26 protein-coding genes, 1 tRNA gene and 2 pseudogenes (1 of these 29 only partly in view) are annotated in these 43774 nt (G+C 69.2%); 13 read left to right on the top strand and 16 right to left on the bottom strand.

What is annotated here, in order from left to right:
• Positions 1 to 57: 57 nt before the first annotated feature.
• From PV734_RS39755 to PV734_RS39745, 3 genes and pseudogenes are all read left to right on the top strand, one after another.
• The gene (locus tag PV734_RS39755; RefSeq protein ID WP_319294274.1) at positions 58 to 411 is read left to right on the top strand and encodes a hypothetical protein; all 354 of its coding nucleotides are present in this window, start codon (positions 58 to 60) and stop codon (positions 409 to 411) included.
• Between the two features lie 1083 nt (positions 412 to 1494).
• Positions 1495 to 1567 (top strand) — tRNA-Arg (locus PV734_RS39750).
• A 220-nt stretch (positions 1568 to 1787) separates the two neighbouring features.
• Positions 1788 to 2353, top strand: a pseudogene (locus tag PV734_RS39745) (Uma2 family endonuclease).
• A 90-nt stretch (positions 2354 to 2443) separates the two neighbouring features.
• Here PV734_RS39745 and PV734_RS39740 read toward each other — a convergent pair.
• Both PV734_RS39740 and PV734_RS39735 read right to left on the bottom strand, forming a co-directional pair.
• Entirely contained in the window at positions 2444 to 2863 is a 420-nt protein-coding gene (locus PV734_RS39740; protein ID WP_319095268.1) for a roadblock/LC7 domain-containing protein, read from the bottom strand.
• Positions 2860 to 5052 (bottom strand): nitrate- and nitrite sensing domain-containing protein, encoded by a 2193-nt coding sequence (locus PV734_RS39735; RefSeq protein WP_319095269.1) that lies wholly within the window; start codon positions 5050 to 5052, stop codon positions 2860 to 2862. The genes PV734_RS39740 and PV734_RS39735 overlap by 4 nt, the downstream gene beginning before the upstream one ends.
• A gap of 306 nt (positions 5053 to 5358) precedes the next feature.
• Here PV734_RS39735 and PV734_RS39730 point away from each other — a divergent pair, with 306 nt between their 5' ends.
• Complete coding sequence (locus PV734_RS39730) at positions 5359 to 8337, top strand: M36 family metallopeptidase (RefSeq protein ID WP_319294272.1); 2979 nt, start codon at positions 5359 to 5361, stop codon at positions 8335 to 8337.
• A 76-nt stretch (positions 8338 to 8413) separates the two neighbouring features.
• Here the strand turns inward: PV734_RS39730 and PV734_RS39725 are convergent, their stop codons facing one another.
• Together PV734_RS39725 and PV734_RS39720 are read right to left on the bottom strand one after the other, a co-directional pair.
• Complete coding sequence (locus PV734_RS39725) at positions 8414 to 10093, bottom strand: cellulase family glycosylhydrolase (RefSeq protein ID WP_319095271.1); 1680 nt, start codon at positions 10091 to 10093, stop codon at positions 8414 to 8416.
• A gap of 115 nt (positions 10094 to 10208) precedes the next feature.
• Entirely contained in the window at positions 10209 to 11186 is a 978-nt protein-coding gene (locus PV734_RS39720) for a helix-turn-helix domain-containing protein (RefSeq protein ID WP_319095491.1), read from the bottom strand.
• Between the two features lie 101 nt (positions 11187 to 11287).
• Between PV734_RS39720 and PV734_RS39715 the strand changes: the two genes are divergently transcribed.
• Entirely contained in the window at positions 11288 to 12340 is a 1053-nt protein-coding gene (locus PV734_RS39715) for a saccharopine dehydrogenase NADP-binding domain-containing protein (RefSeq protein ID WP_319294270.1), read from the top strand.
• Positions 12341 to 12690: 350 nt separating this feature from the next.
• On the opposite strand, the gene PV734_RS39710 is transcribed toward PV734_RS39715, so the two are convergent.
• A complete protein-coding gene (locus tag PV734_RS39710; protein WP_319095273.1) occupies positions 12691 to 13176 on the bottom strand; it encodes a hypothetical protein in 486 nt (161 codons plus the stop codon).
• A gap of 67 nt (positions 13177 to 13243) precedes the next feature.
• The gene (locus PV734_RS39705; protein WP_319294268.1) at positions 13244 to 13669 is read right to left on the bottom strand and encodes a TIGR03668 family PPOX class F420-dependent oxidoreductase; all 426 of its coding nucleotides are present in this window, start codon (positions 13667 to 13669) and stop codon (positions 13244 to 13246) included.
• 225 nt (positions 13670 to 13894) lie between these two features.
• On the opposite strand from PV734_RS39705, the gene PV734_RS39700 reads away from it, so the two are divergent.
• The gene (locus PV734_RS39700) at positions 13895 to 14482 is read left to right on the top strand and encodes an HD domain-containing protein (RefSeq protein ID WP_319294266.1); all 588 of its coding nucleotides are present in this window, start codon (positions 13895 to 13897) and stop codon (positions 14480 to 14482) included.
• 118 nt (positions 14483 to 14600) lie between these two features.
• On the opposite strand, the gene PV734_RS39695 is transcribed toward PV734_RS39700, so the two are convergent.
• The gene (locus PV734_RS39695) at positions 14601 to 15413 is read right to left on the bottom strand and encodes an aminoglycoside phosphotransferase (protein WP_319294264.1); all 813 of its coding nucleotides are present in this window, start codon (positions 15411 to 15413) and stop codon (positions 14601 to 14603) included.
• Between the two features lie 556 nt (positions 15414 to 15969).
• Between PV734_RS39695 and PV734_RS39690 the strand changes: the two genes are divergently transcribed.
• A complete protein-coding gene (locus tag PV734_RS39690) occupies positions 15970 to 16938 on the top strand; it encodes a hypothetical protein (protein ID WP_319294262.1) in 969 nt (322 codons plus the stop codon).
• 690 nt (positions 16939 to 17628) lie between these two features.
• Here the strand turns inward: PV734_RS39690 and PV734_RS39685 are convergent.
• From PV734_RS39685 to PV734_RS39665, 5 genes and pseudogenes are all read right to left on the bottom strand, one after another.
• A pseudogene (locus PV734_RS39685) lies at positions 17629 to 17844 on the bottom strand (helix-turn-helix domain-containing protein); the annotation flags it as partial.
• 35 nt (positions 17845 to 17879) lie between these two features.
• Positions 17880 to 18218 carry a helix-turn-helix transcriptional regulator gene (locus PV734_RS39680; protein WP_319095283.1) on the bottom strand — a complete coding sequence of 113 codons (339 nt, stop codon included), beginning with the start codon at positions 18216 to 18218 and terminating at the stop codon, positions 17880 to 17882.
• Positions 18215 to 18598, bottom strand: a complete 384-nt coding sequence (locus PV734_RS39675) for a type II toxin-antitoxin system RelE/ParE family toxin (RefSeq protein WP_319095284.1) — start codon at positions 18596 to 18598, stop codon at positions 18215 to 18217. The genes PV734_RS39680 and PV734_RS39675 overlap by 4 nt, the downstream gene beginning before the upstream one ends.
• A 779-nt stretch (positions 18599 to 19377) precedes the next feature.
• Positions 19378 to 19839, bottom strand: a complete 462-nt coding sequence (locus tag PV734_RS39670) for a hypothetical protein (RefSeq protein WP_319294260.1) — start codon at positions 19837 to 19839, stop codon at positions 19378 to 19380.
• Positions 19836 to 27977 (bottom strand): ricin-type beta-trefoil lectin domain protein, encoded by an 8142-nt coding sequence (locus PV734_RS39665; RefSeq protein WP_319294258.1) that lies wholly within the window; start codon positions 27975 to 27977, stop codon positions 19836 to 19838. The genes PV734_RS39670 and PV734_RS39665 overlap by 4 nt, the downstream gene beginning before the upstream one ends.
• A gap of 542 nt (positions 27978 to 28519) precedes the next feature.
• On the opposite strand from PV734_RS39665, the gene PV734_RS39660 reads away from it, so the two are divergent.
• Positions 28520 to 32110: an FG-GAP-like repeat-containing protein gene (locus PV734_RS39660; RefSeq protein WP_319095287.1), complete on the top strand. Its 3591-nt coding sequence runs from the start codon at positions 28520 to 28522 to the stop codon at positions 32108 to 32110.
• Between the two features lie 86 nt (positions 32111 to 32196).
• On the opposite strand, the gene PV734_RS39655 is transcribed toward PV734_RS39660, so the two are convergent.
• The 3 genes from PV734_RS39655 to PV734_RS39645 form a co-directional block, all read right to left on the bottom strand.
• Entirely contained in the window at positions 32197 to 33765 is a 1569-nt protein-coding gene (locus PV734_RS39655; protein ID WP_319294256.1) for a hypothetical protein, read from the bottom strand.
• A 256-nt stretch (positions 33766 to 34021) separates the two neighbouring features.
• A complete protein-coding gene (locus tag PV734_RS39650; protein WP_319095289.1) occupies positions 34022 to 34147 on the bottom strand; it encodes a hypothetical protein in 126 nt (41 codons plus the stop codon).
• Between the two features lie 45 nt (positions 34148 to 34192).
• Complete coding sequence (locus tag PV734_RS39645; protein ID WP_319294254.1) at positions 34193 to 35383, bottom strand: MFS transporter; 1191 nt, start codon at positions 35381 to 35383, stop codon at positions 34193 to 34195.
• 84 nt (positions 35384 to 35467) lie between these two features.
• Here PV734_RS39645 and PV734_RS39640 point away from each other — a divergent pair, with 84 nt between their 5' ends.
• From PV734_RS39640 to PV734_RS39630, 3 genes are all read left to right on the top strand, one after another.
• The gene (locus PV734_RS39640; protein WP_319095291.1) at positions 35468 to 36466 is read left to right on the top strand and encodes an ArsR/SmtB family transcription factor; all 999 of its coding nucleotides are present in this window, start codon (positions 35468 to 35470) and stop codon (positions 36464 to 36466) included.
• 9 nt (positions 36467 to 36475) lie between these two features.
• Positions 36476 to 36991, top strand: a complete 516-nt coding sequence (locus tag PV734_RS39635) for a glutathione peroxidase (protein WP_319095292.1) — start codon at positions 36476 to 36478, stop codon at positions 36989 to 36991.
• 336 nt (positions 36992 to 37327) lie between these two features.
• Entirely contained in the window at positions 37328 to 39097 is a 1770-nt protein-coding gene (locus PV734_RS39630; RefSeq protein WP_319294288.1) for a hypothetical protein, read from the top strand.
• 124 nt (positions 39098 to 39221) lie between these two features.
• Here PV734_RS39630 and PV734_RS39625 read toward each other — a convergent pair whose 3' ends face one another.
• Complete coding sequence (locus PV734_RS39625) at positions 39222 to 42098, bottom strand: D-alanyl-D-alanine carboxypeptidase (RefSeq protein WP_415924343.1); 2877 nt, start codon at positions 42096 to 42098, stop codon at positions 39222 to 39224.
• Between the two features lie 209 nt (positions 42099 to 42307).
• Here PV734_RS39625 and PV734_RS39620 point away from each other — a divergent pair, with 209 nt between their 5' ends.
• Both PV734_RS39620 and PV734_RS39615 read left to right on the top strand, forming a co-directional pair.
• Complete coding sequence (locus tag PV734_RS39620) at positions 42308 to 43063, top strand: GOLPH3/VPS74 family protein (RefSeq protein WP_319095294.1); 756 nt, start codon at positions 42308 to 42310, stop codon at positions 43061 to 43063.
• Positions 43064 to 43578: 515 nt separating this feature from the next.
• A protein-coding gene (locus tag PV734_RS39615; RefSeq protein WP_319095295.1) for a helix-turn-helix transcriptional regulator crosses the window boundary here: on the top strand, positions 43579 to 43774 show its 5' portion. 662 nt of this gene lie beyond the right edge of the window; only the first 196 of its 858 coding nucleotides appear in the window; it begins with the start codon at positions 43579 to 43581; its stop codon lies beyond the right edge, outside the window.

Below are 43774 nucleotides of genomic sequence, written 5' to 3'. Positions count from 1 at the left end.
CGCCGGCCGCCGGGCCCACACCGAACGCACCCTCGTCCTCAGCCTCTACGGCATCACATGATCAAACCGGACGACCCGGGCAAACGCCGGGGCCCTGGCACCGACCCGGACACCGGCCGCAGACTCAAAAGCGACACCGAACGCGGCTTCCACCGTGCCGAACACCTCCAGCAAATACCCGAGGCAACCCTCGCCCACCAGCAGCTCTATCCCTACCGCAGCGACTCCGAGTCCGTACACAACCAGTTCGACAAAAGCCTGTGGAACGAGCGAATGATCTCCTACGGACTCGATCGGCAGAAGGTGTTCGCACTCGGCTTCGTCATCTCCCAGAACGCCACCAGCCGCCGCATCTTCCAGGAAAGGTCAAAGAACGCACAGGCGGCGACCGTACAACGGGAAGCCGCGTAAACCCGCAGCCACAACCGCCTCTTCTCCCGGCCGAAACATAGCGGCACACCGCACCGAGCGTTCCCCGCCCGTACCCACGGGCAGGGAACGCTCAGCCATATCTCCTCCTGGGCCAGCACCGCCGACCAACACCGGGCACGGCCCTCAGCCGAGCCAGATTCGTTCTTTTCTGACGGGGCATGCCGACCGACCAGACGCAGCCACCAGCAGTCAGTACGGGTTCTTCTTTCACTCACAGAACTCCGGCCTGTCCCCCTTACCGCACGGACCCACATGGCGAAGCCGGTACTGGTGCTCCCAAGACGACTCGGAACAAGGACAGCGCAGGTTCTCGGATTTGGATTCCCGCCTGCACCCAGAGCACCCTTCCTCGCCCTGCCGAAATACGACAGATTCGCGGGACAGGCAGGAATTCTGATCCCCAAAGCGCGGAATATGCGGGAGCCGCGTTCGGCGAACCCCCAGAGCGCCGTATCCGTTCCCTCGAAATACGGAGGGCGGCACAAATCAGAGCAGATACATTTCCTGGCCCAACACAGAAACCGACACAAGTGTCGTCCAGCCGCCGGTCTTCCTGATTTCCTTCCGGCTTCAGACCGCTCGACAGCACAGATACACGTCGCTCGGATCAGTCACAGCGAACTCGCCGAACGCCCCTCCGAGCGCGCGGAGCATTGCACAGCCGTGCCCTCGACCGACCGTCCACCCATGCATCCCGCAGGAGCAGCTGTCATGCCAGCCCGCGCCGCGGCAGCACCAAGGTCACCCACAAGCTGACACAGGGAACGGAACGGTCCAACCACCCTGCCCCTCCAGCCCCTCAGGACCCGCAAGCTACTCGCTTCGAACAGAAGAAACCGCAGGTCAGGGACGTCCTTGCGCATCACCTGGCGCGCTCTCCCCAATCTCGATAACCCTTGCCCGGACACATCCGCTACGCTGTCCCTGGTCAGGTACTGGTACACCGAGTTGTTCGCGCAGACGACAGTGCGAAGGACGCCGTACCGAGTCTGACCAGCGGGTTTGTGTCCCTCGCTGAAGATCTGCGGTCTGGATTTTCTACAAGGTTTTCCACAAGCCCCCGCCTTCGTAGCTCAGGGGATAGAGCACGGCTCTCCTAAAGCCGGTGTCGCAGGTTCGAATCCTGCCGAGGGCACAGCGCATTACCGCTCTCACCTGGGGTTCCTTCCCCAGGTAGGGCTCCTGTTCGGCCTCGGACTCCTCGTCCGGGGCCGTTTGCATGAGCCTCTGCGACTGCTGGTCAGGTGCTGGCCGACGGGAGGAGTGTGAGCGGGATCAGCAGGCCGGACGGACGGCGGACAATACGCTGAGTCCAGTGGGATCGGGCCCGCGGAACAGCGTCCGGGAGGTGCTTCATGACGGCCGAGATGGTGGCCCCCGCGTGGATGCATGAGCAGATCACGGCGGCAGAGTACGAGTCCTGGTCCGAGGAGCAGTGCGCCGGTATCGAGATCGTGGGCGGGATGGTCGTCGTGAGTCCGGGTGTGGCCAAGAGGCACAGCCGTCTGGCCCGGATTCTGGCGAACGCCCTGGATGCCGCCGCCGGCCCGGAGTGGAACGCCGACACCGGCTTCGACGTCCGGCTTCAGGACGTCCCGCTCACCAATCGCCGCCCCGACGTCGTCCTGTACCAGGCCGACACCATCGACATCACCCCGACCCGCCCCGAGCACGTGCTGCTGGTCGCGGAGGTGGTGTCGCCCGGTTCGGAGACCACCGACCGGATCGTGAAGGTCGACCAGTACGCCAGGGCAGGCATCGGCTTCTACTGGCGGATCGAGCAGGCCGTGGCAGGCGTTCCCCTCGTGTACACCTACGTTCTCGACCCCGCGACGAGGACCTACCGGGACGGCGACGTGTTCACGGCGTCCTCAAGATAGTGGCCCCTTTCCCGGTGGAGATCGACCTCGGGCAGGTCTGACCAGGCGCCGCTCGGCAGCCACAGCGCGTGTGCCATGCGTGAGCGGACGGTCCGACGCAGGGCAGCATCAGCCGGAGCCCGGCCTGGCTCCTAGCCCGCCGCCAGTGGTGCGGCGTGGAGTTGGCGGACGAGTTGCGGGGTGAGGAGTTCGCCCGCGCGGTCGGCGAGTACGGCCATCTCGTAGCCGACCAGGCCCACGTCGCAGCCCTCGGCCGCGAGGACGCCCAGGCAGCTGCCGTCGCGGATGCGGCCGACCATGAGGAAGCCGCCGAGCATTTCGATCATGACGAGCTTCATGCCGCGGAAGCCGTGTGTCGTCGCCGCGTTCTGGGCGAGGCTGGTGATGCCGGAGACGACTGCGGCGAGGTGGTCGGCGCGGTCCCGGCCGAGGTTGTCGGAGGCCGCCATGAGGAGGCCGTCGGAGGAGACGGCGACCGCGTCGGTGACGCCGTCGGCGGTGCGGACGAACTCCGAGACGAGCCAGCCGAAACTCTGGACGGCGGTGGTCACGATGACGCTCCTTGGGTGCTTCGGGGTGTGTTGCGGGCCTCGGCGCGGGCGACACCTGCCCGGAAGCCGTTGAGCAGGGCGGAGACCGCGGGACGTGCGACGGGCGCGGCCGGGAGGATTCGCGGGGACCGTGCGGGGGCGGTCGGTGAGGGTGTGGTCTGTGCGGGGGCGAGCAGGCGGCCGGGCAGGACGACGAGTGCGGACAGGCCGCCGCCCGGGGTGTCGAAGAGGTGCACCTTCGCGCCGTCGCCGAGGCGGTGGGCGAGCCGGCCGACGACGAGGTGGCCGAGGAAGCGGGTGGGTGCGGCGAGGAAGGCGTCCTCGCCGCCGCCTGCGAGACGTCGGGCCGCGCGTTCCTTGTCGTCCACGGACATGCCGACGCCGTGATCGACGACGGCGAAGCTGTACGTGTCGTCCTCGGTGTCGTACCAGCCGTGCACCTCGACCCGCTCGGTCGGCGGCGAGAACGTCAGCCCGTTCTCGATGAGTTCGGCGAGGAGATGCGCGACATCGGCGACGGCGTGGCCGCGTACGCGCACCGGTTCCACGGCCGCGATCAGGACCCTCCGGTACTGCTCCACCTCGGCGACGGCCGACTGGACGACCTCCAGGCCGTCGGCGGGTGCCGCCGTGGGCCGGGGCGGATTCTGTCCGGCCAGGACGAGCAGGCTTTCGGCGTTGCGCCGCATCCGGGTGGCGAGGTGGTCGAGTTCGAAGAGCTCGGCGAGGGCGTCCGGGTCGATCTCCTGCCGTTCCAAGCGGGTGATGAGGCCGAGTTGCCGGCGTACGAGGTTCTGGTTGCGGCGGCCCAGGTTGGCGAGCGACTCGGTCGTGTTGCGGCGCAGGACGGCCTGCTGGGCGGCCAGTTGGAGGGCCGTGTGTTCCACCAGGCGCAGGGACTCGGCGACTTCGGCGATCTCGGCCGCGCCGCCCAGTGGTCGCGCCTCCGGGAACTCCACCTGGTCCTGCGGTGACTGCTGGATCCGGGCGACCGTCGCGGGCAGACGGTGCCGGGCCACGTCGTGGGCCGCCTCGGCGAGGGCGCCGAGAGGACGGGTGAGGGAACGTGAGGCGAAGGCGGCCAGGCCCGCGACGAGGGTGGCCATGAGCGTGCCCGCGAGGAGGTAGGCGGCGAGGGCGAGTTCGGCGTCGTGACTGAGGCTGTCGGCCCGGTCCCGTACGTCGTCACCGACCGTCTGCTGGACGTCGTACAGATCGTCCACGAGCACGGTCATCACGTCCCACCAGGCGCCGGCGTCGACGCGTAGCGCGGAGCCGTCGGGGGCGCCCTCCGCCCGGGCCTCGTAGGTGGTGGCGCGCACGGCGTCCTTCGTCGCGAACGCACGCTTCAGCTCGGCGAGTTGGGGTGCCGACGCGACCTCCCGGAACCGGGCGAGGGCGGCGACGCGGGTCGCGCGCACCTCCGTGAAGGTGAGGTACTCGCGGCCGTGGAAGGCTCCCTCGGCGAACACGCCGTTGAGGAGGCCGCGTTCGAGGGCGACGGACTCCTTGGCTGCGGCCAGTTCACGCAACGCCGAGAGTCCGTCGCGCAGTTGCCGGTCGGCGCTCGACGCGGTGTCCGCCACCGGGTCGACGTCGTTGAGGGCGTCCACGGCGGTGGTGTAGAAGGTCAGGGTGGCTGTGCGGTCGGCGGTGGCCTTGCCCGCGGCTGCCCGGTCGGTGGCGGCACGGACGGCGGCGAGGCGACGCAGGTTTCGCTGGATGACGTCCTGCACCTCGCGTTCGGGGCGCATCGAGCGCAGCGCCGTGTCGACGCGCTCACGAGTGGCGGTGAGCTGTGTGCGGTAGCTCTTCTCGCCGCCCAACAGGCCGTTCGTCAGGCCGCGTTCGCGTTGCAGCTGATGCACCAGCGCCTGGACCCGCAGGCTGAGGCCGACCTCGGTACGGGTCGTCCGGGCGTCACCGAGTGCCTCCGCGCGGCCGTACACGGCCAGGCCGGCCACGGTCAGCAGTAGGCAGATCGGGACGGTGATGACCACCGCGACCCGGCCCCGGATGCTGCGCCAGCCGGGCAGCGGGCGGCGACCGGTGGCCGTTCGGCGGGCGGAGGGCGTCCGGCCGCGGTGGCGGGGTTCCGGCCCGCCGACGGAACCGCCGCCAGGCCCGCCCAACCTGCCAAGCCTGCCGAGCACCTCGAACAGCGGCCGAAATGGCGTCCACACCCTCATGTCGCGACGCTAGTCCTCCGGCCGTCGCGTCCGGTTTCCAACCTGTAAGAGACCGTGGGTAGTTGAGTTGCGCCACCCTCACACCCCAGGTCGCGGAACCGTGCCGGCGCGGGCGGAGCGTGCCTTCGGCGGCCTTTGTCCGGGAGGCCCGGGTCACGCTGACAGCTGATGCCCTTGGGACTTGTGAGGCTCCTGTGAACATTGAACATTCAGGGTTCCTGGTGTGCAACGCCTCCTGAAAGGCTGGAAGCTCACAACTCGGCCGCTCCACGCGGTCGTTGGACCTCACCCCCCACGAGGCAAAGCATGGCGAAAGCCGCCTTCTCGCGCAGAACCCGCGCGACCATATTCACCGCGACGGCCGGCCTCTCGCTGGCCGTCGCTCTGCTTCCCGGTGGCGCGAGCGCGGCCCCGGGCGATCCGGCGGGCCGCCCCGCGGCCGACTCGGGCGCACCGGCGGGCTCCCCGTCGGGCGACGCTCCGCCGCTCATACCCTCGCAGCAGTCCCTGGCACGAAGCGACGCCCGGCTCACGAAGGCCGAACAGCGGTCCGGCGTACGGCAGTTGCGCAAGCAGCTCGGTGCGCAGGGTGTGCTCGAACTGGACCCTGACACCGGTACCGCGCGTCAGGTGGCCCGGCTCGACGGGTACCTGACGTCAGCCAGTGGCAGCGCCCCGGAGGACATCGCCCGGAAGTATCTGCGCGCGCATCCCGATGTGTTCGGGCTCTCCGCCGCTCAGGTCCAGGGTCTGACCCTGCGCAAGCAGTACACCGATGTCGCCGGGATCCGTCATCTGTCGTTCGTCCAGTCGGTCGACGGTGTCCCGGTGTTCGGCAACGGTGTCAAGGCGAACGTCGCCCGCGACGGACGGCTGATCAGCGTGCTCGGCGCCCCGGTGCCGAAGCTGCCGGCCGCGCTGGCTCCCGCCAAGATCACCGGAACTCAGGCTCGGCGTAACGCGGTTCGCGACATCGCGGGCGGCACAAGCGCCGGCACCGCGAGCTCGGACACCGCCAAGCAGGTGGTGTTCACGGCGCCGGACGGCACGGCCCGACGCGCGTGGCGGACGGTCACCACACCGGGCGGCGAGGGCATGTGGCTGCACGTGGTCGACGCGGGCACCGGCCGGGTCCTGTACCGGCAGAACCTGTCCTCCGACCTGACGTCCGGCCCGTCCAAGCAGTCCGGGCAGTCCGCGAGCTCGGCCGCCGGACAGTCCACGGAGAAGGCCACGGCCCTGTCCTCCGCGGGCCCGCTCCGGCAGACCGGCAAGGTGCTGGTCTGGGACCAGTACCCGGGTGCCCGGTCCGGCGGCAAGCAGCACACCCGTCATCTGACCGCCCGGGGCTGGCTCCCCGAGGGTGCACAGACCCTCGACGGGTCGGTGGCGCACGTCTTCAGCGACGTCAACGACAACAACAAGGTGGACCCGGGCGAGGAGGTCACCCCGGCGGCCGACGGGACGTTCTCCTTCCCGTTCAAGCCCTTCACCGGTGACGGCTGCGGCACCCCGCTGCCCTGCTCGTGGAACCAGAAGACGCCGAACTCATGGCAGACCAACCGCGAGCAGAACGCCGCGCAGGTCTACTACTTCCTCGGCACCTTCCACGACCACCTGGAAGCCGGTCCGATCGGCTTCACCCGGGCCGCGGGCAACTTCGACAGCCGGGACGGCGACGCCGTACAGGCGCAGACCGACGACGGCGCGGCCATCAAGGACGGGCTGCCCGACGACGACCACCTGAACAACGCCAACATGGGCACGCCGCCGGACGGCCAGGCGCCCACGATGCAGATGTACCTGACCGGTGCCATACCGGGCGCCAACGTGCTGCAGGCCAACTTCGGCGACGACGCCGCCACCGTCTACCACGAGTACACCCACGGCCTGTCCCACCGGCTGATCACCGACGCCGACGGGGTCCCCGCCCTCAACAGCGAGCAGTCGAACGCCATGGGCGAGGCGTGGAGCGACTGGTACGCCCTCGATTTCCTCAACAGCGAGGGCCTGCTGAAGGACAACCGGCGCGTCGACGGCGACGTGAACCTCGACGCGCCGGGCTGGAGCGACGAACTGCCGGCGCGCACCCAGTCGATCGACTGCCCGGTCGGCGCCACGTCGGCCGCCTGCCACGGAACGACCCAGGCGGGCGCGGGCGGTTACACCTACGGCGACTACGGGAAGATCTCCCGCCGTGGCCCGGAGGTGCACGCCGACGGCGAGATCTGGGGCGAGACGCTCTGGGACCTGCGCAACGTCCTCGGCAGCCGGCTCACCGAGTCGCTCGTCACCCGGGCGATGGAACTGTCACCCGTGAGCCCGAGCTTCCTCGACCAGCGCAACGCCATCCTGCAGGCCGACACCGTGGTCAACGGCGGACGCGCGCACGACCGGATCTGGAAGGTCTTCGCCCACCGGGGCATGGGCTGGTTCGCCGCCGCTCTCACGGGTGACGACGTACGGCCCGACGAGGACTTCTCCGTGCCGCCCGGCCCGAACACCCCGGTGGTCACGCTCACCGGCAAGGTGACCGACGACTCGTCCGGTGCGCCGGTCGGCGGCGTCACGGTCAGCATCAGCGGCCACTCCTCCGGCTTCCCCGGCGCCGACCTCTCCGCCGTGAGCGCGGCGGACGGCACGTACGCGATCCGGAACGTGCCCGAGGGCACCTACCGGAAGGTCTACGCGAGCGGCAACGGTTACGAACCGCAGGTCCGTACGCTCACCGTCACCGCCGGCGCCGCAGACTGGGCGGTGCGCCGCGACTGGTCGGCCTCCTCCGGTGGCGCCGAGGTCGCGGAGTTCAGCGGCGTCGACTACAGCGACTTCGGCTGCGGACCGGCCGGTCTGATCGACATGTCGGCCAACGTCTGGGGTTCGGAGGCCAACGGCGGCACCAACGGCACCGGGGTCGACCCGGTCCACAACACCGTACGGCTGCCCCAGGGCGTGGACATCAGCGAGCTGCGCGTCGACCCGACGTCCGGCTGCGGGGACGACCTGACGGCGTCCCTCGGCGACTACCGGATCGAGACGTCCACCGACGGCACGACCTGGGCCACCGCCGCCGAGGGTCACTTCGGTCCCGCCGACACCGGCCGGGAGAACGCCGTGCCCCTCAACACGGGTACCGCGCAGAACGTCCGGTACGTCCGCGTCACGATGCTGGGCAACCAGGCCGTCGACAACGGCGTGGACTGCGCCCAGGACTCCGGCCCCTCGGGCTGCAGTTACCTGGACATGACCGAGCTCGTCGTCCACGGCACACCCCACCAGGGCTGACGGACCCGGCAACCAGCAGACCAGAGGGCGGCGTTCCGGTTGCGGAACGCCGCCCTTCGGCGACTGGTGCGTCGTATCAAGTGGTCGTGCAGGAAGTCCCGTTGAGCGTGAACGACGTAGGCGCCGGGTTCGTCGCTCCCTTCGCCCCGATGAAGCCGACCGAGACCGAGCCGGCGGCCGGGATCGTGGCCGTGTAGGAGGCGGGTACGACGCTCACGTTGGCGCCGGTCTGGGTGGGCGTACCGCCCCACATGTTGTTGATGGTCTGGCCGCCCGCGAAGCTGAAGCCCAGCGTCCAGTTGGTCAGGGCGGTGGTGCCCGTGTTGCGCAGGGTGATGTCGCCCTGGAAACCGCCCTGCCACTCGCCGACGACCCGGTAGGCGACGGAGCAGCTGACTCCGGGGGTGCCGCCGCCCGGGGACGTGGTGACGTTCACCGTGGCCGAGCGGGTCGACCGGTTGCCGGCCGCGTCCCGTGCGTACACGGCGAAGGTGTACGCCGTGGCCGCGGTGAGGCCGGTGACCGTGACGGTGCTGGTGGTGGAGGCGGCGGCCGTGGTCTCCGTACCGCCGCTCACGCGGACGACGTCGTAACCGGCGACGCCAACGTTGTCAGTCGACGCGGCCCAGGTCAGGGTGGTCGAGGTGGCCGTGGTTCCGGACGCCGCCGGGGTGCCGGGGGCGGTCGGGGCCTGGGTGTCGGTGCCCGTGCCGCCGCCGTAGACCGTGGCTTCCTTGGAGGTCTGGGCGATGCCGTTGGCGCCGTTGAAGATGCGCTGGCCCCAGGTGCTGAGCTGCTTGGGGTCGAAGCCGATCGACAGGTCGAGGATCGGGTCCGTGTTGCCGCTCCACGACCAGGCCAGGTAGCCCAGCTTCAACTGCTGGGCGGTCGCCATCATGGTGTCCTCGTCGGGGTCGCCCCACTGGTCGGCGGGACCTCCGAACTCGCCGATCAGGATGGGGAGTTTGGCCGTGACGAAGGCGTTCAGGTAGTCGGTGATCTCCGCCGCCGTGTCGAAGACGCTGTACATGTGGATGGAGAAGATCAGGTTGCCGGTGGTGTCGGCGTTGTACACGGACTGGGCGTTGGCGCGCATGACGCCCTGCCAGTCCTGACCCCAGTTGGGCGCGTCGACCATGATCGTGTGCTGGAAGCCGGCGGCGCGCAGCTTCTGTACGGCCGCGATCGTCGGGGCGGTCCAGCCGGCCGGATCGGTGTTGCCCCAGGGCTCGTTGCCGATGTTGATGATGACGTAGTCCTCTTGACCGGCGAGCACGCTCTTGAGGCCGATCCAGTAGTCGGCGGCCTGGTCGAGTGTCCCGGCGGCGGCGTCCTCGCCGTAGCCGGTGGTGTCGTGCACCTCCAGTACGCAGATCAGGCGGTTCGCCTTGCACTGCGCGACGACGGCGGCCACGTCGTCGGCGGTGTTCTTGGTCCAGCGGTGCCCGTCGGCGAGGACGACGCGGACGGTGTTGGCGCCCAACGCCTTGACGTCCCTGAGGGATTGGGTCTGGGTCGGGTACCAGGTGTGGGCGTGGTTGACCCCCCTCATCACGAAGTCGTTGCCGTTGCCTTCGAGGAGACGGCCGTTCGAGATGTGGAGGCCGGTGGCCAGGGCGCGGGGCGGCTCGGCCTGCGCCTGGGCGGGGGTCGGGGCGAGCGCCAGGAGGCCGAGGACGGTGGCCAGGGCGGTCAGCAGGACGGTCAGGGGGCTCTTTCGCGTGGTGCTTCTCGTGGTGCTTCTCTTTGTTCTCACTGCGACTCCAGGGAGTGAGCGCCAAGAAACTTCAGCAACAGCGGAAATGTGGGAGCGCTCCCATACACGCATGACGACAGGGACACGTCAAGACATCGCGCACACCGGCCGTCCGTCAGCCGGTGCCGGATCGTGTGCTGCGGAACGTACGGCGATACGCGTCCGGGGGCACACCGATCGTGCGGTTGAAGTGGCGGCGCAGGGTCGTGGCGGTGCCCATGCCGACGGCCTCCGCGATGGCGTCGACACTGTCGCCGGTGGCCTCCAGCAGCTCCTGGGCACGCCGGATCCGCTGGGTCAGCAGCCACTGCAGCGGGGTGGTGCCGGTGACGGTCCGGAAATGGCGGCCCAGGTGGCGCGAGCTCATGTTGGCCCGGCGGGCCAGGTCCTCCACGGTCAGCGGTCGGTCGAGCCGTTCGATCGCCCAGGGCAACAGCTCGGCGAGCGGATGGTCGTCCTGCTCGGGCACCGGCGCGGTGACGAACTGCGCCTGGCCGCCCGCCCGGTGCGGCGGTACGACGAGGCGGCGGGCGACGGTGTTGGCGATCGCCGAGCCGTGGTCGAGCCGTACGAGGTGCAGGCACAGGTCCATCGAGGCCGCCTTGCCGGCGGAGGTGAGCACGCTGCTGCCGTTGTCGACGTACAGCACGTCCGGGTCGACCTCGACGAGGGGATGCCGGGCGGCCAGGACATCGGTGTGCGCCCAGTGCGTGGTCGCGCGCCGCCCGTCCAGCAGTCCGGCGGCGGCCAGCACGAACGCGCCGGTGCAGAGCGAGGCGACGCGGGCTCCCGCCTCGTGGGCCGCGCGTACGGCGTCGACGAGTTCGGCGGGTGGGGCGATGTCGACGTCGGCCCAGCCGGGGACGATCACCGTGTCCGCGTACGGGAGTTGGTCGAGGCCGGCGTCGGGTTCCATGAGGAAACGTCCGACGTGGACGGGGGCGGGGCCGCAGACGGTGAGGTCGTACCAGGGGAAGGCCAGACCGGGGAGACCGGAGAGGTCGGAGCCGAACACCTCGTACGCGACGGCCAGTTCGAAGTGGAGCATGCCGTCGGTGAGGGCGAGGGCGACGGTCCTGGTACCCGGGCTCATGCTCATGTCCGGAATTGTACGGGGCATGTCGTTCCGGACACTCGTGTGGGGCGATCGACGTCGTCAGGATGGTGGTCATGCGAACACGACGGGGAGAAGTCATGGGATCGGCAGCGGTGTCCGGGCAGGCGGTTGTGGTGTACGGCGCGTACGGGCACACCGGGCGCTTCGTGGTGGCGGAGCTGCTGGAGCAGGGGTTCACCCCGGTCCTCTCCGGGCGGGACCCGGAGCGGTTGCGGGAGTTGGCCTCGTCGTCCCGCCCGGGGCTGGAGGTCCGGCCGGCCTCGGTCGACGACCCGGGCGCACTCGACCGGGCGCTGACCGGAGCGTCGGCGGTGATCAACGCCGCGGGGCCGTTCGCCGCGACGGCGGCACCGGTGATCGAGGCGGCACTGCGGGCCGGGATCCCGTATGTGGACGTGGCGGCGGAGATCGAGGCCAACCTCGACACGTTCACGCACTTCGGGGAGCGTGCGCGTGCGGCGAACACGCTGGTGGTCCCGGCGATGGCCTTCTTCGGCGGCCTCAGCGACCTGCTGGTCACCGCGGCGATGGGCGACTGGACCTCGGCCGACGAGGCCCACATCGCGTACGGCCTGAGCAGCTGGCACCCGACCGCCGGCACGCGTGTCGCGGGGGCGGTGTCCCGGGAGCGCCGGGACGGCCGCCGGGTCCGCTACAGCGGGGGCGCACTGGAGTACCACGACGACGCGCTGCCGACCCTGAAGTGGCCCTTCCCGGAGCCGATGGGGACCCGGGAGGTGATCGGCGAGTTCTCCATGGCCGACGTGGTCACCGTCCCGAGCCATCTGGACGTACCCGAGGTGCGCACGTACATGGCGGCGGAGGCGGCCAGGGACCTGGCCGCGCCGGACACCCCGGCGCCGGTAGCGGTCGACGAGGACGGGCGGTCCGCGCAGACGTTCGTGGTCGATGCCGTCGTACGGTCCGGTGGCGTGGAGCGGCGGGCGGTGGCGAGCGGGCGGGACATCTACGCGGTGAGCGCGCCGCTGGCGGTGGAGGCGGTGCGGCGAGTACTGACGGGGCGTACGCAGGCTGTGGGGGTGGCGTCGGCAGGGGCGGCCTTCGACGCGGGTGACTTCCTCGGGGCGCTGTCCGGGGCCGGGCACATCTCGGTGGAGTGGTTCCGGTAGGGGCGGATGGGGGTGAGCGGGCCCCGGCCGGGTCTGCCGGGCCTGGACCGGCTGGGGAGCATCTGCCGAAGCTCGACCGGCTGAGCCAGGACCGTCCGGGCCAGGCGCTCAGCAGTTCTTCGGGGCCGTGCGACGCCTGGAGCCCTGAACAGGTAACTCCGTTGCGCAAGGCCGCCACCAGCGGGACGGATCGTGCGCGGCCGCCAGCGCAATGGTTGCATCAGGAATAGTATCGGCCGGAATACTATCGCCAGCGCTAGTATCGCGCCCGGCCGTTGAGCCACCCCTCGTACACCCCCAGGGCGCCCGGGCGGTCGTCCGGACGATGGCAATCCAGCCGTCGGCTGCAATTACCTGCTCACCGGCGCTGCGACGACAAGGACTCGATCGGCCTCGACATCGAACCCGAGCACCGGATGGCCCTGGTCGCCTTCCGGATCCATCAACACCGGCTTCTCCAACCGTCGACCGATCTCCCGAAGGAACCCGCAGAACACGTCGAGACGCTCCTGCCCCTGCAACTCCCGCAAGTCGACATCGAATTCGACTTCGTCGTCGGCATGGAAACGGAAGATCGCCAGCACGTCGGCAGTCGGCCACACCCTCAGGACCGGGCACTCGGCGTCCGCCGGTCGGGACAGCACAGTCTCCGCACGGGGCACCGGAAGCACTGCTTCCCCTTCGGAGTACTGGCACTTCCAGCCCTTCTCCGCGACGAGATCGAGGACTGCCTGCCAGTCCTCCACCGAGGCACTCGGAACACGCACGTCTGGCAGGGACCCCAGCAGGTCTGGGTCGAAGAAGCACTTCACGTCATCCCACAGCAGGTCGTTCACCCCGCCATGCGGCCCGGCCTGCCGAACCGGCATGTACGTCACCTCGGCTCGGGCTGTCTCGGCAGGGCTATGCGAAAGCCCAGCCGCTCCACTTCTCCACCCGAACGGCGACCACGGGGCCCTGAGGAGGGGAGTCCTTGTACTGGCCTTGCCGGTCGTACTTGTCGCACAGCGACACCACCGCGTGGAGGCGCTCCTCGCCGTCCTCCAGGACTTCCCCGCGACCGTCGGCGCGAGCCCACCACAACTGCGACCAGTCCTCGTCATAGTGGTCGGCCAGTACCGTCACCGACGGATTCTCACGGATGTTGCGCAACCGCCGTAGGTTCCACGTGCTTTTGGGTTTGTGATCGACCGCGAAGTACAAGATGTCGTTCACGACGACGAAGGTCACGGGTACCGCGTGGGGCACTCCCTGGGGGTCGGCCGTCACCAGCCGGGCGACAGGCGACGCGACAAAACGTTCCCGGGCAACGAGCGGCGAGAGCTTCATGCATCTCACCGTAGCCATGCGGATGTCCAGGCTCCTGCGTCATCCGCCACGAACGACGGGACCGCACCCGTCGACGGGGACGTGCGTCTGTACCGACCTGTTGCGGTCCGGTGCAGCAGGCCGACTCCTACGCGACCGGCTGCCCGTGCTGTTGGATAACCGGAGTTGCGGAGCATCCGGTACGTGACGCGATCCGCCTCGCCGAGGCGTGAAAGGAGCCCAACGGTGGCTGAGGCTGAGGACCTGTCCGCGGTGGCGCGCTTCCTGTACGAAGCGGGGACGCTGAAGCAGACAAAGCGCACCGGCTGGTGGATGGCCGGCGTACGCGACCCCGAGTCGGTGGCCGAGCACTCCTGGCGCACCGCTCTCCTCGCGTCGATCATCGCGAAGCTCGAAGGTGCCGACCCCGCGCGGGCCGCCTACCTCGCGGTTTGGCACGACTGCCAGGAGACCCGGACCGGCGACGTGAACCACCTCGGCAAGAAGTACGCCACCGGCGCCGACCCACAGGCCGTCACCGCTGACCAGGTCAGCGGCATGCCGGAGATCCTCGCCTCGGCCGTACGGGAACTCGTCGCCGAGTACGAGGAGAAGGAGTCCGCCGAGGCGATCTGCGCCCGGGACGCCGACAAGCTGGAGTGCATGATCCAGGGCATCGAGTACAAGGCCCAGGGCTACGAGAACGCCCAGCGCTGGATCGACAACAGCCGGGGGCGGCTCACCACCAAGTCGGCCAACGAACTCGCCGACGCGGTGTTGGCGACGGGGACGCTGGACTGGTTGCGTGCGGCGCTCGGGGAGAACCTGGGCTGACTGAGGACTCTGCGGGTACAGAGTTCAGGCCCCGGGTTCCCGTGTCGTCGTCGTGGTCAATGGCCGAACGGTCTCCCGGCCACATTCGCGATGGAACGGGGTGCCCAGGCACACGCAGTCAGGCCGTCCGTGCACGATGAGCGGCCCATTCCTTGGCAGCCGAGTGGATGCTCTGGGTCCAGGGGTTGGGCGACTCCTCGGCGATCTCGGTCCAGACGCTTTCGTTGGCCAGAGCGAACGCGTTCAGCCCTGCCTCGGGAGCCTCACGGAAGGCAGGGACACGTGAAGCCCATTGCTCGGCGCTCCCGGGTGTGTGGCCGCCCTCGGCGATCAGCCAGACGACCCAGTACCCGGCATCCAGCCACTCGGCTCCTCGGGTGGCCCATGCCCAGTCGACAAGCCACGCCCGTCCCTGACCGACCATGACGTTGGCGGGGTTTGGGTCGGTGTGACACAGGGCGTCTCCGCTGAAGTACACGAGATCTGCGTCAGGTGCGTGCTCACGCAGCCGGTGTCCCGCCTCCTTCAGCTCCACACCGTCCGGCGCGCGCAGCCCCGACAGCCGTTCCAGAGTCGCGGCGACGAGCGGGAGATCCTCCGAGCCGGGCGCGTAGTCGGCGTGGCGGCCGTCGAGTGCGTCGAAGGCGACGAGGTCCCATCCGCCGGCCCTGAGGTGCCACCGCACGCGTGGCGAGATGCCGCTCACGTACGGGCCCACGGCCGCCTCTCGCTGCTGCGTCCACGCTCGCGGGTGATCCGCAGGCAACCCCTTGACGTACACCTCACCGTGCTCGGTCGTCAGCCGCGCGGAGATGGCGGAGTTGAAGCCTGACGGCATGGTCGCAGTGCTCAGGAGCGGGCCTGTGCGGGCGATTACGGAGCCCTGGACATCGTCGGGCAGGTCGGCGAAGTCGATGCGATCGATCGGCATGGGGGCACTTTCACAGAGACAGAGGAGGTCCCGCGCAGCGTCTTCCCGCACGATGGGGACGCGGCACTGGCGGCGGAGTCTCGGGGCTGGTTGCACGTAGGGCTCGGGGAGAAGGTTGAGCCGACCGGGGAAAGCCCCGGGGCTCGGAGTTCAGGGCCCGAGTCCTGGCGTCCCGGCCGATGTCCCCGCCGCTCTCGTCACACCCTCGCACCCGCAATCCGGCGAAGACTGAGCCCCGAGCTCCAGGCGCCGAGATTCGAGCCCCTTTTGTATTGAATGGGCGGGAAGTTGAACCCACCCTCCCACCCTCCCCCGGTCTTGGCGCTGGCCGTGCACGCGCCTCAACTGCCCTCCATACCAGCGGATATGACTTTTCGTGACCGGCTTGCGACGCGCCGTGGTGACCGTCTAGCGTTCGCGGCAACAAACAACCCCGGTCGGGTGCGACAACACCCGCCGGGGTCTGACCGACAAGATCCTCACAGGAGATCTCATGGCGTACGACGACTTTATCGCTGCCCTGGCTGCCCCCGCAGCCCCTCCCCATCCCCACCCCATGGCCAGTCCCGGTTACGGCAAGCGCTGTGCCCCGGACCAGTCGCCGCCCCGCAAGGGCGACTTCGGCCACCTTCCGGTCCGCGCCGCCTACATCGCGAGCCTCCTCGACCGGCTCTGCGAGAACGCGGCCATGGATGCCAAGACCATCGCCAAGGCGCAGCCCCTCTACGGCCAGGCGGCCGTGCGCACCACGCTCAACGAACTCGGCGTCGCCGGGCATCTGCGCCGGGTACGCCGAAGCGTTCCGTCCGGTGACGGAGTGAGCGGCACTCGGTGGGTCGTCAACACGTACTGGTCCCGGACCGCACGTGACAACGAATGGTGGGCCACTTTCCTCCAGGGTGACGTGACGCGCGAGGCGCCCGCAGTGATGCCGGGAGCCGCCGAGGTCCGGGAGACCGGCCTTCAGGAGGCCCCGGCAGCCGACGAAGACCCGGAAGAGTCCGGCGCCGCACCAGCCCGGACCGCCAACTCCCCACGCCCCGACCGGGATCGGGGTCCCTCCACCGCGTACGACACCCTCGCCCGGCTCGGCCTCCGGGAGCCCCGTCTCGCTCTGTCCGCCGCCGACTGCGCGGCCCTGGAAGAACTGGCCGCCGACTGGCTGGCCCGGGGTGCGACGCCTGAGCTACTCACCGGCGCTCTCGTCGCCGGGCTGCCGGACCCCGTGCACTCACCCCGGGGGTTCGTCCGGAGGCGGCTGCTCGACAAGATGCCGCCCGAGCGGGTCGTCGTACCGCCGGCTGCTGCGGCTCCTGGTCCCCGGCGCACCCTGCTGGTGGAGTGCACCGACTGCGGGGTGCCGGGGCGGCCGGAGGCTTTGCCGGGTGGGCTGTGCCGGGGGTGCCGCACCCGGGATGCGAGCGGGCCGAGGGCGCCTCGGCAATCAGTACGGCGACCCGATCCGACTGTGCACGCCCTGGCTGCCGAGGTGCGCGCCGGAATGCGCACACCCCAGCGCGCCTGAACGTCGTCCGCACGGGGCCGAGCCACGACTGTGAACCTCAGAGCCAATCGAAAACGTACCGATTCGTAGCCCGGTCGAACGATTCGTCGATCCTGCGACGCGGCAGCCCGAATTCTTCTTCGGACCAACGACACATCGCAACGGAAATTCCATCGACCTGGAAATCTGTTTCCACGAAACCGAGCTCTTCGACCCGCACGGTGACTGGGCGTCCACCAACGCTCCGCGAAATCCCCGGGGCTGACGCGGAAATCCCGTCACTCAGCTTTCGTTTAAATTCTTCAGGAAGCTTCACAATGGCCTCACCGAGAGAGATCCAGACAGGCCCGGAGGGATCTACCCGCTCCCCCTCTGCTCCCTCTTGGAATTCGGCTTGCGCAGTGATCGAGATTCGAACGCCCCAAGACGTCTTCAGGAGTTTGTACACATACGTCCGGGGATTACCCATCAGTCGAACCTCAAGAGTGAGAACACGTTGGAAGAGAAGAAATGCTCTGTTCCGAGATTTGTCGGTCTGGAAACGTAGCTCAGGCCATGGCTTGCATCCCCACCTCACAAAAGGCTGAGCTTGTCCATGAAATCAGTGGACACCTCATTCGTGCTCGTGCGCTGGAGTCTGCTGGTGTTGCCGTCACTACTGCCGTCAGTGGCCTACACCGCCTGGGGAATTCCAGGAATTTCGAATGCGTGTCAAGCGGCTTCGTCGTGCGGGGTGAGGCTGATGGTCAGGTCGGCGCCGAGAGCCCGAGCCAGGCGGCGCAGGAGGGGAAGCGTGGGTACGGTCCCACCGCCTTCGAATCGGGAGATCTGCGGCTGCTTCATCCCGCACCGCTCGGCCAGCTCGGCCTGGGACAGCCCGAGCTCGATGCGCCGGTCGTGGACGAGTTGCCCGAGCTCACGGGCGAGCGCGGAAAGCGGGTCCTGCATGGTTCCTCCCCGCCTCAGGCCGCTGAGGCGACGATGGTGACGGTGGGCTCGTCTCCGCCGGCGAGGTGCACGTCCACTGTGAGGTCCAGTGCGCGGGCCAGGCGCATGATGACCGCGATGGGCGGCAGCTCGGTGGCCGTCTCGATGCCTTCGATGTCATCGACCTCGACGTGCATGCGCTCGGCGAGTTCGGCCTCGCTCAGCCCGAGTTGCTTACGCCGGTCGTAGACGGCCTTGCCCAACGTCATGGCCAGGCCGGCCTCTTCGTAGAACCGGTCGTACTCGGGGTCAGCGTCCAGGTGCTCGCCCAGCAACTGGCGGTGGCGACGGGTCCTCCATTCACTGTGGTTCATCGGTTCTCCTTGAGGTTGCGGCTGTAGAGGTCGTGCTCGGCGGCGGCTTCATGCTCTGCCTCACACAATCGCTGTGCGGCGTGGGCGCGGTCCACTTCAGCCTGCTCGCGCATCTTGGTCTTGCGGAACACGGTGAGCAGAACGACACGTCGGCCGGGCGCCAGCCAGTAGGTGATCCGCTGATGGGCATCACCCAGACGGAAGCGCAACTCGCGGAGCTTGCCGCCCAGGTGGCGGGAGTGCGGTTCGTCGAGCGTGGCGGGCTGCTCGGCGAGCAGGTCGGCGACGCGTTCGGCCTGCTTGTAGTGATGGGCGGGAATGTTCTCCAGCCACAGCCGCACCTCCGGCTCGATCTCGATCGAGTACCGCCCGCTGTTCATATCGCCGATGATATATGGCACGGGGTGCAAGAGCGCGACTTCGTAGTGCAGGTCTGTGCCGTCGCCGCGACCGCAGCCACTCCAACGTCGCACACCCCCGCACTTCCCCCTTCGCCCTGACGCCACGGCGCCGCCCGCAAACCAGCGGCAACCTGCCGAGGTGGCGCAAGGGCGGCTTCTTTCGGCAGGATCGGGCCCGAGCGGGAGAGGCAGTGTACGGCCGGGCTGGTGCGTCGCCCAGTCTGGCGGCGCGGGGCCTGAGCGGGGGAAGTCGGCCCCCGACGGGCGGCCGGGAGCTTCGCTCCCCGACGGAGGCAACGCCGACCACCGCCCTCGGTGAGACCGGCGAGACGAACATGAGGGACGGCCCCCTGGTCAGCCCCTGTGCGTACGATGCCGCAGGACGGTCGTATGCGACAACTTGCTGTGCGACGTGCAAGGGCTCGCGCCCACAACTTGCTCCCGGCGGTGCCAGTTGAGCCTCAACACTCGGCACGAGCGTCGGCGGCTCGCCCGACGGTGGGTCGGTCGGCGATGTTCGGCCGGTTCAGACGGGCGGGCTGGAGAAACTCGCTGCCACCGGCCAACTCGCACCCCTCACACGGCAGATAGACCGACTCGGTGGATGCGCACACCCGATCCGCCTCACCGGGCACCGCACACGCCTCGACGTCGGCAGGGTGCGCTGGAAGTCGGCGGTCTTCGCGTCCAGCGCCGCGATCGGAGACCGGCGAGAACGCACCGCCGATTCCTCGGTGGTGCGTTCTCGCCGATTGCACTTAGTTTGACGGAATATTCACAACCGTCACTTGTCCATCCATTAGGCATTCGATGAGCACCGAACCGCCGAGCGGGTGGATCCAAAAGTGCGGCCCGGCGTCCAGGATGTCCCGCGCGTGTCGCACCGCAACATCCGCAGGCATGGTCACGGCCGGCATCAGATAGTTGCCCCAGATGACGGCGATCCGCTCACCCCGCTGCACGTACGAGGAGAGCAGCTCCGCCGCCATCCTCGTCCAGTGCTCCTCATCGTCCCACCAGAGGCGGTCTTCGAACGGAGTAGACTCGAAGTCGATCACGTCACCGGTAGCAGCCGGAAATCGGCTCAGCGTCGCTGCCGCCAGTGCACGGTTCTCGGCGAGATCCAGCTTCATCACCTGTCGGCCGTCATCGTCACGGGGGTCATTCATGAAGTCCGGAAGGTATTCCGGATGACTCCCATAAGAACTACCGTCGGTCATACATTCCGCCTCAACCACGTCGAAATACTCCCGCCAGGGAATCTTATCGCCCATTTTCGAACCGCCGCACCCTTACCCGTCATCACATTGATGTGCGGGCCGATCCTGTCGTCGGTATCCAGGCGGAATGACCTGTATTCCCCACCGCTGGCCGCGGTGAACCCGGTATCCCTACCGAAGGTGTCGACCGCGGACTCCATCGTCCCCTGCCGACGCTGCCACGAACCGGTGTCGATGGGCCCCACGATGTCTAGGGCCTGGTTTCTGGCCTGTTCGAACGAGTCCGCGTCCAGGACAACCTCACTACGAGGCTTCTCCGGGTTGCACCTGCAGAGTTCGGAGTGTCCGGGTTGCGATCCACCGCAGTTGTGAACCAGTACCGGGGTGGCCTCTGCCAGCACGTAGTAGGTGTGCAGGCTGCTGACGGTCAGGTTGTGGACCGTGGCGCCCTGCGCCGTCCAACGCTCGATGGCGGTGACCTGGACCAGCGTGCCGGCTCCGGTCTGCAGCCACTGGCCCGGCTGAAGGTCCGTTGCCTCAAGCCACTCACCGAGTTCCGGCACCCAGAACGGGTGGCCTTCCGTCGCCGTGACCTCGGCGGTCTTCGAGCCCTTCTTTCCGTCGGTGTCGATGGTCACCTTGACCAGGTGCTTGAGGCCCTCGCCCTTGATCTCGGCGGTGACTTCCTCAGCCTCGGTCTGGCCCGTTTCCGGGTCGGTGGCCATCACCTTGTCGCCGACCTTGACGTCCTTGATCGCCTTCGTCGAACCGTCGGCCATCAGGACCCGGGTCTCCGGGGTGAAGCTGTTGATCGTGCAGCTCGCGCCATCGCCGGACCCGCCATCGGATCCGCCACCCGAGTCGGCGTCGTCCCGCCCCGAGTCCCCCCGCTTCCCGCCGGACTTGTTCTCCGCCCGGCCCCCGCCCGAAGACCCCTTCTCCTGGGCCGTCTTGCGGGCCTTGACCTGCGGGGCGTTGCCTCTTGCGCCCTTCGAACCTGTGTGGGCCTTCTTCTTCGCGGCCTCCGCCGCCGCCTTGGCCGCTTCCCTTGCCTTGCGTTTGGCTTCCGCCGCCGCGGCCTCCGCCGCCTTCTTCGCCCTGATCAGTGCGGCCTTCGCCGCCTTCGCCGCCTTCAGGCCTATCTCCGCGGCGGCCTTGGCCGCCTTCCAGGCCTTCACGGCGCCCATCGTCGCCTTGAACGCCTTGAACATCTTCTTGCCCTTGGAGAAGACGCTCGTCCACGGAATCGCGTCCATCAGCAGGCTGCCGCAGGCCCACAGGTCGCCCTGGGAGAAGCAGCCGACCACGTCGTTCCAGCCGATGAACTCCTTGAACACCGCCCAGCCGACGCTGAGGATCACATCGCCGATCGACACCGACAACGTCCGCTGGAACTCCGCGATCTGCGCGTCCAGCGCCGCGATCGACGCATCGAAACTCGACGCCGACGAGGTGAGACCGCTCGGGTCCGAGTGCGTGACCGGGTTGTTGTTGGCATAGGAGTAGCCGTTCGCCTGGAGCGCGTCGCTCTGGTCCAGGACCGGGTCCGCCGAGACGAAACGGCCCGTCGCCGGTTCGTACTCCCGCGCCCCCAGATGAACCAGACCCGCCCCCCGGTCGTCATCACCGGTCGCGAACGCCGTACGCGAACGCGCCGACGTGTACCCCGTGCGGTCCTCACCCCACGGATCCTTCTTCGTGATGCGGACCTGCCCGCTGTCCAGCCGCACCTCCGCCAGCGGCGTCCCGTTGTGGTCCACCGCACCCGCGAAGAGGTGCTCGTCCGCGCCGCCAGAGGTCGAGGACGCCTGCCGGTAACGCGACACCGTCGGAGCACCGCCGTGACCGTAAGTCCGCTCCGCCGAGCGGAACTTGCCCGAGGCCGTCAGGGAGACCGTCGTGTCCGGCAGATGCAACACCGCACCCGCCGCCGAACGCTCCAACACCCGGTTGCCCAGACCGTCGTACACATACATCGTCTTCGACGCCGGCTTGAACACCTGACCCGTCGCCGACGCCGCACAGGCCGCCAGGACCAGATCCGTACCGTTCGCGGTCGACGGGGCGTTCATGCACAGGCTGGTGCCCTTGAGCTTGAGCAGGCCCGTGTCCAGGACCTCCCACTGCTGGGTCGCCGTGGCCTTGTTGCAGGGCTGGACCTGGACCGCCGCGCCCGCCGCCGCGCTCGTCGGCTGAGCACAGGCGCCCGCGACGACGAACTGCCCGACGGTCGTGCTGTCGACGGTGCCGTTGTTGTCGGCGTCGACGCCTCTCAGGCGAAAGTTCTGTGCCTTGGACGCGTTGCATACGTAGATCTGGATGGCGGTGCCGGCCACGGGGTTGCCGCCCCCGAGGTCCATGCACATGTCGGAGGTGCCCAGCCAGGGACCGGAACCGTCCGGGCCGAAGCCCGTCACCGTCTCGACCTGGCCGTCCCACGTCCAGGTCAGACCCTGGGACGTGTCACCGCCGGTGGAGCGGTTGGTGAGCCTGCCCGCCGCGTCATACTTCTGCGTCGAGCCGGTCTTGACCTCGGCGCCAGCCGCCGTGTACGTCGTGGCGTCGAACGAGGTCAGCGTGTGCGGCTGGTCGTTCTTCTCCGTCGTGACGTCGCTCGTGCCGTGGTGGTAGGCGGTGGCCACGTCGCTCGTGGTCACCCGCGCCCCGGCCGTGGTGAACGTCGGGTCCGCCTTGTAGGCCGTCTTCGACTCCCGGTTGCCCAGCACGTCGTACGTGTACGACTGCCAGTAACCGTCGTTGTTGGACGAGACGTTGACCTTGCCGTCCGCGTACACCGGCTCGGCCGTCGACTTGCCGGAGGCCGTGCACGCGCCGCCGCTCGGCGTCGTCCACGCGGTCTTCAGCTGGCCCAGCGTGTCGTAGGTGAAGCACTGCCGGTCGGTGTAGGTCGCGGCACCCGAGCCGATCTTGTCCGACACCGACAGGATGTTGCCCGACGGATCGTAGGCGTAGCCGCGCTCGCTCACCTTGCTGCCCGTGACGGCCGCGACACCCGTGTCGGTCGTGTTCTCTCTCTGGAGCTTGCTGGTGAGCAGTTCACCGGTCGACTCGTCGAAGGAGTTGTCCTGCCACACCCGCTTGCCGACCTCGCCGACGGTCGAGCGCATCACCTGCCCGTACGGCGAGTAGGACGTCTCGGCGACGTACCAGTCCCGCCCGGAGACCGTGGTCGGCAGACCTGCCTCGTTGTACCGGTTGATCACGGTCTCGGCGCTCAGCCCGCCCACCTCGGGGGTGGTGTACCTCTCCAGCTGACCGTCGTCGTCGTACGTGTAGTCGTACGTGTAGATGCTCTTGAAGCCGTCCGCGGTCGTCCCCGTGGTCGTGCCGTCGGGCATGGTCAAGGTCATCGACATCGGCTGGTAGTCCGCCGTGTACCCGGCGATCGACGTCTTGTACGCCTGGCTCTCGCCCCCGTCGTAGCGGGTGGCATACGCCAGCTGCCCCTTGCCGCCCGGCACCGAGTCGTACCCGTACGACTGGACCTTCGTACCCGTACTGCCCGCCGGCGAGCCCGCCGCGGTGAACTTGACCTCGCTCACCCGGTTGTAGCGCTCATAGCTGTAGGCGAGCTTCCCTCCCAGGGCGTCGGTCGCCCAGTCCACCCGGCCGTACGCGTCGTACTCCGTGTGCGTGGCGCCCGTGTCCGGGTCCGTGGTGTCGGTGACCCGGCCCAGAGCGTCGTACTGCCACGTGCGGAAGTGACCGACCGCGTCCGTCGACCTGCTCATGTCCCCGCGCGCGTCGTACTCGTACTTCGTACTGATCGCACCGGCCTCGGTCAACGCCGTGTCGCTGTACGTGTCCTGCTGGACCGTGCGGCCCAGCGTGTCCGTCCACACCCGGGAGCCGGGCGTGCCCTTCGGCTGACGGACGATCGTGTAGTCCAGGCCGTACTGGTAGCGGGTGCGGCGGTCCGTCGTCGCCACCGTCGAGTTGCCGTCCGGGGCCGGGAGACCCGTCTGGGCGAACGAGTGGTGAACCGGGGTGACCGTCAGGACACGACCCAGACCGTCGTACGTGTAGGTCGTCGCGTTGGGAACGAGCGACTCGGACACGGGGACGACCAGTCCGGTGCCCGGGTCGTCCGCCATGTAGTAGGCGTTGCGGGTGAAACTGACCTGGCCGGCCGCGTTGTGGAAGGTGTCGGTGATCAGCTTGCCGCCGCCCACCGCTGGGGTCTGCGACTGCCGTTCACGGCCCAGACCGTCGTAGATCGCGGTGGACTTGCTGTACACCCCGTCGTTGTCCTTCGTGCTGCTCGGGTTGTCCTGCAGCGACTCGGTGACCACGGACACCGGTTTGCCCTCGAGCGTGTTGTACGTGTACTTCGCGTCGGGGTCGTCCGTGGCGGGCTGGGTCGGGCCCCAGGCGGCCGTGGTGCGGCCCAGCGGGTCGTACGTGTACGACGTGACACGGTTGTTGGCGTCGGTCGAGGTCAGGGTCGCGCCGCGGCCGGGCTCCACCTTGGTGGTCGTGACGAGGCCGGCTTCCGCCCCGCTGCTGTCGATCTTGGTGCCCTGGACCGTCTTGATCTCGTAGACCTGGCCGGAGGGTGGCGTGTAGGTCGTGAGGTTCGTCAGTCCGGTCGGGTCGACGACCTTGGTGACCCGGCCGAAGGCGTCGTACGTCGTCCGCGATTCGGGGTTGGTGGACTCCCAGCCCGTACCCGTCCCCGTGGGCAGCTCCGTACGCGTCGTCTGTCCCTTGGTGGGCGTGCCGTCCAGATCCGTGGAGCCGTCGTAGTAGACACGCGAGCCGCTGACCAGCGTCTTGGCCGTCGCCGACGTCAGGGCCGTCGAGCAGGTGGTCGTGCCGGTCGTCGTGATCGTCTGCTTGACCAGGCCGACCAGATAGACGCTGTCCGTGGCACCGGAGTTGTTGTGCGTGTACGACGTGCGGGTGCACGAGTCGTCGGTCGTCTTCGTCGCGGCGGTGTCGCCGAACTCCCGCACCTCGGACGGCAGGCCGTACGAGTCGTAGTCGGTCTCCGTCTTCACCGTGCGCAGCTGCGCAGAGTCGCCCGGCCGGGTGCCCGAGGACTTGGTGACCGTTATGACCTTGCCCAGCGTCACCCGCTCGGACACCACGTCCGGGCCGTCCGTCCGGTCGCGGGTCGCCAACCGCACAGGCGCGTCAGGGTAGTTGACCGTACGGGATATCCAGCCGCTGGAGGAGTCCGCGGCGTGGTCCGGGTAGGTCAGCGACTCCGCGACCATCCCGGCGTACGCCTTGCGGTCGGGTGCGATGTTCGCAACACCCGTGACGTCCTTCACCTGGAAGTCGCGCTTGACGTCGTCGTTCGCGTTCTCCGGTGTGCTGTCGTCCAGGACGTCGTCGCTCATGCCCCGGAAGTAGCGGGTGACCTCCTTGGAGGCGATGCTGCCGTCCGGGGCCGACGGGACGCCGGAGATGGTCGTGACGACCGGGTAGCCGCGCCAGTCGTCCCAGGTGCGGGTCTTCGGACGGGAGAACTCCCCCTGGCTCTTCGCCCAGAGGGCGCCGACAGTCTTGTCGGACGTGTTCGTCTCGTACTTGTACGACGTCGTGATGTCCGTCGCGTCCGCCAGTTGCGGATACTCGGTGATCGAGTCGACTACATACTTGTGGAACCAGGAGATCCGCTTGTCGGTCAGCTCGCCGTCCGCGTGCCAGTAAGCCGGGTAGCAGCGCAGCGTGTTCTTGTCGACCTCCGGGAAGTTCTTGCCCGCGAGGCAGGCATCCTCCGGCGCCATGTACGTGACGTGGGTGCGTCCGCCGTACTCGGAGACGACATCCTGGATGCGCAGTCGGCCGAAGAGGGGGTCGGTGTCGCCGGTGGCCTTCTTGACGCGGTTGGGCAGGGACAGTTTGTTGCGGCCGAAGATCACCGGCTGCAGGCGCGCGGTCGAACCGTCGACCGCATAACCGGTACGGGTGATCGACTCCAACCAGAGGGCCGTGTACTCACCGGTCAAATCCCAAGGGAACGACTGTTCGAGGTTCCAGGAGTCGACCTTCGAGAGGGCGGTGGTGCCGTACGTCTCGTCGTCGATGCCGCAGGCGTTGCGGGAGCCCGAGTCGTTCTTGTCGTTGTACTCGGTGAGCTTCACGCCCTGCTCGCGCTGGGTGCACGCGGTGATCGTGGCCAGGCGCTTGCGGGACCAGAACGTGGGGGCGTACGTCGCACACTTCTCGCCCGCCTTGCAGGCGAGGTCGGCCGGGGTGTCGAACCAGGGCCGGGTGAGGTCGGACTGCTTGGAGTCGAAGTTGGTGTCGGAGCAGTTCCAGGTCCAGATGCCGTCCTTCACGAAGCAGCGTTGCTGGTCCGTGAAGTTCATGCGGCCCAACGGCTCGGAGGAGTAGAGGGTGTCCTTGTGCTGCCCGTAGTCGATGCGGGTCAGGTAGCCGGCCCGGTCGTAGGCGACCGCCTTGGCTTCCTTGTTGTTCTTGGCGTAGGCGTTGGTCTCCTTGTCCCACCACAGCGACATGGCGTTGCCGTTGAGGTCGACGACGTAGTCGAGCTGGAAGCGCCAGCCCTGGTCGCAGAAGGAGTCCTCGAACTTGGCCGCGTAACAGGGGTCGGCGGCGACGCCGTTGTCGCCGGGGTGGTTGCCCGCGACCGGCACCTTCAGGACCGACTCGGTCTCCTCCTTGCCGGAGGTCCAGCCCGGCAAGCGGTTCATGCCGAAGTAGTACTGGGTGCCGTCGCTGGTGGTGACCCGCCAGAACTCCCCGTTGTTGTCGCCGTTGTTGGAGGCGGGGATGCCGGTGATACGCGTGTAGTCGGCTGAAGTCAGCAGCTCCACACGGGTGTTGTCACCGCGCGAGGTCTTCCATTCACCGGTGGCGTCGCTCTTCACCAGCTCCGTGGTGGTGCCGTTCAGCGTCAGGACCGCGTTGTACGAGCCCCAGCACTGGTCACCCGTGAAGTGGTCCTTGTTGTTCGCGCCGGAGGTGTCGGCCGCGCAGCCCACGAACGTGCGCGTGATCGCACCCGGGTTGTAGTCCCAGCCCTCACCGATCCAGGAGACCTGGTTGTTCGTGGCGGACGTACGGCCGTCCGAGGACTGCGAGTTGTAGCTCAGCGTCACGTTCGGGGACGGACCCGAGGGGACCTGCGGGCCCGCCATCGTGTACGCGTACGTGAACGCGCCGGAGGAGCCGCCCTGCGACCAGGTGCCGGACGAGGCCAGCGGGGTCGCGGCGAAGTCGCCGCCCGCGCCGGCACCGTAGGAGGTGCCGACCAACAGGCCGCCCGCGTTGGAGTCGGCCACCTTCTGTACGCCGGTCCGGCTCTCGCCACGCCACACCGCGGAGTCGACCGAGCCCTTGTCGGCGCTCGCGGCGGTGGAGGCACTCGTGGACGTGGCCGTGGACACCGCTGCCAGATCGGCGGTGTCGAGCGTCACGTTGAGAAGCGTCTCCTGGATGTCCTTCGTCTTGTCGGTGGAGTCGGAGGTCTCGTCGGTCGCGCCGTCTTCGCCAGGGTCCGCCTCCGAGCCGGAGTCGTCGCCGCCCGCGTCGACCGAGACGGTCACCTCGTCGGTGGTGCGCTGGACCTCCGTGGTCACGGGGATGCCGGTCGAGCACTCCTCCAGCTCCGGAGTGGTCGCGTAGCAGGCGGGCATCAGGGCGAACGACAGCCGGTCCAGCCACTGCGCGCTGTACGTCTCGGCGAAGCGGGTCGCGTCGATCTGGACGACCGCGTTGCCGGTGGCGGCGTCGGGGGCGTCGACCTGGAGCATCAGGCCCTGCGCACCGGCGGCCACCGCGTCGGTCTCGGGCTTCACCGTGACGTTCCAGGCGCCTTCGAGGGAGTCGGCCTGTGTCTGCGTCGCACCATCGGGGGCGGTGACGCCGACGGTCACCGTGCCGTCAGTGGAGGCGGCCACCTGCTTGGGGGTGCCGCCCGCGGTGACGTCGGTGACCGCCGCGGGCAGGTCGACGGCTGCGGGGACCTCCGCGACGGCCGCCGGGAGGTATTCGGTCAGCTCCTGCAGGACGGGCTTCTCGAGGTTCTCGACCTTGTCGGTCTTGTCCTCGTCGAGCGGGACGGCGTCCGTCTCCTGCAGGTCGTCCAACTCGACCGTCGTACGGGCATCGTTGTCGGGGCCGAACGCGACAGCGCCCTGCAACGAGGTGACGTTGAGGGCGAGAAACAGGGCGGCGACAACTCCGAGCCGCGCTCTTCGGCGGAACAGCCGATCACGTGTTGATCTCTCCGTCAGCCGTCCTTTGCCGCACCACGACAAGCCCCCACTCATGGCCGACCGACCCTTTCCCCGTAAACCCCGTGCCACAAACCATCAATAACGTCCGGACCGATGTCGACGGAAACGTTCGGAGTAATGGCAAGTGGTGATCAATGACTGGATGAAATTCGCTCCTCGTGAAGATTCACGTCAAGGCCAGATAAGTCTGTGTTAGGTATGCCACAAGCCAAAGTCGGGCAAAGAACGGCAAAGAATCGCTATACCGGTTGGCTGCTCACACTCCTCCTGCACCGCGACTCCACAAGGGTGTTGATCTCGCAGGGTCGGCTTGCACATACTCCAACCGTCCAAAACGGGGGGTCGCGCGTTCGCACGATGGGACAAGCCGGGCCCGAGGACAACCCGAAGAGCATTGCCGCAGCGGTCCCGCCGCGCCGCGGCCCAGCGTGTTGGAGAAGGGTTCCTTGAGCGACCACGAAAGTGCTGCCGCCGTATCCGGCGAAGCAGCCACCGGTGAACCAATACCCCCTGGCAACAAGGGAGTTCGACGCGGTATAGCCGCCGCTGTCGTGCTCGCCCTGCTGGCCGGCGGTGCCACCGTCCTGGCCCTGAGCGACGACGGACCCGCCACGAAGGCGTCGCCCGGGGCGGGCGCGAAGGCCAAGGCCGCGACGAGCGAGGCCAGCGCCGAGGACGCGGCCCAGCGGAAGGCCCGTAAGACGGGTAAGAAGGTCGAAGTAGCCGCGCTGACCGACGAGTTCTCCCAGACGTTCGCCAATCCCAACGGCTCCTTCACCTACACGGCCTCCGCCTCGCCGGTGCGGGCGAAGAACGCTCAGGGGAAGTGGGCGCCGGTCGACACCTCGCTGCGGGAGGGGAAGGACGGCTGGTCTACCGTCAACAGCCCACACCCCGTCACCTTCGCCTCGGGGGACGCGGACCACACCCCTGCCTCAGGTGGATCAGAGGCGAGCGGCGCGAGTCTCTCCGACGAGTCGACCGTCCGTAACGAGACGTCCACAGCCAACACGGCCGTCTACCGCGCCACCGGAGAGAACGCGGCCGGCGCGGTAACGGCCGCAGAGGACACCGATGTCTGGACCCCGCTCCTGACCATGACCGTCGACGGCCACGAGATCCAGGCCGAGTGGCCCGGCGCGCTGCCCGATCCGGTCGTCGAGGACAACCGTGCGCTGTACGAGGGCGTGCTGCCCGACGTCGACCTGATGCTCACCGCCCGAGACACGGGCTACACCCACGTCCTGGTCATCCACACCCCCGAGGCAGCCGCCGCGCTGGTCGCCGACCCGCCGCGCTACCGGTTCACCTCACCCACCCTCACCTTCTCCCTCGACCCGTCCACCGACGTCATGCTCGGTGAGGACAAGGACGGCAACGAGGTCAGCGTCTCCCCCACGCCGTTCATGTGGGACTCGGCCGGCACGCACGACACGGACACCCCTGCCACCGACCCGGACGCGACCACCGGCACCAACGAGGACAGCGAGAGCGTCGAGCCCTGGACCCCGGAGGCGGACAGTTCCGCCGGGGCCGACCCCGACGGCGGCGAGGGCGGTTCGGAGGGAGCCACAGACGACGCCGACTCCCGGCTCACCGGATCGGACATCGACCCCGCCGCCTACGCACTCCCGGCCGCCTCAACCGCAAACGAGACCCTCGCGCTGCCAGCCGTCAACGGCCCCGGCGACGGCGGACGCGCCACCACCGCGGGTGCTTCCCTGAACCGGGTCAGCAGTGTCCTGACCATCTCGCCGCCGCGCGACTACCTCGACCGGACCGGCGCCAAGGCGCCGGTGTACCCACTGTTCCTGGACCCCTCCACCACCGGGACCAGGGTCAGTTGGACGAGCGTGTACAAGAAATACCCGAGCTCCAACTTCTACGACGGCGCCAACTACAACCAGGACACCAAGGAGGCCCGGGTCGGCTTCGAGAAGGACACCTGGGGCACCTCTCGCTCGTTCTTCCGGCTGATGCTCAAGAAGAGCATCAAGGACGCGGACGTCTCCAGCGCCACCATGTCGATCCTGGAGACGCACTCCTGGTCGTGCAGCAAGCGCACGATGCAGGTGTGGCGGACCGGCAACTTCTCCCCTGCCACGACGTGGAACAAGCAGCCCGCCTGGGTCCGGAAGATCACCTCCAAGTCGTTCGCCTACGGCTGGAAGTCCAACAGCTCCTGCCCCGACACCACCGTCAACTTCACCGTCACCTCACTGCTCCAGGAGGCCGCGGACAACGGCTGGGTCACCTTCAACGTGGGCCTGGTGGCCTCGACCGCCGCCTCCGCCCCGACCACCTCGGCGTCGAGCCAGGAGACGGACACGTACTCCTGGAAGAGGTTCAGGGCCGAGGGCACGGGCTCCCCTGCGATCGATGTCACCTACAACCGCAAGCCGGGCACCCCGACCTCCGTCACCATGAGCCCCGGCTCCTGCGACACCAGTTCGTCGCCCTACATCAAACTGGGCAGGACCATTCCGACGATCAGCGCCAGGGCCACCGACCCCGACAGCGACCTGTCCAGGCTGGAGTTCCAGATCAGGCCCATCGGAGGTGGCACCCCCACAAGCCTGTACGACTCGGCCGACGACGGCGAGACCGCCTCGGTCAGGTTGTCCTCCGACAAGTACACGCTGGCCAACGGCAAGTCGTACGAGTGGCGGGTGCGCGCCTGGGACCCGAAGGTCAGCGGCCCCACCGCGCCCACCGGCGGCACGACCTGGTGCCGTTTCACCTACGACACCGACCTCCCCGACTCGCCCACCCTGGTCACCTCGGCACAGTTCCCCGCCGACAACGACAACGACACCAACGGCGAGGTCTGGTCCACGGTCAAGTTCGGCACCGCCGGGGACTTCACCTTCACCAAGGGCGCCGACTCCGACATCGTGAAGTTCGAGTTCTCTATCAACAACACGACCTACGACCACTACGCCTGCGCGGGCACCAAGCAGGGTACGGGCGCCGCCACCTGCACCACCGTCATCGCCTCGACGGAGGACTACACAGGGATGAAGCCCCCGTCCGCAGGCCCCAACACCCTGTATGTCAGGGCCGTCGACGCGGCGGGCAATGTCTCGCCCACCCCGTACAAGCACTCCTTCTACGTCACCCCGCGCCCGACAGCCGACAGCGCCGGCGACCTCAACGGCGACGGTTCCCCGGACTACGGGCACCTCACCGCCGCCGGGAACCTCTGGATCAACACCACGGACCAGAACGCCGCGTGGATCGTCAGCTCCTGGGGCCAGCACGACAACGGAAGGCTGCTACGGGACGCCAGCACCGCCCCTCACATCTGGAACGGCGACAGCGCGAACCCCGTGTACTCCCTGGTCACCCACAACGGCGACTTCGCGCCCGGCGACGGTGTCACCGACTGGGTGATCCGTACGCCCGACAACCGGCTGTTCATCTATCCAGGTGACGGCTACGGCGCCGTCAACGTGAACGATCGCGTCGAGGTACGGCTGCCCGCCAACATGCCCGCGCCGTCCACCTGGTCCGAGATCAAGTCCGCGGGCGACCTCACAGGCGACGGCCAGCCCGAGCTGTTCGTCGCGGGCGGTGTGGGCGGCGCCGAGCTGTGGGTCCTCTCCGGCTACACCGGCGGTGTCTTCAGCACCGCCACCCAGCTGACCACCGAGGCATGGGCTGACCGGGACTTCGTGGCCATCGCCGACTACAACGGCGACAAGGCGATGGACCTGACATACCGGACAGCAGCGGGAAACATCCTGCTGCGCAAGGGAATCCTCGACAGTGACGGCGTCGGCACGGTCCTCACCAGCCTCGGCAGGTCCGGGTGGAGTCTCGACGGCGACGATGTGTACGCCTCCGGCACGATCCTCCCAGACACCTACCCGCTGGTGTACGGCACCCCGGACATCTCCGGCGACGGCATCCCCGACATGCTGGCGACCAACTCCGCCGGTGCCCTGCTCCTGTTCGCGGGCACCGCTACCACCAACGACACGAGTCCGACCACGCTGAGGTCCAGCGGCTACGCGACGGTGAAGCAACTGGGCTGATCGCCGGACAACCGCAGAACACGACCGAAGGGGCCCTTCCGTCCAGTTGGACGGAAGGGCCCCTCGTCGTTGGCCCGCAGGGCGCGTCAGGCGGCCGGTTTCACCGCCGGTGGCGTGGTCGCCGACGCCTCGCCCTTCGCCAGCGGCCACTCCTTGTGCAGCTCACCCAGCGGAATCCGCTGCTGGAAGATCGGCGTGCCGAATATGGTCAGCTGGATCTGCAGGGCGCCCGACAGGTCCACGCCCCCGTACAGGGCCCACCTGCCGCTCGCCGAGCCCGTGCCGTCGCTCGATCCACCCGCCGAGGCGTCCGCCTCCACCCGGAGGTACGGGGCGAGGTCGGCGCTGACACCGACGGTGCCGTACAGGCCGATCGACGCCTCCGCGCCCAGGGACGCCTTGACGTCACCGGTCGCCGCGACCTTGACGTCCAGCGGGGTCCCGGTCATCGCGGACTCGCTCACCGGCGTCCAGCCCTTGCTCCAGGAGAAGGTGCCGCCGACGCGGAAGTCGCCCTTGAGGTCCTGCTCGACGTCGACGGTCACCTTGCCGTCGGCGGCGACCTGGAAGTAGCAGACGAGGTCGAGGTTGACGACGATCGGGATGGGGCCCGCGTAGATGACGGGGTCGGCGTGCAGCTTCGCGAAGGGCACGCGCAGGGGCTTGCCGTCGGTCGTGGTCGTGCCGGCCGCGCGGCCCTTCAGCGACCACTTCGAGGCCCAGTCACCGGTCAGCCCGAGGAACGCGCCGCCGGGTGCGGAGCCCGTCCCGCCGCCGGAACCGTCGTACGAGAAGGCGACCTCGGGGGCGAGCTGGACGAAGCCGTGCACGGAGGCCGACGCCGAGGCGGGGGCGCCCTCCGCCGTGGCGATGGCGGCGCCCACGTCGATACGCAGGCTGCCCAGCGGGAGCCTGGCGCCCTGGGGACCGAAGGTGAGGTCGCCGGTCTTGGCCCAGGAGACCTTCACGCCCTCGACGAGCGGATCGACGTCGATGGACGACGGGTCCACCGGAACGTCACCCTCGGCCTTGCTCTCGCCGAGTACGGAGCTGAGTTCGGCGTCCTTGGTGACCACCTCCGTCCCGCCTTCGGCGGCGTCGCCGACGACCTCCGTCACCTCGGCCAGCAGACCGTCGGGGGCACCCGGAGCGGGAGCGCTGGCGATGACGTCACCGACGGCAACAGGCGCGGCGGGGGCGGCAGTCGACTTGGACGCGGAGGCTGAGGGCGAGGCCGTGGAGGAATCGGAGGACGGAGAGGAGGGAGAAGAGGGGGAAGAAGGAGAGGAGGGGGAGGAAGGGGTGGAAGGGGTGGAGGAGGTCGGCTTCGCCGTGCCTTCGGCAGGTGCGGTAACGGACTTCGCGGTGATGACCGCCCGCCCGCTCTTCCTGTCGTACGAGGCGACCTTGAGCGACGACTTCCGCGCCGCCCTGCCCTCCTTCGTGGCGTCCTGGGTCGCCACGGCCGTGGGTGCTGCGCCGCCCAACGGCGCCTGTACGACGGCGAGTTGGTCCGGAGTCGAGGTGGCGGCGGGAGTCTCGGTCACGGCGGCGGCCGCATCGGCCTCCGGCGACGAGCTCGCGGAGCAGCCTGTGGTGAGCAGGGCCGCGACGGTGACCGACGCCAGCAGGGCATGTCTGGTGAGCTTGTGCACGCGTGGGGGTCCTCGGGATCGAGTTGCTCGAAGTGCGGGACGGGGCACGGGGGTTGGGAGTCGGGCGCGAACGGTTACCCCTCAGTAGCCACGCATGAGCATGCCAGCCCCGCGCACCCCCCGAGGTGCGCTTCCTTCACTTTCTTCACATCACACTCTTGTGATGTGGATCACCCTTCTCCGTCGAGGCGGTACTGGTCCGACTGCACCAGATACATCCGCCGGAAAAGCCCCGGTCCGTCACCGTCGGCCCTCATCAGGCCCTCGAACGTGCCGTGTTCGGCGACCCTGCCCCGCCCAACTCGGCGATCGCCACCGTGCGCGGGGCGCGCGGGTCGGCCCGGTGCGCGAGCCGGATGGTGGCACCAATCAGCCGGGGCATCCGCGCGACCATGGTCCGCAGTCCCAGCTCCAGGAACGACCGTTCCTAAAGACTGAGCGGGAGTCCGCCCCGGCCGCGCCCCTCCCACCGTCCCGCGCCCACCAACGCCAACGTCACGCACACCGACCCCGCCGCCATCACCGTCATCGCCGTTCCCGGAGAGGTGAGTTGGGCGATCGTGCCCGCCAGGGCCGCGCTCACGCCCTGCATCGTGAGCATCCCGGCGGAGTGCAACCCGAGGGCGTGGCCGGAGAGTTCGGGCGGGGTGAGGGACATCAGGCGTTCCTGCTGGACCAGGCTCGCGCCGTAACCGACCGAGGCCACGCAGACCGTCACCGCCGACACCCACACCCCGGGGTTCAGGGCGAACGCCAGATTCGGCACGGCCAGCAACAGCAGCAGCGGTACTGCCAGTTGGCGGCGCCGCCGGGGCGGCACGAACCGGCCGATCGTCACGTCCCCGATGAGCATGCCCAGGGCGGCGAAGGCGAAGAGGGTGCCTGCGGACCCGGGGTCGTAGGACACGTACAGGGATTCCACACCGACGACCAGGCCGTTGGGGATCCAGAGGCCGAGGTAGGTGAGCCTGCGCGGCCGGGCGGACCACAAGCGGGCGTTCGTACGCCAGGTCCGGGCGACGGACGGGCGGCCGGAGAGGCGGGACGGGCGGCGGGTCAGGCCCAGGCGGGTCACCAGTGCGCCCGCCAGGTAGAGGGCCGCGGAGGTGAGGAGTGTGGTGCGCGGGGAGAGGGTGGCCACCATGACCCCGCCCGTCGCGAAACCGGCGATCTGCATCAGCCCGTTGGACATGTTGAAGACCGAACGCCCCAGCAGATAGCCCTCCTTGGCCAGGATCTCGTTGAGCAGGCCCCAGCCGACCCCCGCCCCCAGCGACGCGACCAGCCCCAGGACGAACAGCAGGGCGAAGACCGCGCCGATCGACAGACCCGGGATCGCCATCGCCGCCGTACCGAACGCGAAGGCCAGCGCGATGCCGGTCAGGGTCGCGCGCGGAGGCAGCCGGTCGGAGGCCGAGAGGAGGGTGGTCGCGCCGACCACCTGGGCGAGCTGGGGGCCGAACATGCTCAGGGCGGAGAGCAGGGGTGAGCCCGTGGCGCGGTAGGTGAGGGTGCCGAGGGCCAGGCCGCCGATCGTCGAGGCGGCCGATCTCAGCGCCGTGGAGAGGAAGAGCGGGGTGAACTCGCGGGTGCGGAAGAGGGCCGAGTAGCTGCGCATCCCGGGAGTCTGCGAGGGACGCCCGACCCTCGTTATTGTTTCGCGTACACGCGAAACATCGGCGGAGAACGCGGAGGTACGGGCATGGGCTGGTGGCAGATGAACGCCGACACCCTCGCCCGCAGCCGGTTCGTCGTCTCGCCCCTCGCCGAGACCTTCGCGAGCCTCAAACTGCTGCACGCCGGGACGGCCACGCACCCCGGCGAGCATGCCTGGCTGGCCGCCCACCTGCCCGCGTACCGCCACCGTCTCGCGCAGGACCCCACCACCGCGCTTCTCGTCCGCATCGGCCTCGGGCGGGAGTGGATCGCCGACTTCCTGACCCCCACCCCCCGGTACGGCGAGACGTTCGAGGAGGGTGTGGCGCGTGTCCGCGCGGTCGCACCCGCCCTCGCCCGCGAGCACCTCGTCCGCTCCCGCCCCGGCCCGCTCCCGAGCGCCCTCGCCGACCGGGACGACCTCCCCGAACGTGCCGCGGACCTCCTCACCCACATCTGGGAGGAGGCCGTACTCCCGGACTGGGACCGGCGTCGGCGCGTCCTCGAAGCCGACGTGGTCGCGCGGACCTCGCGGGTCGGCCAGGACGGCTGGGCCGCCGTACTGGACGCCCTGCGCCCCGGTACCCGCTGGCTCGACGGCGACCGGCTCCAGGTGAACGCGCACGAATACCCGCCCCGCGAGATCTCCGGCGCCGAGCTGGTCTTCGTCCCCGTGACACCGAAGGCGGGGTGGGTGTCGTGGGAGGAGCCGGAGCGGTACGCGGTGATCTACCCGTGCGCGGGCGCGCTGGCGGGCCGGGACGGTCGTCGTGGCACCGCCTCCGCCGCTCTCGGGGCACTCCTCGGACCGGCCCGGGCCGCGGTCCTCGTACTCCTCGACTCGCCCCACAGCACCACCCACCTCACGGCCGTGACCGGGCAGACCCTCGGCTCGGTCGGGCGGCATCTGCGGGTGCTGCTCGACGCGGGGCTGGTGGAGCGGCGGCGGGCGGGGCGGTCGGTGCTGTATTCGCGCACGGCGGCCGGTGAGGTCTTGGTCACCGCTTCGGGTGCGGGTGCCGGGCCCGACACCTTCCGGAGCTAGCATCCGCTTATGACCACAGATGCCACTTCCCCCGCCCCCGACTCCCCCCTCGCCGTCGAGATCGGCGCCCTCACGGGCGGTTCCGCCGACCTCGCCCAGTACGCGGGCAAGGCCGTCCTCATCGTCAACGTCGCCTCCAAGTGCGGGCTGACCCCGCAGTACGCGGGGCTGGAGAAGCTCCACGCGCGGTACGCCGAGAAGGGCTTCACCGTGCTCGGGGTGCCCTGCAACCAGTTCATGGGCCAGGAGCCCGGCAGCTCCGAGGAGATCGCGGAGTTCTGCTCGGCGACGTACGGGGTGACCTTCCCGATGACCGAGAAGGTCGAGGTCAACGGAGACGCGCGGCACGCCCTCTACGAGCGTCTGGTCGGCTTCGCCGACGGTGAGGGCCACACCGGGGACATCCGCTGGAACTTCGAGAAGTTCCTCGTCGGCCGCGACGGCCAGGTCGTCGCCCGCTTCTCCCCGCAGACCGAGCCGGAGACGGACGAGCTGGTGAGCGCGGTGGAGAAGGCCATCGGCTGACCCGCACCTGCTCGGTTCCGTAGGCGGTGGACCATAGTCCGTGGGCGGTAGACCGTAGTCCGTAGGCGGTGGACCGTAGGCCGTTGTCCGTGGGTTGACGTGCCCCGATCGGTGTCCGGAAGGGTGCGGCCGGAATTATCCGGTCGCGCCCGCACGGGAACCGTTCGAAGCTGGTGGTGCTCTTTTCCGTCATGCCCCGGTCACCACCCGGTCACATGGGGCCCTGTAAGCCAACGCCCGGGGTGCCATTAGCGTCTACCCCGGAGGGACCTCCCCAGCCGAACGGAAACGGAAGTCGCAGTGGCCTTTGCCGAGCTGACCCCACGCCGACCTGCCATGCGCGCCGACAAGCCCACGCAGGCCCGTGAGGTGTGGCACGAGCGTCACCGGGTGGCACTGACGGTGACCGCGTTCGCGGTGCCGCTGTACTTCGTGTGGTGGGCGGTGTTCGCGACCGGTGGCGGTGACCTGGCCGCCCAGGTGGCGTGGGCCGAGTTCGCGAAGATGTACCCGGACTCCGCATACAACCTGTTCTGGTACGGCGGGCTCCACGCGGCCAACTACAGCCTGATGTCCCCGTACCTGATGGCCGCCATCGGGGTCGTCGCGGCCACCATGCTGTCGGGGGTCGCGGCCACCCTGCTCGGCGCGGAACTCGTGGCCCGGACGGGTGTGCGCAAGCCGCTGTGGCCGGCCCTGGCGGTGGGTTTCTCGCTGTGGTGCCAGGTGATCTCGGGGCGCTCGACGTTCGTGCTGGGCACGGCCTTCGGGATGGCGGCCGTGCTGGCCGTGGTGAGCGGGCGCGGCGCACGGCACCTCGGCATGGCCGCCGTGTGCGCGACTCTGGCCACCACCGGCAGCCCCGTCGCCGGTCTGTTCGTCCTCGTCGTCGGCGCCGCCTACTTCCTGTCGCGCGACTGGGGCCGGGCCGCGGCCCTGCTGGTGCCGCCGGTGGCCGTCGTGGGCGTCACGACCCTGCTGTTCCCGTTCGAGGGCGAGCAGCCCATGCCGTTCAGCCGCATATGGCCGCCCGTGGTGCTCTGCGCGATCGTCGTCCTGACGGCCCCGAGCACCTGGCGCACACTCCGTCTGGGCGCCGCGGTGTACGCGGTCGGCGTGGTCCTCTGCTACCTGATCCCGACCCCGATCGGTACGAACGTCGAGCGGCTCTCGGAGCTCGCGGCCCCGGCGACGCTGCTCGCCATCATGATGTACCGGACCGAGCGGCGGCAGCAGGGTGCGGAGCCCGGTGCCGAGCCCGGTGAGGAGCGGGACGGGGACGGCCACGGGATCCTTGCCGGAGCAGCCGTCGCCGTGCCCCGGCTGCCCCTGCCCTGGTTCACCGCCCGGCGGCGCATGGTGGCCCTCGGGCTCGCGATGGCCATAGCCGTGAGCTGGCTGTCCGGCAAGACCATCGCCGACATCGTCACCAACACCACGGTGCCCGAGTGGGCCGTCAAGACGGACGGCGTCGTGAACGAGCTGAAGCGGCTGGGCGCCGAGGAGACGCGCGTAGAGGTCGTACCGGCCCGCGACCACCGCGAGGCGGCCATCCTCGCCCCGTACATCAACATGGCCCGCGGCTGGAACCGGCAGGCGGACGTCGAGCGGGGCCGGCTCTTCTACGAGGGCCACGGCGGCACCGCGGAGCCCGAGGGCGGCTTCTCCCCCGAGGCCTACAAGGCCTGGCTCTCCCAGTGGGCGGTGGGCTTCGTCGTCCTCGTCAACGGCGAACCGGACGGCCCGGCGAAGCTGGAACACGCCCTGGTGACCAGCGGGCCGAGCTATCTCCAGCCCGTCTGGGAGGACGCCAACTGGAAGATCTACCGGGTCAAGAACGCGACCCCGCTGGTCGACAGGCCCGCCTCCGTGGTCAGCGCCGACGGCGCCAACATGGTCGTCCGGATGCCGAAGGCCGGCGCGGTGACCGTACGGATCGCGTACTCGCCGTGGCTGTGGGCGGAGAACGGCTGTCTGACGGACGAGGGCGAGTTCACCAAGCTGACCGTCGAGCAGCCCGGTGACATCCGGATCAGCTCCACGTACGGCGGGCCGTCCCGGGAGACGGCGTTGCAGTGCGAGAAGGAAGCGGACGCGAACAAGTAGTGACTGCGACAAGCGTCAAGAGGTAGTGGGCGAGGAGACACAGGAACGCCCGCCCCCGTCGTACGACGGGGGCGGGCGTTCCTGTGTGCGGGGCAGGTACCGCGTACCGCGTACCGGTTGTCGCTCAGCCGACCCGCGTGAGCTTCTTGTCGAAGCCGGGCTCGGCCAGGTCCTTCTGGAGCTGCACGGGGACCTTCACGGCGCCGCCGGCGCCGTCGCCCACGGTGAGGGTGCCCACCGCGGTGCCCGCCTTGGCGGAGTGCGGCAGGTCGTCGGCGGCCGCGAACGACAGCTCGACCTTCCGGCCGGCCCAGCCGATCGCCGTGACGTCCTTCGACAGCACGACCGGTGTCTGCCCGCCGAGCCCGTCGTCGACGTACCCGACGACGTCACCCTTCTTGAGGATCTTCGACGAGAGCAGTGCCTCACGGGCGGCGATCATGGCCGTTCGGCTGACGTTGTTGACGGTGTCGATGATCGGCGCCGTGTGCTGGCCGAGGATCGCACCGACGACGATGGCCGTCTCCCCGCCGACCTCCTTGGTGGCGGCGAAGAGCAGGTTGCCGCCGGCCGCGCTGGTGGTGCCGGTCTTGATGCCGATACCGCCGTTGGCCGGGATGACCTCGTTGTAGTTCCGCCACTTCTTGCCCGTCGGGTCGTACCAGAAGGGCTGCCTGGTGATGTCCATCAGGGCCGGCATCCTCACCAGCTTGTTGCCCAGCTTCACCTGGTCCTCGGCGGTGGAGACGGTGGTCTCCTTGAGGCCGGAGGCGTCGGTGTAGGTGGTGTTCTTCATCCCGAGTTCCTTGGCCGTGTCGTTCATCTTCTTGATGAACGCCGCCTCGGTCCCGTCGTCCCAACGGGCGAGCAGCCGCGCGATGTTGTTCGCGGAGGGGATCATGACGGCCGACAGCGCCTGCTTCAGGGTGAGCGTGTCGCCCGTCTTGACGGTGTTGAGGGTCGACTCGCCCTTGCCGTCCTTGTCGTAGCCGCCCTCCTTCTCGGCGGTCGCGTCGATCCTGATCTTCGGGCCCTCCTCGCCGACCTTCAGCGGGTGGTCCTTGAGGACGAGGTACGCGGTCATGGCCTTGGCGACCGACCCGATGGCGACCGGCTTCTGCTCGCCGAACTTCCCCATGGTCCCGATGCCGTTGACATCCATCCAGCCCTGTCCGTCGGTCGGCCACGGCAGCGCGGCGGCCGTCCCGTCGAAGGTGTAGGAGTCCTTGGCGGTCAGGGTGAGCTCGGGGGCCGGCAGCGGACGCAGTGCCTGTACGACTGCAAAGACGATCGCCAGCAGGATGGCGACCGGTGTCCAGATCTTGACGCGCCGCGCGATCGTCCGCACGGCGGTGTCCCGGGGCGGCGGCGTGTTCGTCAGCTCGGCGAGCAGATCCAGTGGCGGCAAGGGCGGCAACGGCTGCTGCGTCGTCCGCTCCGGCCCGACCTGCGGGACCACGGCGGTGGCTTCGGCGGGCGTCACCTTGGCCGGCTGCGCGGCCGGCGCCCTGCCCGGCTCACCGGGGGGCGGCACGGCGGGCGGCGCCTTTCGGGTGGCCGGATCGTCCAGCTGCCTGAGGGCTACGAATTTGCTGGTGCGCTCAGCAACGGACTCACCCTTCCCCTCGGCACCCGCGTCGTCGGCCTTGGGCTCACCGGCCCCCTTGCCGGCCCGGGCCGGCAGATCCCCCAGCTTGAGCATCGTCGTCGGCTGATCAACCGCCGGCACGACGGGCGGCCGGGCAACCTTGAAAACAGCGGTCGGCTGATCGACGGGGGGCTTGTCGGCGGCGGACTCGGAGGCCGCGCCGCCGGATGCCTTGCCGGTGACGGGGGCCGAGTCGGAGTCGGCGTCAGCACCGGGGGCGGAGTTGCCGTCGGCGTCGGCGTCGTCGTCGGGGGCGGGGGCGGGGGCGGGGGCGGAGTTGCCATCGGCGTCGGCTTCAGCCTCCGCGTCGGACTCGGGCCCCGAATCGGCCGCACTCCCGGACTCGGGAGCGGTGCCGGACTTGGGCGCGGCGTCGGTTACGGACTCGGGCCTGTCTCCGCCTGCGGACTCGGCGTCGGTTACGGACCCGGGCCTGACGTCGGCTGCGGACTTGGGTGCGGACTCGGCTACGGGCTTGGGCCCGGTCCCCGACTCGGCTCCCGCTGCGGCTCCGGCTGCCGAGCCGGACTCGGCCTCCGGCTCGGACCCGTTGCCCGTTGCCGCCTTCCGCTTCTGGTCGGCCTCGGACTCGGAAGCGGACGCGGACGCGCCGCCCGTCCCGGCTGCCGTCCCGGTGTCGGGCTCGGCCTTCGGGGTGGGCGCGCTGTCGGTTTGCGGCTTCCGGCTCTGTTCCGGTTCCGGCTTCTGGGGGCTCTCCGGCCCGGAGGCGGCCCCGACGGTGTCGACGGATGCCCCGGCACCGGCCTCAGGGGCCTCCCCGGAGGCCTCGGAGGGCTCTTCGGGTCCGGCGTCGCCGGTGGCGCCCTCCGCGGGCTCCTCGTCGCCCTCAGGGGCGTCGGCCGGAGTCTCCGCGTCCGGGGTGGGGTTGGCGTCCGTATCGGGGCCGGGTTCCTCGGCGGCACCCTCGACGCCCTCACCCTCGCCCTCGTCCGCGCCGGAGACCCACGCGGCCACCGCCGCACGCAACCGGGTACTGCCCGTACCGTCGGTGCCGCCGGCCGAGCCGGACCCGGCGGCCTCCGCGGCGGCCTCGGGCTCGCTCGCCGCCTCCGGGGCCGTGCCCTCCGTATCCGCGTCCTCGGCGGAGCCGCCCGCACCCCCAGGGACCTGTGGGCGCTGGAACACCCGTGTCGCCGTGTCCACGCCACCGCGGGCCGGGGACTCCCGGTCCCGCGCCACCGCGAGCCGTGGGTCGCGGGCCCCGGCGCCTGATTCACCCCTGGCCCCGGGAACCGGACCCGCGCTCCCCGACGTCGGTTCTTCCGACGACTCGCGCTGCTTCGACCTGTCGGGGGACTCGCCCGCCACCGATGCCTCCTTGATGCGCCGCACGCTCACCGTGCGTGTACCGAACCGTGGACCGTCAATCGCCGCCCGAACAACACTGTCCGAACCGCCTACCAGTGTCCTGTGCGCGACCTTGACTCCTGCGGTAGACGAGAACGACATACCTACTGGTTCCACAACGAACCGGTCACGCCCTCTCGACAGATGAATGTGAGAGGGGTCACCCTGTCATTCATCCACGCGGGGAGGCATGGATGGGCAGGAGCCGCAGATCAATTCCGGAAGAGCTTCTTCTGCTGGCGTTGGACCCGGCCACGGGTACCACCGCACAGCCGCAGTCGCTCGACCTCGGTCTGGCCGGAGCACAGCTAGTGGAGCTGGCGATGGCCGGACGAATAGCCCCGGACGGGGATCGTATCGCCGTGGTAGTTCCACGGCCGACTGGAGATCCAACACTCGACAGTGCGTTGGAACTGCTTCGCCGACGCGGAGCACCCGTACGCGCGGTCAACTGGATTGGCGGGCCCCGCCTGGGGCTGCGTCAGACCTACCTCTCGCATCTTGAGCGGTGCGGCATGGTGCATGCCGTGGCGGGACAGATGTGCGGGGTGCTGCCGACAACTCGCTATCAGGCGACGGACACGGAGATCAGCCGGGAGATCAGAGCCCGACTGGACACCGCCATCCGCACCGGCGTCCCGCCGGACCCGCGGACGGCAGCGCTCGCCGCGCTGGCCCATGCGGTCGGTCTCGGCAAGCACCTGTATCCGGGTAACGAGGGACGTTCGTCCCGCTCCCGGCTGCGGGACCTGATCCGGCACGACCCCATGGGCGGTCTGGTGGCCCACGCTGTCATGGACGTGCAGAACGGCGTCGCGGTCCAACCGCGCCGCAGCCCGGCACCGGCCGGCCGTCAGGCCGCCCCCGGAACCAGGCCCGCACCGGAGCCCGCACGCGGCGTTCCGATGCAACCGCACCGCGGATCCATGGTGCGCGCCGTGGCTCACTGAGCCGCAGTCCCACGGCGAACACCCGTTCCGCGAGGCACCCGCACGCGCACCACGCAAGACCTCAACAGCGCCGCACCGCAGTCCCCAAGACCGGTTCGGGAGCCGTCGGCCCGCGCGGGTCGGTGAGGAAACGTAAGGATGTCCGCACGGACTCCGACACGGCCCTCACCGCCCCGCGCGGCCGCATGTCCGGGCCCGGTCGCCCTGCGCATGCACCCGGCATGCACCCGGCAGATACCCGGCGGGGACACAGTGGGCACCCGACAGGCAACGGGCAGGCACACAGCGGGCATTCGGCACATGGCGTCCGGCACATGCGGGTCCGGAGACGACCGGAAACCGCCCCGGAAGGATAAGCGGAATCCGCCGAACTGGCGTGTACCGCGCGCATATCTCCCGCCTCGGCACCGCATATCCGCAGTTTCCCAGCGGTACCACGCACCTTGGTGGCAGTCTGCTCAACAGCAGATACGGAAAGTGGCAAGTACAGGCACGCAGCCGGAGGTGCACGTCCCATGGCGTCCAACGTCAATCCCACCGTCAGGCGACGCCGACTCGGCCAGGAGCTGCGCAGGCTGCGCGAACAGAAGGGCATGACGGCCGAAGAGGTCGCCGAGCGGCTGCTGGTCTCCCAGTCGAAGATCAGCAGGCTGGAGAACGGCCGCCGCAGCATCAGCCAGCGCGATGTCCGCGACCTGTGCGGGGTGTACG

Source organism: Streptomyces sp. AK08-02 (genome assembly GCF_033795085.1).
Lineage (GTDB): Bacteria > Actinomycetota > Actinomycetes > Streptomycetales > Streptomycetaceae > Streptomyces > Streptomyces echiniscabiei.
This window is presented reverse-complemented; position numbering and strand designations above follow the sequence as displayed.

Excerpts from the sequence above, each read along its gene's own strand:
- PV734_RS39720 (WP_319095491.1), bottom strand. The coding sequence starts at position 11,186 with ATGAGCCCGGGTACCAGGACCGTCGCCCTCGCCCTCACCGACGGCATG.
- PV734_RS39630 (WP_319294288.1), top strand. The coding sequence starts at position 37,328 with ATGCGCGCCGACAAGCCCACGCAGGCCCGTGAGGTGTGGCACGAGCGT.
- PV734_RS39705 (WP_319294268.1), bottom strand. The coding sequence starts at position 13,669 with ATGAAGCTCTCGCCGCTCGTTGCCCGGGAACGTTTTGTCGCGTCGCCT.
- PV734_RS39715 (WP_319294270.1), top strand. The coding sequence starts at position 11,288 with ATGGGATCGGCAGCGGTGTCCGGGCAGGCGGTTGTGGTGTACGGCGCG.
- PV734_RS39635 (WP_319095292.1), top strand. The coding sequence starts at position 36,476 with ATGACCACAGATGCCACTTCCCCCGCCCCCGACTCCCCCCTCGCCGTC.
- PV734_RS39640 (WP_319095291.1), top strand. The coding sequence starts at position 35,468 with ATGGGCTGGTGGCAGATGAACGCCGACACCCTCGCCCGCAGCCGGTTC.
- PV734_RS39620 (WP_319095294.1), top strand. The coding sequence starts at position 42,308 with ATGGGCAGGAGCCGCAGATCAATTCCGGAAGAGCTTCTTCTGCTGGCG.
- PV734_RS39670 (WP_319294260.1), bottom strand. The coding sequence starts at position 19,839 with ATGACCGACGGTAGTTCTTATGGGAGTCATCCGGAATACCTTCCGGAC.
- PV734_RS39730 (WP_319294272.1), top strand. The coding sequence starts at position 5,359 with ATGGCGAAAGCCGCCTTCTCGCGCAGAACCCGCGCGACCATATTCACC.
- PV734_RS39675 (WP_319095284.1), bottom strand. The coding sequence starts at position 18,598 with ATGAACAGCGGGCGGTACTCGATCGAGATCGAGCCGGAGGTGCGGCTG.
- PV734_RS39645 (WP_319294254.1), bottom strand. The coding sequence starts at position 35,383 with ATGCGCAGCTACTCGGCCCTCTTCCGCACCCGCGAGTTCACCCCGCTC.
- PV734_RS39735 (WP_319095269.1), bottom strand. The coding sequence starts at position 5,052 with ATGAGGGTGTGGACGCCATTTCGGCCGCTGTTCGAGGTGCTCGGCAGG.
- PV734_RS39680 (WP_319095283.1), bottom strand. The coding sequence starts at position 18,218 with ATGAACCACAGTGAATGGAGGACCCGTCGCCACCGCCAGTTGCTGGGC.
- PV734_RS39690 (WP_319294262.1), top strand. The coding sequence starts at position 15,970 with ATGGCCAGTCCCGGTTACGGCAAGCGCTGTGCCCCGGACCAGTCGCCG.
- PV734_RS39650 (WP_319095289.1), bottom strand. The coding sequence starts at position 34,147 with ATGCCCCGGCTGATTGGTGCCACCATCCGGCTCGCGCACCGGGCCGAC.
- PV734_RS39695 (WP_319294264.1), bottom strand. The coding sequence starts at position 15,413 with ATGCCGATCGATCGCATCGACTTCGCCGACCTGCCCGACGATGTCCAG.
- PV734_RS39755 (WP_319294274.1), top strand. The coding sequence starts at position 58 with ATGATCAAACCGGACGACCCGGGCAAACGCCGGGGCCCTGGCACCGAC.